Source organism: Amycolatopsis sp. NPDC051106, assembly GCF_040682775.1.
Lineage (GTDB): Bacteria > Actinomycetota > Actinomycetes > Mycobacteriales > Pseudonocardiaceae > Amycolatopsis.
This window is the reverse complement of sequence record NZ_JBFBBQ010000059.1, coordinates 1-55,007: the sequence shown is the minus strand read 5'-3', so window position 1 is coordinate 55,007 and position 55,007 is coordinate 1. Positions and strand designations below refer to the sequence as shown.

Genomic DNA, 55,007 nt, shown 5'->3' with positions numbered 1-55,007 from the left:
GCGGTGCACCCGGCCGGTGCCGTCCATCCGGATGGTCTGACGCTCCAGCAGCCGGGCGACGACGAACTCGCCGGCCCGCGCGCGCCCGCCGGTCAGGAGGGCCAGCTCTTCGGCACGCTCCGGGACGCCGCCCGCGCGGCCGCGCCGCAGCAGCAGGGTTCGCACCGCGGCGTAGCCCGCGGGCAGAAGCAGCAGGCCCAGGTAGAGGCCCGCGAACAACGGGCCGGGAATGCTCCAGGTGTCGGTCATGATGCCGCCCTCCCTCGTCCGTGTGCGGAGACTACGTTCGAGGAAGGGCGGCGGGTTGCCGGCTTAAGGCAGATTTAGGACTGGGGTACCAGTTTCAGGGAAATCGAGTTGATGCAGTAGCGCTGGTCGGTCGGGGTCGGGTAGCCCTCGCCCTCGAAGACGTGCCCGAGGTGGCTGTGGCAGGAGCCGCAGAGCACCTCGATGCGCTTCATGCCCATGGTGCGGTCTTCGCGCAGCAGCACGGCGTCGGAGTCGGCGGGGTCGTAGAACGACGGCCAGCCGCAGTGGCTCTCGAACTTCGTGTCGCTGCGGAACAGCTCGGCACCGCACGCACGGCACTCGTAGACGCCGGTGGTCTTGGTGTCGGTGTACTCACCGGTGAACGGCCGTTCGGTGCCGGCCTGGCGGAGCACGGCGTACTCCTCCGGGCCCAGCTCCGCCCGCCATTCCTGCTCGGACTTCACGACGCGTGGGGTGGCGCCGACAACGGGTTTCATACCTTTCACCCGTTCCACGTTACGCCGCGAGCCACGCCAGGGCGTGCACCACGATGTCCCATGCGGCGACTATCACGCCGAGCACGATGAGCACCACGATCAGGGCCGACACCCAGTACCGGAGCCCGCCGAGGCGGTTGCTGGAATCGGCGAAGTCGGACACGCCGTCCAGCGCGGCTTCGATGGTGTAGTTGGGACCGGAACGCTCGATCCGGTCGAGGTGCTCGGCGAACGCGCGCGCCTCCGGGTCGTACGGGTCCAGGCCGACCAGATCCTCGTGGAACCGAGGATTCTGGCCCGGCAGCGAAGCTCCGTTGTCGGCCATGCTTCCACGGTAGGCCATCGGCGCCCGTCAGCCCACCAGCGGCGCGTTAAGTCTCAGAGACCGGTGTCGGGGTTCGCGTCGAGCTTCGTGTTGCTGTCGATCAGCAGCTGCCCGCCGACTAGCACGATGTGGTACTTCCGGCGGGAGCCGTTGAGCTCCATCGTCAGGTCCAGCGAGCCGTCGCTCCCGCTGCCCGCCGCCGTGGCCGATCTCCAGCCGCTGAGGTCGCCCTTGTGGGCGCCCCAGTAGGACCTGTATTCGTCCTGCGAGCCGTAGACCGCCTGGGCGGCGGGCGTGAGATAACTCCAGCCGTTCTCGACGTTCGGGTAGTAGGTGTTGGCGAGCAACTGGCCGGCCTGCTGGTAGCTCGTGATCTTGCCCTCGGACGGCGTCTGGCCCAGCTTGGCGGACGCGGGAGCGTCGTCCGAGCTGCTGGGCTTCGGCGACGACTGCCCGGTGGTGGGCCGGCTCGGCGACTGGGCGTTCGTGGTGCCGCCTGTGCCGCCGCTGCCCCCGGAGTTCGCCACGAGGAACACGATCACCGCGAGCACGACGACCGCGGCGCCCGCGCCGGCGAAGATCGCGTACTTGCGCTTGTTGTCCGGCTTCGAGGGGGCGGACGAGTACTGCGGGGCCCTGGCCGTGGGCGCGGCCGCGGGCATCGGTCTGGGCGGGGTGTTCGGCGGCGCGGCCGGGGACCGCATCGGCATGAACGCCGCGGTCGGGCGCGGCGGGTTCGACGGCGCCTTGCCCGCGGGCACCGGCGTGCCGACCGGCGGGGACGACGGCGCCGGCTGGTCGGTGCGCTGCCACGGCGGGCGGCCGCCGCTCTCGGCGGGTGCGGCGGGCTTGCGGCCCCCGCCACCCGAGAGCAGCGGCGGTGACGCCGACATGCCGCCCGGCTCGGTGCGGGCCAGCGCGGCCAGCCGCTCCCGGGCCTCGGCCATGCTGGGGCGCTCGCCCGGCTCGCTGCGCAGCAGGCTCATCAGCAGCGCGGTGGCCGCGCCCGCCTGCACCGGCGGGTTGATCTGGCCGTTCGCCGCCGCGTAGAGCAGCGCGAGCTGGTTGGTGGTGTTGCCGTACGGCGTGGTGCCTTCGATCGCCTGGTAGAGGGTCGCGCCGAGGGCGAAGACGTCGGAACTGGGCACCGGGTCGGCGCCGCGGGCCAGCTCGGGTGCCAGGTAGGCGGGGGTGCCGCCGATCAGGCCGGTGGCCGTCAGCGTCATGTCGCCGGCCGCGCGCGAGATGCCGAAGTCGGTGATCTTCGCGGTGCCGGTCTCGTCGATGAGGATGTTGCCCGGCTTGACGTCGCGGTGGACGATCCCGGCGCGGTGCGCGGCCACCAGGGCGGACGCCACCTGCTCGCCGATGCGCGCGATCCGGCCGAGCGGGAGCGTGCCCTCCTGGGCGAGGATCGTGGAGAGGCTGGGCCCGTTGAGGTACTCCATCACCAGGCACGGGTCGCCGTTGTGCTCGGCGATGTCGAACACCACGATCGCGTTCGGGTGCTGGAACCGGGCCGCGTTCTTCGCCTCGCGCATCGCGCGCTGGCGCATGTTGTCGCGCTCGGTCTCGGACACGCCCGGCTGGGGGAGGATCTGCTTGATCGCGACGTCGCGCTCGAGGCGCACGTCGGTGGCGCGCCACACGACTCCCATGGCACCGCTACCAATGTGCTCGACGAGGCGGTAGTGCCCCGCGATCAGCTGACCGGTGTCGATGGCGACTGCTCCTGACGAAATTCCCGGTGATGGTGGCCCTGCTCAGCGCGTTTCCGCTTCGCGCACCCGATCGAGTGTAGCGGTCGGCCTTGTGCTGTTCGCGTCAGCCAGCCGGTCCGGCGGGCTCCGGTTCGGGCACCGGTCCCGCCGGGACCCGTTTCCGGAACACCCTGACCAGTCCGATCGCCCCGGCCAGCGCGAACGCGCCGTAGCAGGCGAGCAGCGCGGGCGGCGTGTCGCCGGTGAGGGCGTCGCCGAGGACGACCACGGCGACGGTGCCCGGCACGCTGCCGAGCAGCGTACCGGCCAGGTACGGGGCCGGTCGCACGGACGACACGCCGCACAGGTAGCTGAACGGCGCGAACGGCACCACCGGGATGAGCCGCAGCGAGGTGATCGCGAGGACGCCGCCGTCGGAGAGCCGGTCGTTGACCTTCCGGACGGCGGACCGGTGCAGGTGCCGGGTGACCAGGTCGCGGCCGAGCAGCCGGGCCAGGCCGAAGGACAGGCCGGCCGCGATGGTGGTGGCGACCAGGCCGATGGCGATCCCGGCCGCGGTGCCGACCAGCAGGCCGGCGGCCAGGTTGAAGACGGTGCGCGGGATCGGCGCGACGGTGAGCAGCGAGTACGCCACGAGCAGCACGAGCGGGGTGGCGGGCCCGGTCGCGGCGGCCCAGGCGCGGAGCTCGGCGGGCCCGGGGATCGGCACCAGCACCACGGCCGCCACGAAGAGGGCGGCCACGGCGAGCGCGACGATCAGCTTGGTGCGGCCGGACACCCGCTCCAGCCTACCGGCGGTCCTGCGCGGGCCTTCGCCACGTCCGGTGTCGCTCGCCGGATGTCTTGAATGAGTCATTCAGGTCACCGGAGGTCCTGAATGACTCATTCAAGACGCTTGGGCCGGGAGCCGCGCGGGAGCCGCCGGGCAGGTTCGCGGGGGCCGGGCGGCGCGATCACCGCTAGCGTGCACCGCATGCCCAAGCACGGTGACCCGGTCGAGTACGAGGTGGGCGGGCGCACCGTCCGCGTCTCGAGCCCGGACAAGGTGTACTTCCCCCAGCGCGGCATCACCAAGCGGCAGGTCGTCGAGCACTACATCGCCGTCGGCGCGCCGCTGCTGCGGGCGATCGGCGAGCGGCCGACCACGCTGAAGCGCTACGTCGACGGCGTCGAGGGCGAGTGGTTCTACGCCAAGCGCGTGCCCAAGGGCGCGCCGGACTGGCTCGAGACCGCCGAGATCACTTTCCCGTCGGGCCGCAAGGCCGCCGAGGTGTGCCCGACCGAGCCGGCCGTCTTCGCCTGGGCGGCCAACCTGGGGACGTTCGACTTCCACCCGTGGCCGGTCCGCCGCGCCGACGTGGACCACCCGGACGAGCTGCGCATCGACGTCGACCCGCCGGACCGGGCCGGGTTCGCCGACGCGGTCGAGGTCGCGCAGGTGGTCCGCGAGGTGCTGGCGGACGCGGGGCTGACGGGCTACCCGAAGACCTCCGGCGGCCGCGGGGTGCACGTGCTGGTGCGGATCCGGCCGGAGTGGGACTTCGTCGAGGTCCGCCACGCGGTGATCGCGCTGGGCCGCGAGGTCGAGCGGCGGATCCCGGAGAAGGCGACGATCGCGTGGTGGAAGGAGGAGCGCGGCGGCCGCGTGTTCCTGGACTACAACCAGGCGGCGCGCGACCGCACGGTGGCGTCGAGCTGGTCGGTCCGCGGCACCACGCGCGCCACGGTGTCGACGCCGTTGACGTGGGACCTGCTGCCGGAGGTCGACGCGGACGACTTCGACGTGCTGACGATCCCGGCGTTCCTGGCCGCCCACGGCGACCTGCACGAGGCGATGGACGCGGAGGCGTTCGGCCTGGAGACGGCGCTGGAGTGGTACGAACGCGACCTGCGCGACCACGGGCTGGGGGACATGCCGTACCCGCCGGACTACCCGAAGATGCCGGGGGAGCCCAAGCGGGTCCAGCCCAGCAAGGCGCGGCCGGAGGCGTGACTGTGCGCGGCCCCACACGGGTGCCGCGGGCCACTTCCGCACCCGAGAACTCGTCAAAGGCTTAATCGAAACTGCACACCGGAAAACGCGGAGTGATCAGTTCGCTGCCCGCTGTCGCCTTTCGGGTCACAAATGGCGTACGGCCGCCTCGGTGGTCTCGACCACCGGCTCCGACGGCGTAACGTGCGTTCCCGGATCGACGACTCCCCGGCAGACATGTCCTGGGGCGAGTTCGAGGGAGGCCCTCAGTGGACGACCTGATCGCTTTCCTCGCCGCGCGCGTGGGCGCGCGGCAGGCGATGATCATGCAGGCCGTCAACAAGGCCAAGGCCGGTGACGCCATGAACCGCGGCGAGACGAAGGTCGCCGTGGAGCAGAAGATCCGGGGGCTGACCGACCTGGATCTCGACGCGGTCAACCAGATGATCAACGAGATCGAGGCGACCCGGCGGATCCTGCTCGCGCACCGCACCACGGTGTCGGAGAAGGTGCCCGGCTTTCCGCTCTACGGCAGCGAATACTGGTGTGAGACCTGCCACGTGCCCGCCGACGAGGCCGGCTCCAACTGGTGCCTCACGCTGCGCCTGCTGGCCCTGCCCTACACCGACCACCCGGACTACAGCGAGCGCTGGCGCCCCTGACGGGAATCCCGTCCCGCGCCGGGCGTTGCACCCGGGGTGAAGCTTTCCGTGCTCGACCGCTCGCCGGTGCGGCGTGACGGCGGGACCGCGCGGGCGCTGAGGGACACCGTCGCGTTCGCCGCCGACGTCGAACGGCTGGGCTACCACCGGTTCTGGGTTTCCGAGCACCACGGCGTGCCCGGGGTCGCCGGGTCCGCGCCGACCGTGCTGGCCGCCGCCGTCGCGGCCGCGACGAGCCGGATCCGCGTCGGCACCGGGGGCGTCATGCTGCCGAACCACCGGCCGCTGGTCGTCGCCGAGCAGTTCGGTGTCCTGGAAGCGCTGCACCCGGGCCGGATCGACATGGGGCTGGGCCGCTCGGTCGGCTTCACCGGCGGTGTCCGCGAGGCGCTCGGGCACGGCAAGGAGGCCGCCGACGACTTCGGCGCGCAGGTGCGGGAGCTCCTCGGGTTCTTCACCGGCGAGCACGCCTATCCGGGCGTCCACGCCTACCCCGCCGAGGGGCTGCGCGTGCCGCCGTTCCTGCTGGCCACGGGGTCCGGCGCCGACCTCGCCGCGGAGCTCGGGCTGCCGCTGGTGATCGCGCCCGTCCGCGGTGAACGCGCCCTGACCGAAGCCGTGACGCGCTACCGCGACGGCTTCCGGCCGTCGGAGTGGACGCGGGAGCCGTACGTCGTGGTGTCGTCGGCGATCGCCGTCGCGGACTCGGCGGCCGACGCGCGCCGCCTGCTCGTCTCGGAAGCGTGGGCGACGGTGTATTCGCGCTCCCACGGCGTCTTCCCGCCGCTGTCGCCACCCGCGGAGGTCCTGGCGCTGCCGATGACCGACCGCGAGCGCCGGCGCCTCGAGGAGACCCTGGACGGCCAGATTTCGGGGACGCCGGGCGAAGTGGCGGACCGCCTGGGCGCGCTCGTCGCGGCCGCGGGCGCCGACGAAGTCCTCGCGACGACGGCCGCCTACGACCAATCCGCGCGGCTCGATTCTTTCGCCGCGCTCGCCGGACTGGCCGATCTTCCCGCGCTTGCGTGAGCCGATTTCCCGATACCCGGATATCGCGTCGAAGAATTACCGGCGGGGCAATTCCCTGAGCTCACCCGAGAATGAACGGCAGCCGCGTGAACAGGTCGCCCAAGGCCTCGCGCTCGGCGTCCGTCGGGGAGCGGCGGCCCGTCGCCACCAGCAGCACGTCCGGGTCGGAGAACGACGGCGGGAAGTGCGCCCCCGCGATCTTCTCCAGCATCGACCGCGTCCGCGCCAAGCCTTCGGCCGGCGGTCCCGGCGCCGAAGGCACGTGGGCCACCAGGTCCAGGTGGTGCAAGGTCCACTCCAGCACGTACGCGGAGAGGTAGTCGCCCGCGGTGAGCACCATGTCCTGCGTCGCCACCCGCATCCCCGGGTCGGCCAGGCCGGCCGCGCGGCCCGCCGCCGCGCCGACGTCGTCGAGGTGGAACTTCAGCAGCGCCGGGTCCTCGTACGCCGCCGCCAGGCGGACGATCAGCGCGTCCAGCGGATCGTCGCCGGAGGGCGGTTCGGAAGCCACCGCCCAGTAGGTCACCGCGTCGTGCGTCACCGCCGAGGAAGCCGGCGTCACCAGCGTGATCAGGACGTCCTGGGCGTCGATCACCAGGTGGCACACCAGGTCCCGGACCAGCCACCCCCGGCAGCCGGACGGCTTCGCGAAGTCGTCGTCGGGCAGGGCGGCGACCGCGGCCCGCAACGCCGCCCACGTGCGCGAGAAGAGATCCACGCCGGCGAAGCTAGCAGGATCAGAGCCGCAGCTGCAGCTGAGTGAGGATGCGCTGGGCCGGGTCCTCGAAGTCCACTCCGGACACTTCGGCGGCGCGCCGGACGCGGTAGCGGACGGTGTTGGGGTGGATGTTCAGGACCCGGGCCGCCGCGCGGACGTCGCCGAACGCGTCGAGCCACGCCAGGACCGCCGGGACCAGGATCCCGCCGTGCTCGGTGTCGTGCTCCACCAGCGACGTCAGCCGCGGGTCGCGGATGCGCGGCTGCCCGCCCAGGAACGCCAGCACCTCCGACAGCAGCACCTCGGCGCGGACGTCGGCGAGCGAGGCGACGTCGGCCGGCCAGTGCCCGCGGGCCATCGCCGCCAGGACGCGGTCGGCGTCGCCCCGGGACGCGGCCGCGTCCGACAGCCGCGGGACCACGCCGCCGAGCGCCGCCCGCACCGGGACGTCCAGGTGCCGTCGCGCGGTGCCGACGATCTCCCGGGCCAGCGCCAGCACCGCCGCGTCCGAGTGCTCGGGCAGGTCCGGCAGCAGCGCGTAGACGCGGCCGCCGATCACGCTCACCAGCGCGCTGCGCCGGTAGGCCGCCGTGTGGACGGCGATCAGGTGGACCAGTTCGGCCCGGCGCAGCTGCCGGTTGTCCGATCGCTCCAGCGAAAACGCCAGGACCTGCGCGGGCCGGGCCGGGTCGGCGCCGATGTCGTCCGCGACGGACTCCGCGTCCAGCCGCCCTTCCAGCAGGCTCGCCAGGAGATCTTCCCGCAGCCGCAGCTCTGGGCTGGGCAGCGTGCGGGCGCGGATCAGCTGCGGCGCGAGGGTGCGGCTGGCGCCGAGCAGGGCCGTCTCGGCGCGTTCGGTGAGCGGCTGGGCGCCTTCCTGGACCCAGATCGTGCCGAGCGGCTGCTTGCCCGCGTGGATGCCCGCCGCGATGCGCCGGCGGATGCCCAGCTCCGGTCGTTCGTCGATCCGGACGATCCCCTCGCCGGCGCGAAGCCGCTGGTAAACACCCCATTCGCGCAGCATCGCGAGGTAGCGTTCCGGGCCTTCGCGGCCGAGGATCGACAGCCGCCGCAGCTCGTCGACCTCGTCTCCCGCCCGTGAGTACGCGAGGACGCGGTTCGCCGTGTCCTCGATGCTGACCAGGCCGCCGGTGAGCGTCGCGATCGTCTGGGCCAGGGCGAACAGGTCGCCGAGCACCTCGCCGCTGGCCGCCTCACCACCCGCGCGGGCCGCCTCGACGACCCCGCGGGCCAGCGACTCCACCTGCTCCCAGCGCGCCTCGGCGCCGACCGTGAGGAGTGCGACGCCCGCGTCGGCGGCGACGTCGGCACCCGTCGCGCCCTTGACCGCCACCGCGGCCGCCCCGCCGCGCCCGGCCGCGCGGATCGCGGGCGCCGCCGCCCGGCCGCGCGCGCCGATCACCAGCACCAGGTCGCCCGGCGAGGCTTCCAAGGGGTCTTCGGGATCGAGGATCACGACGTCGGTGACCGGGACGCCCAGGCCGTGCGGGGCCACGACGACCTCGACCAGCGGTTCCCCGAGGGTGGCCAGCACGTGGCGCAACGATGTTATCCGATCGGCCAAGGTCACCCGATTGATTTTAGCCGTTCGGACAAGCCGCCGAAGCGTGTCCGGAGTTACCGTTCGGGGCATCAGAGACGTACAGCGCTGCAGAGGAGCCGCCGTGGACGCCGTGACCCAGACCCCCGCCCCGAAGAACGAGCCGGTGCTGACGTATGCGCCGGGCAGCGCTGAGCGCGCGGAACTCGAGGGTGCGCTCAAGCGGCTGGGCCAGGCGGAACCCGTCGACCTCACGATCACCGTCGGGGGCGAGCAGCGCCTCGGCGGCGGCGAGAAGATCGAGGTCGTCCAGCCGCACAACCACCGCCACGTGCTGGGCACCATCCACAGCGCCACCCAGCAGGACACGACCGACGCCATCGCGGCGGCCGCGAAGGCCGCGCCGGAGTGGCGCGCGCTGTCCTACGACGACCGCGCCGCGATCCTGCTGCGCGCCGCCGACCTGCTGACCGGCCCCTGGCGCGCCACGCTCAACGCCGCCACCATGCTCGGCCAGTCCAAGACCGCGACCCAGGCCGAGATCGACGCCGCCTGCGAGCTCGCCGACTTCTGGCGCTTCAACGTCGAGTTCGGCCGTCGCGTGCTGACCGAGCAGCCGATCAGCTCGCCCGGCGTGTGGAACCGGCTGGAGCACCGCCCGCTCGAGGGCTTCGTCTACGCGATCACGCCGTTCAACTTCACCGCGATCGCCGGCAACCTGCCGACCGCGCCCGCGCTGATGGGCAACACCGTGCTGTGGAAGCCGTCGCCGACGCAGTCGTTCGCCGCGCACCTGACCATGCGGCTGCTCGAAGAGGCGGGCATGCCGCCGGGCGTCATCAACCTGCTGCCGGGGGACGGCAAGGCCGTCTCCGAGGTCGCCCTGACCCACCGCGACCTGGCCGGCATCCACTTCACCGGGTCCACCGCGACGTTCCAGCACCTGTGGGCCACGGTCGGCGCGAACATCGCGGGCTACCGCGGCTACCCGCGGCTGGTCGGCGAGACCGGCGGCAAGGACTTCATCGTCGCGCACCCGTCGGCCGACGTCGACGTCCTGCGCACGGCGATGGTCCGCGGCGCTTTCGAATACCAGGGCCAGAAGTGCTCCGCCGCTTCGCGCGCGTACATCCCGCGCAGCGTCTGGAACCGGCTGAAGGACGGTCTGGTCGCCGAGACCGAGGCGCTGTCCTACGGCGACGTCACCGACCTGTCGCACTTCGGCGGCGCGGTGATCGACCGGCGCGCGTTCACCAAGCACGCGGAGCTGTTCGAGCGGGTCAAGAACGACCCTTCGGTGGAGGTCCTCACCGGCGGCACGGCCGACGACGAAGACGGCTACTTCGTCCAGCCGACGATCCTCGTCACCGACGACCCGGCGCACGAGATCTTCAGCACCGAGTACTTCGGCCCGATCCTCGGGGTCTACGTCTACGAAGACGGCGACTTCGACGCCGTGCTCAAGCTGGTCGACGAGACCGCCGCGTACGCGCTGACCGGCGCGATCATCGCCAACGACCGCACGGCCGTGGCGAAGGCGTCCGAGGCGCTGAAGTTCACCGCCGGCAACTTCTACGTCAACGACAAGCCGACCGGGGCCGTCGTCGGCCAGCAGCCGTTCGGCGGCGCGCGGGCCTCGGGCACCAACGACAAGGCGGGTTCGATCTTCAACCTGCAGCGCTGGACGAGCCCCCGCTCCATCAAGGAGACGTTCGTCCCGCCGACCAGCGTCCGCTACCCGCACCAGGGCTGAGGGAGGTCCGTCATGTTGCGTGCCCCGTTGCTCGCCGCCGCCCGGTCGAAGGGCATCCGGCGGCTCGTCGAAGCGGTGCCGGCCACGCGATCCGTGGTGCGCCGGTTCGTCGCCGGGTCCGAGACCGCCGACGCCGTCCGCGTCGCCAGGGAACTGGCGGCGGACGGCCGGCGGATCACCCTCGACCACCTGGGCGAGGACACCACCGACGCCGCACAGGCGTCGGCCACGGTCGCGGCCTACGAGGCCGTGCTCTCGGCCCTGGCCGCGGAAGGGCTGGCCGACGGCGCGGACGTCTCGGTGAAGCTGTCGGCGGTGGGCCAGTTCCTGCCGGCGGACGGCGAGGACGTCGCCTTGGAGAACGCGCGGAAGATCTGCGCGGCGGCCGAGGCGGTCGGGGCGACCGTGACGCTCGACATGGAGGACCACACCACCACGGACTCGACGCTCGGCATCCTGCGCGAGCTGCGCGGCGAGTACCCGTGGGTCGGCGCGGTGCTGCAGGCCTACCTGCGGCGCACCGAGCAGGACTGCCGCGACCTGTCCGGGCCGGGATCGCGCGTGCGGCTGTGCAAGGGCGCGTACGCCGAGCCGGAGTCGGTGGCCTTCGCGGAGAAGTCCGAAGTGGACAAGTCCTACGTCCGCTGCCTGCGCGTGCTGATGGCCGGCCAGGGCTACCCGATGGTGGCGTCGCACGACCCGCGGATGATCGAGATCGCCGCCGCGCTGGCCGAGGAGAACGGCCGGAAGGACGACGACCACGAGTTCCAGATGCTCTACGGCATCCGGCCGGAGGAGCAGGCGCGGATCGCGGCGGCGGGCTCGCGCATGCGCGTCTACGTGCCCTACGGCGACGAGTGGTACGGCTACTTCATGCGCCGCCTGGCCGAGCGTCCGGCGAACCTGTCGTTCTTCCTGCGCGGGCTCGCGACGCGCTCCTGAACATGACGAAGGCCGCCCCGCGGGGCGGCCTTCGTCATGTGGTGGTGGTCAGGCCTGTTCGGCCTCGGCTTCGGCGGCCTTGCGCTTGACCTCGTCCATGTCGACCTCGCGAGCCTGTTTGATGAGCTCTTCGAGGGCCGGCTCGGGCAGCGCGCCCGGCTGGGCGTAGATCAGCGTCTTGTCGCGGATGATGGCCAGCGTCGGGATGGAGCGGACGTCGAAGGCGGCGGCGAGCTGCTGCTGCGCTTCGGTGTCGACGCTCGCGAACACGAGGTCGTCGTGCTTCTCGGAGGCCTTTTCGTAGACCGGCGCGAACTGACGACACGGGCCGCACCAGCTCGCCCAGAAGTCGATCAGGACGAACTCGTTGTCGTTTACCGTCTGGTCGAAGTTCTCGGCAGTCAGCTCAACGGTGCTCATGCCCTGGTCAACGAACCGGGTGCGGCGGGAATTCCCGGGTCCGGGGTAGCGTCTCCACCGAGCAACCGTACGAGGAGGAACTGATGGCCGACGGCGAAATCCTGGGCCGGATCGACGAGCTGATCGCGGAGGAGCACGAGCTCCGGTCGCGCTCGGTCGGGGTGGGGCTGAGCGGCGGCGACAAGGATCGCCTCACCGCGGTCGAGCAGCAGCTCGACCAGTGCTGGGACCTGCTCCGGCAGCGGCGCGCGAAAACCGAGTTCCACGAGAACCCGGACGAAGCCGCGGCCCGCCCGGTCTCCGAGGTCGAGTCCTACCGCCAGTAACCCGTCACTCGCGTGATCGGGTACGGAACTCGCGTGATTGAAGCCGTAACTCGCGAGATCCGGCTCCGATCACGCGAGTTCCGTCTCTGATCACGTGACTTACGGGGTCAGGCGGGGCAGAGGGTGCCGTCGGCCGGGATCTTGCCGTCCACCAGGAAGGCGCGGGCCGCGTCCGTGACGCACGGGGACCCGCCCACCGCGCCGTGGCCCGCGCCCTGCCACGTGATCGTCACCGCCGACGGCATCTGGTCCGCCGCGCGGGTGCTGCCGAGCTGGGGCGTCACCGGGTCGGCCGCGGTGGCCGCGACCAGGATCGGCGGCGCGCCCGGCCCGCCCGCCGCGGGCAGCGGCTCGGTCCGCACCGGCCACGGCCCGCACCAGGCCAGCTGCTGGGCGACGACCGCGCCGAACTGCGGGTACTTCGCCCGCATCCCGGCCACGACCTGGTCGAGCTGGTCGGCCGAGAGCCGCGTCTGGCTGTCGTTGCAGCGGGTCGCGACCGTGGCGTCGAGCCGGGACGGCTGCGCGCGCGAGTCGTGCAGCGCCGGCGTGGCGAACGCCGCCAGCGGCCTGATGTCCCCCGACCGCGCCGCCGCGATGGCGTCGGCCAGCTCCGGCCACCGCGAGCGCTGCGCCAGTCCCGAGTAGACGGCGAACATCGCCACCCCCGGCCCGAACGCGACACCGTCGTCGGTCAACGGCGCGATGTTCTGCCGCAGCTGCCCGGTGAGCGTGGCGAGGGCGGCCTTCGGGTCGCCGAGGGCGCACTTGCGCGCCGCGCAGTCCGTGGCGAAGGCGTCCAGCGTGGACTGGGCGCCGGCGGCGACCGCGTCCAGCACCGCCGCGGTGTCCGCGCCGGGGTCGGGGACGCCGTCGAGCACCATCCGGCCGACCTGCCCGGGGAAGCGCACCGCGTACTCCGCGAGGACCTTCGAGCCGTCGCCGCGCCCGAGCGCGTTCAGCCGTTCCATGCCCAGCTGCTTGCGCAGTTCGTCGAGGTCGCCGGCGGTGCGCCAGCTGTCCAGCGCGGTCTGGGAGTCGTCCAGCTCGATCGCGCACTGCTGGCCGGCCTTGCGCGCGGCGTCCAGCACGTCCTGCAGGTCGCCCTGGTCCGGGTCGGCGTCGATCAGGTCGTGCCGGATCTCGGGGGGCACGCACTGGACGGCGCCGGAGAGCCCGGTGCCGCGCCGGTCGAGGCCGATCAGCGAGAACTTCTCCAGGAACGCCGGCGGCAGCGTCGCCGCCAGCCGCGCGGCGTACACCGTGCCCGGGTCGCCGTCGACGTCGTTGACCACGACCAGCGGCACGGGCCCGTTCCCGACCTTCAGCGCCAGCAGGCGCACGACCGAACGCCGGGCCTTGCCGGGCGCGTCGAGCGGCGCGGTGACCCGCGCGCACGTGAAGTGCAGCGTGTCCGGGACGGCCGGGGTGCCGATCCGCTGCCGGGTGTCGTCGTCGCAGTCGGCCCACCGCAGCGACGGTGACTGCGGTTCGCCCAGCGGCGGCAGCGGCACCGCGGGCGTGCCCGAGGGCGACGCGGCCGTCGTCTTGCCGTCGTTCTCGACCAGGGCCGGGCGGACCGACGGCCCGGCGGCGCAGCCCGCGGCGGAGGCCAGGGCGAGCAGCGCGACCAGGAGACGGGAACGGCGGCGCACGGGCGAGGTCCTCACGTCGATCACAGGCATTGCACCGCCGAGCTTCGCACGGCCGGTGTGGGACGCGGGTTAGCGGGTCCGCACCACCTGGCCGCGGAAGACGGCGTCGAGGTCGTAGCGGGCCGGTTCCTCCAGCTGCGTGTAGTCGCACGACGCGGGTTCGCGGTCCGGGCGCCACCGCTTGAACCGCGCGTTGTGCCGGAACCGCGACGGCATCCCGCCTTCGGTGTTCTCGTAAGCGACCTCGACGACGCGCTCGGGCCGCAGCGGCACCCATTCGTGCTCGGTGGCGCGCCAGCGGGTGATGCCGCCGGGGATGCGCTGGCCTTCGCCCTGCGCGCGACCGCCCCAGGGGTGGTCCTCGCCGTCGGTGACCAGCGGCGCGAGCTCTTCGGCGAGTTCGCGGCGGCGGTCCTTGGGGAACGACCCGATGGTGCCGACGTGGTGCAGCACGCCTTGGGCGTCGTGGAGGCCGAGCAGGAACGACCCGACGAGCTCGCCGGGGCCGCCGTCGACGTGCCAGCGCAGCCCGGCCAGGACGCAGTCGGCGGTGCGCAGGTGCTTGTACTTGAGCATCACCCGCTTGCCGGGCGTGTACGGCTCGTCCAGCGGCTTGCCGATGACGCCGTCGAGGCCCGCGCCCTCGAACAGCTCGAACCAGTGCCGCGCGGTGGCGGGGTCGGTCGTGGCCGGGGTGAGCGCGAACCGGTCGCCGGCCAGCTCGACGAGCCGTTCGCGGCGGACGGACGTCGGCTCGTCGAGGAGCGGTTCGTCGTCGAGCGCGAGGACGTCGAAGGCGACGAACTCGGCGGGCTGCTCGGCCGCCAGCAGCGTGATGCGGCTTTCGGCGGGGTGGATCCGCTCGGTGAGCGCGTCGAAGTTCAGCCGGCCGCCGCGCGCGACGACGAGCTCGCCGTCCAGCACGACCCGCGGCGGCAGGGTCTCCAGCAGCCGCGCGACCGCTTCCGGGAAGTACCGGTTCAACGGCTTTTCCGCGCGGGACTGCAGGTACAGCTCGTCGCCGTCCTTGAAGACGATGCAGCGGAAGCCGTCCCACTTCGGCTCGAACAGCAGGCCACCGGAGTCCGGGATGGCCTTCGCGGGCTTGGCGAGCATCGGCTTCAGCGGCGGCCGCAGCGGTAGGGGCATGCGGGCATTCTGCGGAAAGACGCCGCTCAGCGCACGCGTTTCGGCGCGCTCGTGTCGAGTTCCAGGCGGACGGCGGTGGGCAGGACGTCGAGCCCGAGCGATTCCCGCGCCCTCGTCAGGACGCGCGCGTCCAGGTCTTCCCAGACGCTCTTGAGGTCCGTGCCCTCGTGCAGCCACAGCGTGACGCGCAACGCCGGAGCCGTCCGCGAGCCGACCGCGCGGACCCGGGCCCGGCTCACGCCGTCGAGCTGTTCAGCGTCGGCCTGGACCGCACCGGAGATCGCGGCGGCGGTGACGACGAGCTCCGCGCCTTCGGTGCGGTCGAGGTCCACGTCGGGCCGCGGCTCCGGGCGCAGCGACCGCAGCGTCCCCCGCAGGCCGAGCACGAGCAGCAGGACGCCGAGCACGATCGCGACGATCCGGGCGGGCGTGGCGTGGCCGCCGAGCCACTCGAGGGCCATCGGGTCGAGCAGCGGCCGGCGGCCGCGGAACTCGCCGAGCACGCCGAAGCCGACCACCAGGGCGAGCGCTCCGCCGAGCAGGGCGAACAGCCCGACGAGGAACGTCAGCGTGCGTTCGCCGGTGTATGACCGGGAAAGCGCCTTCGCGGCGACGGACTTCGTCATCGGCGGTCCTTGGGGGAGTCGACGACGACCGAGACCTTCGGCTGCCGCACGAGCGGGACGTCGTCGAGCAGTGCGGACACCGTCGCCAGCAGGCGCGGCCGCAGCTCGCCTTCGGTTTCGAGGGCGCTCTTCGCGCGGACGCGGACGCGGCGGGCGCTCGCGGTGACCGTCGCGCCGGCGACGTTGTCCTGCGCGCGCACGGCGAGCCCGACCAGCCGGGCCAGCGAACGCGGCGACGTCGAGACGCTCACCTCGTCGGCCGGGTCGGTGAGCCGGATCGCGCGGCTCCCGGCGGCCAGCGCGCACAGCAGCAGGAGCAGGCCGGCGGCGGCGACCACGCCGGCGCCGACGCGCACCGCGTAGGCGTCCCAGCCCAGCGACGCCAGTCCGGCCTGCCAGCGCGGCCACGGTACGAGCAGGGGGCCCGAGGCCGGGCGCAACCAGTGCCAGCCGACTTCGAGCGCGAGCAGCGCGCCGGCGGCCGCGAAGGCCAGGGCGAGCAGGGTGGACAGGAGGCGGACGAGCGGGCGCACGGCTACCGCACCCTCGGCGGCACGTCCGGCAGGAGCGCGGACACCGTCACGGCCAGGGTCCGCACGTGGTAGCCGGTGAGCAGTTCGACCTCGTCGGTGACCTTCTCCCGCACGACGTCGACGACCGTCCGCACCGGCGCCGGGTACTGCAGCGCGAGGTCGAGCGCGAGGTCGACGTCGTTGTCGAGGCCGCCGACCTTGGCCTTGGCACCCTTCTTGCCGTCGCGTGTGGTGCCCGGGACCTGGTCGGCGGCGTGCTGGGCGACCTTGCGCACCACGGCGTGCCCGACGGTGAGGGTGCCGCGCTCGGCCGGTTCGGCGAGCTCGCGCGGCACGTCCAGGACGCGGCTCACTTGTCGCGGCCCTTGCCGAAGAGCTCGCCGAGGTCGAGCTCGCCGTCGAGGACCCGGCCGGCGACCAGGCCGATGATGCCGAGGGCCAGGGTCACCAGGAACGCGGTGAACCCCTGGGTCGCGGCCAGGCCGAGGATCAGCCCGGCCAGGAGCCCGGTCTGCGTTGCGTTCACGTGTCCTCCTAGGACGGCTTGGACGGTACGGAAGGTGCGCCTCAGCGCACCCGGGGCGGACGGCGGCGGCGGCGGAACCGCGCCACGACGGCCGCGATCCCGCGGCGGTGCTCGACGAAGCTCACCGGGGCGTCGTAGCGGGAGTCCACTTCGGACACCCGGGCGGACTCCGCCCGGAACCGGGCCAGCCCGGCCGCGAACTCCGCCGGATCGCCGCCCACGTCCGGGTGGTGCGCGCGCACGAAAGCGCGGAAGGCCGCCCGGCCCGCCGCGTCGCCCGTGCCGCGCCCGGTCATTCCACCCGCGTCGATTCGGGCTCTTCCTCGCCCGGCAGGTGGATGTCGTTGACGGCGATGTTCACCTCGATCACCTCGAGCCCGGTGATCTGCTCGACGGCGGTGATCACGTTGCGCCGCACCGCGCGGGCGACGTCCGCGATGCGCGCGCCGTACTCGACGACGACGTCGAGGTCGATCGCCGTCTGCTTCTCGCCGACCTCCACCGCGACGCCGGCGGTCGTCACCGTGCCGGAGCCGGGGATGCGTTCGCGCAGGGCGCCGAGCGCGCGCGACACCCCGCCGCCGCCCAGGGCGTGCACCCCGGCGACCTCGCGGGTGGCCAGGCCGGCCACCTTCTGCACGACGACCGACGAGATCGTGGTGCGGCCGGCGGCGCCGTCTTCGTTGAGCGGGGTCACCGTGCCGGGGCTTTCGGTCCGTTCCGGGTGCATGCGTGCGGGCTCCTCTCGCGGCGGTCTCTCGCCCGTACGATGCCCGCGAAGGCGAGAACCTCACGCAAGGTCCCCCGATCGGGGGAACGGCTAGCCAGGGTGGACGTCCACGACGTGCACGTTCACCGTCATGGTGACGCCGAGCCGGTGGGACAGCTCCGTGGTGATCTCCTGCCGCAGCGCTTCGGCCACCGCGTCGGCGGCGACGCCGAACCGCACCGACACGAGCACCTGCACGGCGTCTTCCTCGACCGCGACGGCCGAAACCCGCACCTCGCCGGGTGCCCGCTCGTCGGCGATCGCCGAGGCGAGCCGCGCGACGACGTTTTCGGTGACGCGCAGGCTGCCCGTCTCGCCGGGCACCTCCACGGCCGTCCGGCGGCCGCGCGCGACGGCCCGCAGCACGCGTTCGACCAGCCCGGGCGGCGTCGGCACCCGGCGCCGGGCCGCGGCGCGCACGGCGTCCCAGCGGGGGTCCCGCTCGGGGTCCTGAAGCTCGGCCATCACCGCTCCCTCAATTCGGCGAGCAGCGCCACCCTGGCCCGGTGCAGCCGCGAGCGCAAGGCGCCGACGTTCACGTCGAGCACCTCGGCGACCTCTTCGTAGCTCAGGCCCTCCAGTTCGCGCAGCACCAGCGGCACGCGCTGGGACACCTCCAGCCGCCCGATCGCGCGGAGCACCGCGTCGACCTCTTCGGCCCGCACGACGCGGCCTTCGGGGCCCGGGACCGCGGCGGCGAGCAGCGCGGTGTCCACAGTGGACCGGTCGGCGGGCTCGTCGAGGGAGACCGTGGGACGGCGACGGCGCAGCAGCGCGAGCGCGCTGTTGGTGACCACGCGGTAGAGCCAGGTCGACACCGCGGACTCGTGCCGGAAGGACGCGAGGGAGCGCCACGCGGCGAGCCACGAATCCTGCACGACGTCCTCGGCCTCGGCGGCGCTGCCGGTGATCCGCAGCGCGACGCGGTACATCCGCGGGGTGTGCCGCCGCACGAGCGCGCCGAACGCGGCGTCGTCGCCGGCCGCGGCCCGGGTGGCCAGGTCGGCGTCGTCGCTCACCCCGCGTCCCGGCGGTAACGCAGGAACGTGAAGCCGTCCTCGACCAGGATCGACGCCAGCGCGAGCCGCCGCGGCACGGCCACCGGTCCCGCGGCGATCCGGGCGGCCGGGCCGGCCACCAGCAGCGGCGCGACGGTCAGGCACAGCTGGTCGACGAGGTCGTCCGCGACGAGCCGGCCGAACAGCCGCGGCCCGCCCTCGCAGGCGACGCGGCGCAGCCCGCGTGCGGCGAGCAGCTCGAGCGCGCGCCGGACGTCGACGTCGCCGCTGCCCGCGCGCACGATCTCCGCCCCGGCGGCTTCGAGGGCGCCGGTCGGCGCGGACTCCGTGGTGACCACGATCGGGGGTACGACGGTCTCGGTGAACAGCCGCGACGCCGGGTCGAGCTCCGCGGTGCGCGTCACGACGGCGATCGGCGGGACGCCGTCGAACCCGAGCCGGCGGCGGCGTTCCAGGCGCTTCGGGCCCGCGACGACCCCGCGGTAGTCCTCGGCGCGGGCGGTGCCGGAGCCGACCAGGATCACGTCGGCGAGGTCGCGCCCGAGCAGGAAGACCCGCCGGTCGGCGGCGTGCGAAAGGCCCGCCGACGTCGTGTCGACCTCGACGGCGCCGTCGGCCGAGGCGACGAAGTTGACCTGCACCCAGGGGCGGTCCAGGTCTGCTGGGTAGGCGTAGATCTCCTCGAGGTCGACCCCGGTCAGTTCGCCCGTCGAAGAGGGCCACACGCTCCGCACGCGACAATCCCAGCACGGGCGTGAAGTGCGTCTCGACCGGGGGACATCGCCGCTCGCCGGGTCGCGCGGCGCCGTTAGGCTCTGCGACCATGCCCGCGCACCTCACCGACCGCCGTCCCGAGCTGTCCGCCGACGAGCTGATCGGTGCGCTGGTGCCGCCGCCGCGTTTCGACGCCGTCCGGTTCGACACCTACATCCCCAACCCGGACGAGCCCAGCCAGGCCGCCGCGGTCGAGGCCTGCTCGGCGTTCGCCGCCAAGGTCGACGCGCGCAAGGAGAAGAAGCGCTTCAAGCTCTTCGGCGGTTCTTCGGAGCCGGCCGGGCCGATGGGGCTCTACCTGGACGGCGGCTTCGGCGTCGGCAAGACCCACCTGCTCGCTTCGGCCTGGCACGCGGCGCCCTCGCCCAAGGCGTACGGCACGTTCGTCGAGCTGACCCACCTGGTCGGCGCGCTGGGCTTCGCCGAGGCCGTGCGGCGGCTTTCGGAGCACCGGATCCTGGCCATCGACGAGTTCGAGCTGGACGACCCGGGCGACACCACGCTGGTCACGCGGCTGCTGCAGGAGCTCATGGACGCGGGCGTGCACATCGCGGCGACGTCGAACACGCTGCCGGAGAAGCTCGGCGAGGGCCGGTTCGCCGCCGAGGACTTCCTGCGCGAGATCCAGTCGCTGTCGGCCCGGTTCGGCGTGGTGCGCGTCGACGGCCCGGACTACCGCCACCGCGGCCTGCCGGACGCGCCGCCGCCGGTCACGCCCGAGGTCCTCGAGGAGTCCGTCGCCGCGCACGAAGGGTCCACTGTGGACGACTTCGAGGCGCTGTGCGAGCACCTGGCTTCGCTGCATCCTTCGCGCTACGGCCGGTTGCTCGAGGGTGTCACCCGCGTGCACCTGCGCGGTGTCCACCCGGCGCCGGACCAGAACGTGGCCCTGCGGCTGGTCGCGTTCGCCGACCGGCTTTACGACCGGGCGATCCCGGTGGTCGTCTCGGGGGAGCCGCTGCCGTCGCTGTTCACCGAGGAGATGGTGAACGGCGGTTACCGCAAGAAGTACCTGCGCGCGGTCAGCCGGTTGACGGCGCTGGCTCGGGACGCGGCGCCGACCACGTGAGGTCAGGGGATCCCGAACTTGCGCAAGTGCTCGGCCACCCAGTGCTGACCGAATTCGGCCAGCCTGCCGGGTGACCACCGGCCGGTGATGGTGACTCCCTGCCGTAGTCCCATGTGCTTGCCGATCGATCCGTGGCCGATGTCGACCCGGGTGGTTCGCTCGGGCCAGCGGAACACGTATTCGGCGAACATGTAGCAGAGCACGGGTTTTCCGTGCTCGTCGATGAGGATGGGGCCCTCACTCCGGTACGGCGCCCGGTAAACGGTGACTTGCCGTCCGTCGGCGTAGGTGAACGTCTCCGGCTGCAGGCCGGGCGGGAGACAGTGCAGGCCGGCCACTATTCGACGATCGTGACCGTGCCGGTCTGGTTGCACTTCTTGCATCCGTTGCCACCGCACTCGCCGCAGACGACCGTGATGTCGTGCGTGGCCACGCCGATCGGGGTGCGGTCGCCGGATGTCGTGGGTACGGGCGTCATCGCAGATGCCTCCAGAAGGGTTGTTTCAGTATGAGACTGCAACGATTCGGAGATGGGTTGATTGCAGGTGTGCGTTGCTTTGATCAGACGAGGCTTCGGTAGTCCTTTGCGATGCGCTCCAGAACAGCCTGCGCTTCGTCGCCGAAGGAGGCGATCGCTTCGAGCCGGTCGAACCATGATTCGTACTCGGCGACGTCTCGGCTGTTCGTCATGATCGCGGTGGCATTGATGGTGCCGACGATCACGGCCCGGGTGTCATAGAGATGAAAGGCGTGGGCGCCGGGCATGTCGGTTCGAGTAGTCCAAGGGATGACGCCGAGGTGCACGTTGTCCCGGTGCCGAAGCTCGCTCAGCAGGGTGAGCTGATCGAGCATGACCTCGGCGCCGCCGATGTTCCACCGCAAGGCGCCTTCGGACATGATCAGCCGGAATTTGCGGCCGGAGTCGAGCACGACCTGACGGTCCAGGCGTGCCCGCACGGTGCGCTCCAGGCTCTCGCCCTGCAGGGCGTCGCCCATCAACGCCCGGATGTACGGCTCGGTCTGGAGGAGCCCGATCATCGTGTCCGGCGAGAAGCTCCTGACCAGCTTCGCCGCGGCCTCGATCCGGCCGATGCGTTCCTGCATCTGCCAGCCGCCACGCTGGAGCACAACACGGGCGGCATGGCTGGTTTCGCGGAGATCTTCGATCAGCTCGACCAGGTGACGCCGAACGTCATCCGGTGCCCGGTAGACGCGGCAGAGCTTGTCCACCTGCGGTGGGGTGGGCATGAACGCCCCGGTCTCCACCCGGCTGATCTTGGCCGGTGAGAGGCCGGAGAGCTTGGCCGCCTCTCTCCCGGACAGGTTCGCCTGCATCCGCAGATCCCGAAGCTGCTCCGAGAGCGGGTTCGTCGGCGGCTTCATCGTGCCCTTTCGCCTGGCGGGCGATCAAGTGACGAGGGGATCCCGCCAGTACTCGCGGTGGTCGGTCCAGTAGTCGACGAACGGTACCGCCGCCTGCCAGGCTGCGTCTCGTGCGTCCCGGTACCGCTGAATCTCGCCGGGCTTCGCGATCGTGCTGCCGAGAAACCTCCCCTCGGGGTCGTAGTGCATTTTCGCGACGTGAGTGTCGTCGATGAGCCAGAAGTCCTCATCGATGATCGCCGCGGGTTTGGCCTGCTCGGCTGTGTCCAGTATGCGAATGTCTTCGCCTGCTCGAGCGTTGTAGGCGTAACCCCACTCGCACTCGTACCGCAGATAGTCCCCCAGGGGACTGTGCCAGACGTGCACGCGGTGCTGGTAAAGGCCGCGATCGCGTTCGGTGCGCAGCGTGTCGAGCCACGGTTGTTTGCGGGACATCGTGGGACCGGGCAGCCCGGCTGTGTAGCGCCGAAAGTCTTCCCCGTCGGAATCGACCAGGTATTGCGGAAGTGTCTCCAGGCGAAACAGGGTTCGGTTGTAATGCTCGTCGATGTACCTTCCGAGCGCCTCTTCATCGAGCATCGGGCAAGGCCTCCCATGTGGGCAAGAAGTTCTGTGCGAGTTCCACGACGTCCTCGTCAGCCGGCAGCCTGATGGCGGCCAGGGTTTCGGCATCGGTGACCTTCGCGCCGCGGATCACCGCAGTGCCGCGGTCGGTCAGGTGGAGATCGGGATGGTTGCGGGTGGCGATCTCGGGGATCAGCGTCAACGGGATTTCCACGACTGCCTGGCCGGGTTGTCGAGCGAGGTCGGTGCTCGAGTGTCCCTGCACGATGTGTGTTCCGCGATCGGTGGCGAAGAGGTGGGGGCACGAAACCCGGTCCGGGCAGGGGTCGCCCCGCAAAAGAAAGACCTTCATGCGGTTGATCACCTCTCGGCAGGCCCGACCGGGCGTGGACAACTTGTTTCAGTCTGACAGTGAAATATTGGGTCGGCAACTGACCGGAAGGGTGACGCCTCTTTGTCGACCGAGTCCGGTGCGGGTTCGCGCGGTCAGCCGGTTGACGGCGCTGGCTCGGGACGCGGCGCCGGCCACGTGAGCAGCACGACGGCGACCGCGAACAGCGTGCCGCCGACGACGTCGGTCAGGTAGTGGTACCCCATCCCGACCAGGCCGATCGTCGCGGCGGACAGCGCCAGCGCGGCGAGCACCACGACGGCCACCTTGCGCGTGACGAGGACGAGCACGGTCAGCACCGCGACCAGGCTCACCGTGTGGCCGCTCGGGTAGACCAGCGTGTCGTTCTTCCACCGGTCGTAGAGCGGCTTCAGCAGCCAGCTTGTCAGCAGGATTGCGAGCACCGGCGCGCCGAGCGCGAACACGGCGTCCGTCCGCCGACCGGCGCGCAGGCACAGCACCACGGCGAGCACGCCGAGGGGGAGCACCACGTACGGCTCGGTCGGCAGGACCAGCGCCCGCAGCACGCCCGGGCTCAGGTGCGCTATCCAGCCGCCGACCGTCGCGTCCACGGCGCCGGGCGTGGTCCCGCCGGCGAACGGCAGCCCCAGCAGCACCGCGAGCAGCCCGCAGACCGCGGCCGGCACCCACATCGTCCTCACCCGCGAGAGGGTAGCCGTGACTCCGTGACGCACCCGTCTGCCACGATGCCGGGAGAGGAGGAACGGATGCACATCACGGTGGCGGGGGCCGGGATCATCGGCCTGAGCTGCGCGTACCGGCTGGCCGGCGCGGGACACGACGTCACGGTCGTCGCGGCGGCTCCGCCGGGGGAGACGACCTCGGCGACCGCGGGCGGGGTGCTGTACCCGCCGGTGCGCCGCCCGGACAAGCGGATCGTGCGCTGGACCGCCGAGACCCTCGCCGTGCTGCGCGCGCAGGAGGCGCCCGGGGTGCGCTTCCGCCGCGGGCGGGTCCTGCTGGCCCCGGGCGAACCCGAGCCGCAGTGGCTGCCGGCGATGATCGACCCGGTGCGCGACGGCGGCCACCTGGTGTTCACGACGGCCCTGGTCGACGCGCCGGTGTACCTGGAGTGGCTGCTGGCTCAGGTGGTCTCGCTGGGCGCGCGCGTCGAGTACCGGTCGCTGACGTCGCTGGCGGACCTCGGCCCGGTGGTCAACGCGGCGGGCCTCGGCGCGGGCCCCCTGGCCGGCGACGGCTCGATGGTCCCGGTCGGCGGGCAGGTCGTGCACCTGAGCGACCCGGGCCTGACGGAGTTCGTGGTCGACGAGACGGGCCCGGGCGTCACGTACGTCATCCCGCACGGCGGCCACGTGGTCTGCGGCGGCACGGAGGAGCCGGGCCGCGGTGACGTCGAGCCCAACCCGGGCGTGACGGCGGACATCGTGCGCCGCTGCCGCGAGCTGGTCCCGGCCTTGGCGGGGGCGGAGGTGCTGAGGTCCGCGGTGGGCCTGCGCCCGTTCCGGCCGGTGGTGCGGCTGGAACGGGTGGGCGAGGTCGTGCACTGCTACGGCCACGGCGGTGCGGGGATCACCCTGGCCTGGGGCTGCGCGGCCGACGTCGCGGCTTTGGCGGCGACCTAGGTGTTCTGTCCGGGGAGGTTGCGATCGTGGTGACACGTGATCGGATGATCTTGATGTAGGGAAGGGCCTCCGGGTTCGGTGTGGATTGCGACGTCTACACCGATCAACGGAGGCCCTTCGTGACTCACGCTAACGCACCTTTGACTGCGACCGGGAGATTGCGGCTGGCCCGCTGTGTCGTGGAAGACCGGTGGCCGTTGCGGCGGGCTGCGGAACGGTTCCAGGTGTCGGTCTCCACCGCTGCGCGGTGGGCCGGCCGCTACCGCGACCTGGGTGAAGCGGGGATGACCGACCGCTCGTCGCGGCCGGTGACCAGCCCGAACCGGACCCCGACCCGGACTGAGCGGCGGATCATCAAGGTCCGGGTGCTGCGCCGGTGGGGACCGGCCCGGATCGCCTACCTGCTCGGGTTGAACCCCTCCACCGTCCACCGCGTGCTGGTCCGCTACCGGCTGGCTCGCCTGAGGCATCTGGATCGGGCCACCGGTCGGGTGGTGCGCCGCTACGAACATCCCGCGCCCGGTGATCTGGTGCACGTGGACATCAAGAAGCTGGGCAACATCCCCGACGGCGGCGGGCACAAGGTCCTCGGCCGGGCTGTCGGGGAGCGCAACAGCAACGCCCACCGCGACCCCGCCCGGCCTCGCACGCTCAGCAACCGCGCCAACCTCGGCTACAGCTACCTGCACAACGCCGTGGACGATCACTCCCGCCTGGCCTACACCGAGATCCTGTCCGATGAGACCAAGGAAACCGCGGCCGCGTTCTGGATCCGGGCGCAGGCGTTTTTCACCAGCTGCGGGATCACCGTCACCCGGGTCTTGACCGACAACGGGTCCTGCTACCGCTCACGTCTGTGGCGCGACGCGCAGATCGTGCACAAGCGCACCCGGCCTTACCGGCCGCAGACCAACGGCAAGGTGGAACGGTTCAACCGCACCCTGCTCGAGGAATGGGCCTATGACCGGCCCTACCGGTCCGAGACCGAACGCCGCCAAGCCCTACCGGGCTGGCTGCACACCTACAATCACCACCGCGGCCACACCGCACTCGCAGGCCAACCACCTGCCAGCCGCGTCCCCAACCTCACGGGTCAGTACACCTAGGTCGCCGAGAAGGCGGCGTGGTCGGCTTCCGTCCGGTCGGCGTACCGCACCGCGTACGCGCCCATCGCTTCGTCCAGTTCGGAGTCGTCGGCGAAGTAGCCCGCGAGGAGCTTCGGGTGCAATGAGCGCGTGTGGGCGCGAGCCAGCAGGGCACCCGCCAGGCGGCCGTAGTCGTCGAGGTGGTCGCGCTCCAGCTCCGATGGGTCGATGTCGCCCTTGAGGTTCCGGAACTGGCGGACGATGTACGGGACGCCGTCGATCGTGGTCCAGCCGAGCAGGACGTCGGTCTCGGCCTGCACCAGCCGGGCGCCGTCGACGATCCGGCGGCCTTCGTGCTCGGCCTCCGGCAGGTCCAGGTACGGCGCCAGCGCGGGCTTCTGCGCCTGTTTCACCTGCAGCACCAAGTCTTCGTCGTCGTTGCCGTGCAGCAGGGCGACGTAGCTGCGCAGCCCGACGCTGCCGGTGCCGACCACGCGGAAGGCGACGTCGGCGATCCGGTAGCGCGCGATGAGCGTCCGCCGCGACTCGCGCAGGGTGTCCACATAGGACACCAGGCCGGCGGCGACGGCCTCGGCGGTCCGCTCGTCGACGTGCGTCAGCACCGGCGGGTCCTCGACGAACCGGTGGCGCGCCAGGCCGGTCTCGTGGTCGTCGACGCGCTCGGTCCACTTCGCGGAGACCTTCGCGCTGTCGTTCTTGCGGGCCTTCTCGGCTGCGTCGGCGAAGTCGTCGATCAGCTCGTCCGCGCGGGCCTTGGACAGCACCGACGAGTCCGGCAGCGCGTTCCACGACCGCAGGAACGGCAGGTCGGCGAGCGCGCGGATGGTGCGGCGGTAGGACTTCACGGCGTCTTCGGCGGCTTCGCGGCAGCCGGACTCGCCGATGCCGCCCTCGCGGCCGGCGAGCACGAGACTGGCCGCGAGCCGCTTGAGGTCCCATTCCCACGGGCCGGGGACGGTCTCGTCGAAGTCGTTGATGTCCATCACGATCTTGCCTTCGGGCGTGCCGTAGAGCCCGAAGTTGGCAGCGTGGGCGTCGCCGCACAGCTGCGCGGTGAGCCCGGACGACGGCGTGCCGGCGAGGTCGGCGCCCATCAGCCCGGCGGCGCCGCGGAAGAAGGTGAACGGCGACGCGAGCATGCGTTCCCGGCGCAGTTCGGCCAGCTCGGGGAGCCGCCCGGCGTTGCCGGCGTCGAAGTACTGCTTCGGGCTCGGCCGGTCCGGCCCGGCGGCCTCGTGGTCGTGCACGGCGGCGGGAGTCTTGTCCCGGAGCCGCTTCCCCCGTTCGTACAGCTCGGCCGGCGTGACGCTGTCGGCGCCGACGAGCGGCCGCTCCACCCAGTCCCCTGATCCCATACCGGGCACAACGTCCGAAGGGGACGTTCTGCTCCCGGCGGGCCGGGTTGTGCTCCGGATGCCGCCGGGGTGGGAGGCTCACCCGGCGGCATCCGGTGGTTCAGGGGCGGATGACCGCGGCGATCGCGTCGATGCCGCGGTCCAGCTCCTCGCGGGTGATCACCAGCGGCGGCGCCACCCGCAGCGTGCGCTCGTGCGTCTCCTTGCACAGCACGCCGCGCGTCGCCAGCGCCTCGGACGCCTCGCGGCCGGACGGCCCGCCCGGGGCGATGTCGATGCCCGCCCACAGCCCGCGCCCGCGGACCTCGGACAACCCGGTGCCGATCAGCTCGCCCAGCCGCGTCTGCAGGTGCGCGCCCAGTTCCGTCGACCGCTGCTGGAACTCGCCCGTGTTCAGCAGCTTGACCACCGCGCGCCCGACCGCGCAGGCCAGCGGGTTGCCGCCGAAGGTCGAGCCGTGCTCGCCCGGCTTCAGCACGCCCAGCACGTCGCGGCGCCCGGCCACCGCCGACACCGGCAGGATGCCGCCGCCGAGGGCCTTGCCCAGCGTGTAGAGGTCCGCGCGGACGCCTTCGTGGTCGAGCGCCAGCACCGTGCCCGTGCGGGCCAGGCCGGACTGGATCTCGTCGGCGATCAGCAGCACGCCGTGCTCGTCGCACGCCGCGCGGACGTCGGCGAAGTAGCCCTCCGGCGGCACGATGACGCCGGCTTCGCCCTGCACCGGCTCCAGCAGCACCGCGGCCGTGCGCGGGGTGATCGCGTCGCGCAGCGCGGCGGCGTCGCCGTACTTCACCGTGACGAAGCCCGGCGTGAACGGGCCGAAGTCCGCACGCGCGGTCTCGTCGGTCGAGAACGAGACGATCGTGGTGGTCCGGCCGTGGAAGTTCGAGCCGGCGACGATGATCTCGGCCGTGCCGTCCGGCACGCCCTTGATCCGGTGCGCCCACTTGCGGGCGATCTTGACGGCGGACTCGACGGCCTCGGCGCCCGAGTTCATCGGCAGCACGAGCTCGGTGCCGGTCAGCTCGGCCAGCTCGCGGCAGAACAGGCCCAGCTGGTCGTGGTGGAACGCCCGCGACGTCAGCGTGACGCGGCCGAGCTGCTCGACCGCGGCGGCGACCAGGTCCGGGTGGCGGTGGCCGAAGTTCAGCGCCGAGTACCCGGAAAGGAAGTCCAGGTAGGACCGGCCTTCGACGTCGGTGACCGTAGCGCCGGCGGCTTCGGCGATCACGACGGGCAGCGGGTGGTAGTTGTGCGTGCTCCACCGCTCGTCGAGCTCGATGAAGCTCGCGGCGGTGGGGGCGGCGGTCTCCCGGCCGGCGAACGTCGTCATACGTTCAGGTTAGAGGCAGAACACGCAGAGTTCAGCCGGGAATCATTGCTTTCACCCGTTGTTCGTTGCGCAATCCACGGCTTCGACCCCCGAATCGCTGCGAGCCGGTCCCCCGGGTGCGTCGACAGGAAAGCCACCGCCCGAGTGGCTATCGTCGCGGGATGGCCAAGAAGGACGACGGAAGCCGGGTCCGGGACGCGCTGCGGGTCACCGGGGAGCTGCCCGATCCGGGCTCGGCGCCGGTCGGGCCCGGCAAGAAACCCAAGGCCCTCGCGAAGCTCGAAAGCGCGGGCGAGCGCCTGTCCACGCTGCAGGAGGCGCTCTACGCCGAGGGCGTCGGCGGCGGCCGGCGCAGCGTCCTGCTCGTGCTGCAGGGCATGGACACCTCCGGCAAGGGCGGCACGGTCTCGCACGTGCTCGGCCTGGTCAACCCGATGGGCGTCCGCTACGCCGGGTTCAAGGCGCCGACGGCGGCCGAGCGCCGCCACCACTACCTCTGGCGGATCCGCAAGCAGCTGCCGGCCGCCGGCCAGATCGGCGTTTTCGACCGCTCCCACTACGAGGACATCCTGGTTCCCCGCGTGTCCGGGCTGCTCACCGCGGCGGAGCGCCGCCGCCGCTACAGCGAGATCCACGCCTTCGAGCAGGAGCTGGCGGACGCGGGCACGACCGTCGTCAAGGTGTTCCTGCACATCTCGCCGGAAGAGCAGCTCAAGCGGCTGAAGGCCCGGCTGGAGACGCCCGAGAAGCACTGGAAGTACAACCCGGGCGACCTCGAAGCGCGTTCGCACTGGCCGGCCTACCAGGAGGCCTACGCCGACATCTTCAAGAAGACGTCGACCGCGCACGCCCCCTGGCACGCCGTGCCCGCCGACCACAAGTGGTACCGGAACTGGGCCGTCGCCGAGCTGCTCATCGAAACCCTCGCGGACCTGAAGCCGCGGTTCCCGGACCCGGGCTTCGACGTCGCCGCGGAGCTGGCGAAGCTGAAGGGTGTTGGCGTCCCGTCGTGATCGTCTGGAAGAGTGCGGACGTGACCGAAGTCGACGACCTCCCGTTCCTCCGCAAGCAGGCCCGGACCCAGCGCTTCACCCTCGGCGCGCCCAAGGAGTTCCGGGTCGCCCCGGACGCCTCGCGCGTGCTGTTCCTGCGCGCGGAGTCGGGCACCGACCCCCGGCACAGCCTCTGGTCGGCCGACCTGGCCACCGGCGCCGAGACGAAGCTCGTCGACGCCGTCGAGCTGCTGCCGGGCGAAGAGGAGCTGCCCGCCGAAGAGCGGGCGCGGCGCGAACGCGCCCGTGAAACCGGCGGCGGCGTCGTCCACTACAGCGTCGACGCCGGCTTCACCGTCGCCGCGTTCTCGCTCTCGGGCAAGCTCTACACCCTGGATCTCGCGTCCGGCGAGGTGACGCTGCGCGTGGACGGCTCGGTGATCGACCCGCGCCCGAACCCGGCCGGGACGCACGTCGCGTACGTGCAGAACCGGCGGCTGCACGTGCTGGAGCTGGCCACCGGCGACGACCGCGTCCTCGTCGAGGAGGACGGCGAGGACATCGCCTGGGGCCTCGCCGAGTTCATCGCGGCCGAGGAGATGGACCGCACCCGCGGTTACTGGTGGTCCCCGGACGGCCGCAGCCTGCTGGCCGAGCGCTCCGACCGCGGCCCGGTGCCGCGCTGGACCATCGCCGACCCGGCCAACCCGCAGCACCCCGCGAACGTCGTCGCCTACCCGGCCGCGGGCACCACGAACGCGCTCGTGTCCCTGGCGGTGCTCGGGCTGGACGGATCCCGCGTGGACGTCGCCCCCGGTGACTGGGAGTACCTGGCCTCGGTGCACTGGTCGGCCGGCGGCGCGCCGCTGCTGGCCGTCGAGCCGCGCGACCAGAAGCGGATGGACGTGCTCGCCCTCGACGTCACCGACGGCACCACGTCGGTCGTGCACACCGCGACCGACCAGCACTGGATCGACATCGTCGGCGGCGTCCCGGCCTGGACGCCGGACGGGCGGCTCGTCGTCGAGGGCATGGTCGACGGCGACCACCGGCTCTTCGTCGGCGGCGAGGCCGTCACCCCGGCCGGGCTGCAGCTGCGGGCCGTGCTCGACGTCGGCGACGAGATCCTGTTCAGCGCCTCCGAGGACGACCCGACGCAGATCCACGTGTTCCGCACCGAAGGTTCGTCGGTCCGGCGTTTGTCCACTGTGGATGGCGTGCACGTCGGGGCGGGGTCCGCCGCGGTCACCGTGCTTTCGTCTTGGAGCCTCGAGCACAGCGGCCCGCGCGTCTCGGTGCTGCGGGACGGCGCGGAAGCCGCGTCGATCGCCTCGTCCACTGTGGACCCGGACATCGTGCCGAACCTGACCTGGCTGACGCTGGGGGAGCGCGGCCTGCGCGCGGCGCTGCTCCTGCCGCGCGGCTACGAGCCGAGCGAAGGCAAGCTGCCGGTGCTGCTCGACCCGTACGGCGGACCGCACGCCCAGCGCGTCCTGCAGAGCCGCAACGCGTTCCTGACGTCGCAGTGGCTCGCCGACCAGGGCTTCGCGGTGCTCGTCGCGGACGGCCGCGGCACGCCCGGGCGCGGTGCGGTGTGGGAGCGCGAGATCCACGGGCGCCTCGCCGACGTGACCCTGCAGGACCAGGTCGACGCGCTGCAGGCGGCCGCGGCGCGGTTCCCCGAGCTGGACGTCGAGCGTGTCGCGATCCGCGGCTGGTCCTACGGCGGGTACCTGTCGGCGCTGGCGGTGCTGCGGCGGCCGGACGTCTTCCACGCGGCGGTCGCGGGCGCGCCGGTCACCGACTGGTCGCTGTACGACACGCACTACACCGAGCGGTACCTGGGCAAGCCCCAGGACGAGCCGGAGAGCTACGCGCACAACTCGCTGATCGAGAGCGCCGCGGAGCTGAGCCGGGCCCTGCTGATCGTGCACGGGCTGGCCGACGACAACGTGTTCGTCGCGCACTCGCTGCGGCTGTCGTCGGCGCTGCTGGCGAAGGGGCGATCGCACGTCTTCCTGCCGCTGGCGGGCGCCACCCACATGACGCCGCAGGCCGAAGAGGTCGCGGAGAACCTGATGCGCACGCAGGTGGACTGGCTGCTGCGCGAGCTTTCCGCCGTGGAGAAGGAGACTGCATGAGCCGCTGGGGCCTCACGATCCCGTTGACCGGGGTGCCGCTGACGGCACACCGCGAGCTGGTCGAACAGCTGCCGGACCTGGGCTACACCGACGCGTGGACGGCCGAGACGGCCGGCACGGACGCGTTCACGCCGTTGGTCCTGGCCTCGCAGTGGGCGCCGCAGCTGCGGCTGGGCACGGCGATCGTCCCGGTCTACACGCGCGGGCCCGGCCTGCTGGCGATGCAGGCGGCGACGGTCGCGGAGCTGGCCCCGGGCCGGTTCGTCCTCGGCATCGGCGCGTCGTCGCCGGTGATCGTCTCGAACTGGAACGCAGCCGCTTTCGAGGAACCGTTCGCGCGCTCGCGGGACACGCTGCGGTTCCTGCGTTCCGCGCTGACGGGGGAGAAGGTCAGCGAGAAGTACGACACGTTCGCCGTCTCGAAGTTCCGGCTGGAACGCCCGGCCGACCCGCCGCCGTCGATCATGCTGGCGGCCCTGCGCCCGGGCATGCTCCGCCTGGCAGCGCGCGAAGCGGACGGCGCGATCACCAACTGGCTCGCGGCGTCGGACGTCCCCAAGGTGCGCTCGGTGATCGGCCCGGACGTCGAGCTGGCGGCCCGGATCTTCGTCTGCCCGACGGAGGACGCGGAGGCGGCGCGCGGCCTGGGCCGGATGCTGATCTCGAGCTACCTGACGGTCCCGGTGTACGCGGCGTTCCACGACTGGCTCGGCCGCGGCGAAGCGCTGGCGCCGATGCACGAAGCGTGGGCGGCCGGGGATCGGCAGAAGGCGAACCAGGTGATCCCGGACGCGGTCGTCGACGACCTGGTGATCCACGGCAGCGTCGAGTCGTGCCGCGAGCAGGTGCAGTCCTATGTGGACAACGGCCTGACCACGCCGATCATCGCGCTGCTGCCGACCGGCGGGGATCCGTTCGAGCAGGTGCGGGGCCTGGCGCCGCGCTGACTCAGCCGACGAGCAGGGCCACCGCGGCGGCGAGCCGCTCGAGGTACGCCTCGCGCGTCTCGACCTGGTGCTTCACCCCGATCGACGCGCTGATCAAGGTCTGGGCGACGCGGACCGCCTTCGCGTGGTCCGCCGTCTCGGCCACCGCGTCGGTGATCAGCCGCTCGAAGCGCGCCGGCGCGGTCTCGGTCAGCTCGCCGAGCAGGTCCGGGTTCTGCTCGATGACACCGGTCACGTCCCGGCTCAGTGGTCCGAGGTAGCGCCCGGTCCACCGGTCGAACGCGCCGATGAGCCGCTCGGGCAAGGGACGGCCGGTGTCGGCGAGGATGCGCTCGGCCGCGGCCAGGTCCTCCTCGAGCGCCCGGCCGACCGCGGCCCGGAACAAGGCTTCCTTGGACTCGAACAGGAAGTACAGGCCCGGCCGCGAGATCCGCGCCGCGCGGGCGACCTCCTCCATGGAGGCCTTCCGGTAGCCGTGGCGGGCGAAGGTGAGCAACGCCGACTCGAGCACCGCGTCACGGCGGCCGGCCTCGGCGGCGTTCGATGGTGCGTTCGATGCTGCAGGAGCCATGAGGCGAGCCTAGCAGACGCACTTTACAACTTCTGCTTAGTTCGTATAGTCGAGTCATGACCTCAGCCGAACTGATCCGCACGCCCTTCACCGCCACCAGCACCGCGGCCGAGGTCGTGGCCGGCCTCGACCTGTCCGGCGTCCGCGTGGTCGTGACCGGCGCGTCTTCGGGCCTCGGGGCCGAAACGGCCCGGGTGCTGGCCGCCGCGGGCGCCGAGGTGACGGTCGCCGTCCGCGACCTCGCCCGTGGCGAGGTGGTCGCCGCCGCCATCGCGGACTCGGGTGCGGCGCACCGTCCTCAGGTCCGGCCGCTCGACCTCGCGGACCGGGCATCCGTCCGCCGGTTCACGGGCGACTGGGCCGGCCCGCTCCACCTGCTCGTCGCCAACGCCGGGCTCGTGACCGGCGGCCTGGCCCGGACCCGGGAGGGGTGGGAACTGCAGTTCGCGACGAACCACCTCGGCCACTTCGACCTCGCTCGCGGGCTGCGTGACGCCCTCGCGGACGGGGCCGCGGACCGCGGCGAGGCGCGGATCGTCGCGGTCAGCTCGACCGCGCACATGCGCGCCGGCGTCGACTTCGACGACCCGCACTTCGAGCGCCGGGACTACGACCCCCAGATCGCCTACGCCCGGTCGAAGACCGCGAACTCCCTGTTCGCGGTGGGAGCCACCCAGCGGTGGGCGGCCGACGGCATCTTCGCGAACGCGGTGAACCCCGGCGGCGTCGCGACCGGGCTGCAGCGCGACTTCACGGAGGCGCAGAAGCAGTCCCTCGCCGCGGCCGAGGCGGCCGGGATCTTCGCCTACAAGACCGTCGCGCAGGGTGCGGCGACCAGCGTCGTCGCCGCCGTCGCGCCGCAGTTCGCCCACACCGGCGGGCACTACCTCGACGACGGTCAGGAGGCCTACCCCGTCCCCGACGACGCCGACCTCGCCGACCACCCGCACGGGGTCAAGGAATGGGCACTGGACGCGGCTCTCGCGGACCGCCTCTGGGCGCTGTCGGCCGAGCTGACCGGACTCGCCTAGGCGAAGACCGCGGTGGCCAGGAGCAGCCCCAGTGCACCCGAAGCCAGGCCCGCGACCACCGTCACCAGCACGTTCAGCACCGCGTACGGCCGCGCCTTCTCCATGATCAGCCGGACGGTCTCGTAGCCGAACGTCGAGAACGTCGTCAGGCCGCCGCAGAAGCCCACCGCCACCAGCGACCGGACCGACGACGGCTCCGCGCCGTGCAGGAGCCAGCCGCTCAGGAAGCCCAGGATGAACGAGCCCACGAGGTTGACCGTGAGCGTCCCGAAGGGGAACGGCGAGTCCCGCCACGCCTGCACGCGCCGGTCGGTCAGGTAGCGCAGGATCGAGCCCGCCGCCCCGCCGAGGGCCACCAGCACCAGGGTCACCCGGGCCGCCCCGCTATCGCGCGGGTCGCCGTGAGGCCGGCGGCCACCGCGGCCAGGCAGAGCGCCACCGACCCCAGGACGTACGCGAGCGAACCCAGTACCCGCCCGGTCGTCGCCGCGTCGAGGGTGTCGGTCACGAAGGTGGAGAAGGTCGTGAAGCCGCCGAGGATCCCGATGCCGAGGAACGGCCGGAGGAGGCGGTGGGGGTGCGCGGCGGTCGTCAGCAGCGCCATCAGGACGCCGATGAGCAGGCAGCCGAGCACGTTGGTGAGCAGTGTCGCGACGGCGAACTCCCCGCGGGCGTGCGGGATCGCCACCGACAGGCCGTACCGGGCGAGGCTGCCCAGCGCGCCGCCGGCGCCGATCGCGAGCAGGACGTCCCACCGGGTCGCGGGCACGCTGATCACCTCCCGGCGGTGAACCTACCCCCGGCGGCCCTTCCGCCCCTGACGAGTACCGGCTCGACGAAAGCCGGGCCCTCCACCCGGCCCCCGCGCCGCGCGTTACGCCGGGCGGATGTTCTGGTTGACGTGGAACACGTTCTCCGGGTCGTACCGCCGCTTGATGGCCGCCAGGCGCTCGTAGTTGGCGCCGTACGACGCCTTCACCCGGTCCTGGCCCTCCTCCATCATGAAGTTGACGTACGCCCCGCCCGCCGAAGTCGGGTGCAGTTCCTCCCAATAGTCCCGCGTCCACCGGGAAATCTCCGCCGCGTTGGCCGGCGACGGGTCGACGCCCACGATCACGCCCGACCACCCGCCGGACCGGTGCGGGAACGCCGTCGCGCCGGACGCCACCCGGCTCGCCGCGCCGTCGATCGGGTAGAGGTGCATCGACGAGTGCATCGACGGCAGTCCCGAGCCGTGCTTCAGGTGGATGTCGATCGCCGCGTCGGAGATCTCGTGGAACACGTCCGCCCGCCAGTACCACTGCAGCCCCGCCGGGTACAGCCCGTCGAACGCGCTCTGCAGCGCCGTGTACGGCATGTCGTGCAAGCCGACCAGCAACGGCGAACCGAACGAGCGCACCGGTGCCAGCACCTCGTCGGCCTTGTCGTGCGCTCCCGTGTAGCACCAGATGATGCCGCACGCCTTGCGCCCCCACAGCTCCTCCGGGAACGGCGGCGCGGGCGGGATCGTCAGGAGGCCGAACCAGCCGCTCAGTTCTTCGGGCAGGGACGGCAGCAGCTCGCGGTACCAGCGCAGCACGTCCGGCGTGTCGCCCAGGTCGTACAGCACCGGCCCGCCGATGACCGTGCCGCGCTCGCCGATGTCGTGGCAGCGGAAGGTGAACGACGTGACGACGCCGAAGTTGCCGCCGCCGCCGCGCAGGGCCCAGAACAGGTCGGGGTGCGAAGACTCCGAAGCGTGCACGAAGGAGCCGTCCGCGAGGACGACGTCCGCGCCCAGCAGGTTGTCGATCGTCAGGCCGAACCGCCGGGCCAGGTAGCCGATGCCGCCGCCGAGCGTCAGCCCCGCGACGCCGGTCGACCCGACGATGCCCGAGGGCGTCGCCATCCCGAACGCGACCGTCGCGTGGTCGACGTCGCCCCAGGTGCAGCCGGCGTCGGCGCGGACGGTGTGGCCGACCGGGTCGACGGTCGTGCTGCGCAGCCCGGACAGGTCGATGACCAGCGCGCCGTCGGCGACGCCGAGGCCGCCCGCGTTGTGGCCGCCGCCGCGCACGGCGATGTCCAGGCCCTGCGCCCGGCCGTAGCGGACGCAGGCGACGACGTCGGCGGTGTCGCGGCAGTAGGCGATCGCCGCGGGCCGCTTGTCGATCATGGCGTTGTACACGGCGCGGGACTCGTCGTAGCCCGGGTCGGCCGGCGTGATCAGGTCGCCGCGCAGCGCGGTGGCCAGTTCCTCGTGCGGCAGAGCAGTGGTGGTCATGGTGCCCCTCTCGGATTTCCCCTACCCGAGGAGAACGTAGGCACGCGGCGTTCGCGCAGCGTTCGGTCCGTTCGCCGCGGGTCAGGGCGCCGGCCGGACGCCGAGGTCCGCCTCGGCACGCCGCAGCAGGGCGACGCTGCCCTGGGCGCGGGCCAGCTCCGCGGCCGCCCGCAGGCGGGGGACCGGGTCGGCGTCGTGGGCCGCCCGCAGCCGCAGCACCTCCGGCAGCCACCAGCGGTCGTCCCGCGCCTCCCCGGCGGCGAGCGCGGCGTCCAGCGTCGCGCGGGCCGCCTCGGGCCCCGACAGCTCGGCGACCAGCGACAGCCAGTACGGCATCCGGGCGAACGACCCTTCGGCCTTGAGGTGGGCGACGCCCTCCTGGGCCGCGGCCAGCCCGGCCGCGCCGCCGCGGGACCAGCCGCCCAGCACCAGCGCCCATTCCCGGTAGTAGGCGAAGCCGTACCGGTCGCACAGTGCGTGCAGTTCCGCGACCGCTGCCCACAGCGCCCGCCGGTCGCGGCGCAGCTGGTGGGTGATGCCGGCGTACGCCAGGGCGATGGCCAGGCTGTAGGGCTGCTCGATCTCCCGGGCCAGCGCGACCGCGGCGGCGCTGCTCGCCAGGGCGGCCTCGTCGTGGCCGAGGAGCCAGTGGGCGTGCGCCGCCCAGGCCGGCCCGTGCACGTCCGGCCGGGTGCCGATCGGCCACGACGACGCGCCGCGCGTGCGGTCCGCGCCCAGCTCGAAGTGCCGCAGCGCCTCGCCCGGGTCGTGCCCTAGGTGCAGCGACGAGCCCGCGAGGATGAAGTGCGCCGAGCCGTCCTGTTCGGCGCTCGTCCCGGGCGCCACAAGCGCCAACGCGCGTTCGGCCGCTTCGTGCGCCTCCGCGGTCCGGCCCTGGACGAACCGGGACGACCACAGTTCCAGCAGTGCCGTCAGCGCGGACTCCTTGCTGCCCGAGGTTTCCGCGAGCGCGAGCGACCGTTCCAGGACGTGCTGAAGCTCGGGTGAGGAGTACCCCCGGTGGGCGTTGAGCGGCCCGGCGAGCGCTTCGAGGACCGCGAGCTCCGCGCGGTCGCGGTTGGCGCTCGCCGGCCGCGCCCGGACGAGGGCCAGTGCTTCCTCAAGCAGCCGGATCGCTTCGGCGTGGGCGAACGTCCCGGCGGCGACGGCCGCGGCCCGCCGGTAGTGGGCGACCGCGCGGTCGGGCCGCCCGCCGCGGGCGTACTGCTCGGCCAGCTGCGCCGCCACGGCGTCGGTGTCGTCGGCGTGCAGCAGCTCCATGCCCTGGGCCAGCCGCCGGTGCAGCAGCCACCGCCGGGGCGGGCTGACCAGCTGGTACGCGGCCTCGCGCAGCAGGTCGTGGGCGAAGTCGTAGCCGCCGCCGAACTCGCGCACGATCCGGCGGCGCCACAGCTCGTCGACCGCGTCGACGACGGTGTCCGCGTCGAGGTCGCTCGCCTCGGTGAGCAGCTCCAGGGTGAAGTCCCGGCCGGCCGCGGCGGCGAGCCCGGCGACCTCGCGGGCCGCCGGGCCCGGCTGCTCGAGCCGCGCCCGCAGCACGCCGGTCAGGCGGCCGGACGGCGGAGAATCGTGGGTGCGCAAGGCTTCCACGACGTACAGCGGGAACCCGCCGGTGGCCGCGTGCAGCAGCGCGCGGTCCGGCTCGGACAGCGGCCGCCCGGCCACCGCTTCGCCGAGGCGCGCGGTGCCGACGGCGTCGAACGGGCGCAGCGGCAGCTCGGTCAGCTTGCCGTCGTCGCGCAGCCGGGTGGTCCAGGTCGCGACGCCCGGGTCGTGGTCGCCGTCGCGCAGCGTCCCGGCGACCAGCAGCGGCGCGTCCGCTAGCAGGCCGAGGCAGAAGGCGAGGAACGCGCGTGTCTCTTCGTCGCACCACTGCACGTTGTCCAGCACCAGCAGGACGGGCCGCCCGCCGGCGGTGAGCGCGCGGGCCAGCCCTTCGAAGAACCGCAGGCGCTGCCACGCGTCGATCGTCGGGTGCCCGCGCGCGGGCGGGCGTGCATCCGGCAGCAACCGGTCGACCTCGGTCCGCCACACCGGGTCGAGCGACGTCGCCGCGCGCTGGACGGCTGGTGTGCGCAGCCAGTCGGCCACCGGGGCCAGCGCGACCCGGCCAGCGCTGCCGAAACAGCGTCCGACGGCGACGACCGCGCCTTCCGCGCGGGCCAGCGCGGCGAGTTCGGCGACGAGGCGGGTCTTGCCGACGCCGGCGTCCCCGCGCACCAGGACGATCCCCGCGCGGCCCGCCGCGGCCGCCCGCCACCGCTCGGCGAGCCGCGCCAGCTCGGCGGCCCTGCCGACGAGCCCGGGCGCCGCCGCCCGCCGGGGTTCGGGGTCCGGCCGCGCGAGCAGCCGGCGCAGCGCCGCGCGGGTCGGCTCGGCCGGGACTACGCCGAGCTCGCGTTCGAGGACCGACGCGCACCGGTGGTAGGTGCTCACCGCGCCCGCCCGGTCGCCGGCGTCGGCCTGCAGCCCCATCAGCGTCCGGTAGCCGGTCTCTTCCAGGGGGCGCAGCCGGATCCGGCGGCGGGCCGCATCGAGGGCGACCGCCGGATCGCCCGCCGGCGTCCGGCAGAGCAGGTCGCACAGCTCGACGCACTCGCGGTCGAGCTCGGCGCGAGCCGCCAGGACCCAGTCGTCGGCCAGCCCGGGCAGCAGCTCGCCGCGGTAGGCCGCGAGGGCGGTCCGCGCGTGGGCGGCCACTTCGCCCGGGTCCGTCGCGGCCAGCGCGGCCCGGCGGGCGACGTCGAACTCCCGCACGTCCACGCGGCTCGACGGCGTGTCCCGCCAGGACAGGTCGTGCCCGGTGACGGCCAGCGAGGGCGGGTCGCCCAGCACCCGGCGCAGCTGGTGCAGCTCGCGGCGGAGGTTCGTCAGGGCCTGCGCGTCGGTGGAGTCCGGCCAGAACAGCCCGGCGAGCAGCCGCCGGGGCTGCGCCCGGCCGGCGTGCACGACGAGGTGGGCCACGAGCGCGACCGAGCGCGGCGACCGCGTCAGCACGGCACCGGTCTCGTCGTCGGCGATCACCTGCTCGCCCAGCAGTGACACCCGCAGCACCCGGCCACGCTAGCCCCGAGACGGCTTCGCGCGCGGATCTTCACCGGCGGGGGGTTGCGCCGGGGCGCCCGGGTGCGCAGGCTCGACGTCGTGAGCGAGCACGAGTACGACCTCATCGTCATCGGTTCGGGCCCCGGCGGCCAGAAGGCCGCGATCGCCGCGGCGAAACTGGGCAAGCGGGTGGCGGTCGTGGACCGGCACGACATGGTCGGCGGGGTGTGCGTCAACACCGGCACGATCCCGTCCAAGACCCTGCGCGAAGCGGTGCTCTACCTGACCGGCATGAACCAGCGCGAGCTGTACGGCGCGAGCTACCGCGTCAAGCAGGACATCACGATCGCCGACCTGCTGGCGCGCACCCAGCACGTCGTCGGGCGCGAGGTCCAGGTGGTGCGCGCGCAGCTGATGCGCAACCACGTCGACCTGATCGCCGGCACCGGCTCGTTCGCCGACCCGCACACCATCGTCGTCGAAGGGCGCCACGTCGGCGACCGGCGGACGCTGAGCGCGGACTACATCGTGATCGCCACCGGGACCCGGCCCGCCCGGCCGGGGCACGTCGACTTCGACGCCGCGCGCGTGCTGGACTCCGACGAAATCCTGCGCCTGGAGCAGATCCCGTCGTCGCTCGTCGTGGTCGGCGCGGGGGTGATCGGCATCGAGTACGCGTCGATGTTCGCCGCGCTCGGCTCGCGGGTCACCGTGGTCGAGCAGCGCGACCAGATGCTCGACTTCTGCGACCCCGAGATCGTGGAGTCGCTGAAGTTCCAGCTGCGCGACCTCGGTGTCACGTTCCGCTTCGGCGAGAAGGTCGCGGACGTCGCGGTGTCCGACGACGCGACGATCACGACGCTGGTGAGCGGCAAGCGCATCCCGGCCGACGGCGTCATGTACTCGGCGGGGCGCCAGGGCATGACGGGGGAGCTGGCCCTGGACGCGGCGGGCCTGGCGGCCGACGAGCGCGGCAGGCTCGTGGTCGACGAGAACTACCGCACCGAGGTCCCGCACGTGTACGCGGTCGGCGACGTGATCGGCTTCCCGGCCCTGGCGGCGACGTCGATGGACCAGGGCAGGCTCGCGGCGTACCACGCGTTCGGCGAACCGGCGAACGGCCTCGGCGCGCTGCAGCCGATCGGGATCTACACGATCCCGGAAATCTCGTACGTCGGCGCGACGGAGGCCCAGCTGACGTCGTCGTCGGTGCCGTACGAGGTCGGCATCGCGCGCTACCGCGAGCTGGCGCGCGGCCAGATCACCGGCGACAGCTACGGGATGCTGAAGCTGCTGGTGTCCACCAGGGACCGCAAGCTGCTGGGCGTGCACGTGTTCGGCACGGGCGCGACCGACCTGGTCCACATCGGACAGGCGGTGATGGGCTGCGGCGGCACGGTCGACTACCTCGTCGACGCGGTGTTCAACTACCCCACGCTGTCGGAGGCGTACAAGGTCGCGGCGCTGGACGCGACCAACAAGATCCGTGCCTTGGACCGCTTCACGTCCTGAACCGCCTCAGCGGTCACACCAGCACCACCCGGATTCGCCTGCGGCGAACCGGTTTGACACTCGTCTAGAACATATGTTCGACTGACGCGGTGCGATGGGATCGGCAGCGAGCGGGGGAGGGTGAGCCGGCACTGCCCGGGCTGGAAGGCCTGGTGCGGTCCGTGCGGTCACCGGAGTTCGACGGCGTCACCTTTCACGAGGTGCACGCCCGCTCGGTGCTGAACAAGGTGCCCGCCGGGTCCGGCGTGCCCTTCGGCTGGACCGTCAACCCGTACCGGGGCTGTTCTCACGCGTGCACGTATTGCTTGGAAGGCGGCACCCGGATCCTCATGGCCGACGGCCGCACCCGGGCGCTGTCCGAACTGAAGATCGGCGACCGGATCTACGGCACCCGCGGCCACGGCGCGTCCCGGCGGCTGGTGCCGACCCGGGTGGAAGCGCACTGGACGACCCTGCGCGACGCCTACCGCGTGACGCTCGAAGACGGCACGCGGCTCGTCGCGGGCGGCGACCACCGGTTCCTCACGAGCAAGGGCTGGAAGCACGTCACCGGCAGCAAGTTCGGTGCCGCGCAGCGCCCGCACCTGGAGACCGGCGCCGAGCTGATCGGCGTCGGCCGGTTCGCGCCCACGCCGGACGAGACGCTCGGGTACCGGGCCGGCTACCTGTGCGGGATGCTGCGCTCCGGCGGGTTCGCCGCGGAACCGGACGCCGCCACGCGCGCCCTCGAGTACCTGCCCGACTTCGGCGCGTCCGTCGGGTTCCTGCAGGTCCCGTCCGACCCGGACGCGCACTGGCAGCGCGGCTTCCTCGCCGGCCTGTTCGACATCGCGGGCGACTACGGCCGCGGCGTCCTCGTCGTGGCCCACGACGAACCCGAGATCACCGAAGCCTTCGCCGGCGCGCTCACCCGTTTCGGCTTCGCGCACCAGACCGACGAAGTGCCGAAGTTCCCCGCCCGCCAGGAGGTCCGGCTGCTGGGCGGGACCGCCGAAGTACTGCGGTTCCTGCACGTGAGCAACCCCGCGGTCGCGTGGAAGCGGTCGCTGGACGGCGCGGTGATCGGCGCGAGCCGCCGTCGCGTCGAGGCGATCGAGCCGCTGGGGCTGCAGCTGCCGCTGTTCGACATCACCACCGGCACCGGCGACTTCATCGCCGACGGCATGGTGTCCCACAACTGCTTCGCCCGGAACACCCACACGTACCTGGACTTCGACGCCGGCCACGACTTCGACACGCAGGTGGTGGTGAAGGTCAACGCCCCGGAGGTGCTGACGGCGCAGCTGAAACGGCCGTCGTGGCAGCGCGAGCACGTGGCGATGGGCACGAACACGGACCCGTACCAGCGCGCGGAGGGCCGCTACCGGCTGATGCCGGGGATCATCACGGCGCTGGCCCGCTCCGGAACGCCGTTGTCGGTGCTGACGAAGGGCACCGTGCTGGCGCGCGACCTGCCGCTGCTGCGGGACGTCTCCGCCGACGTCCCGGTCAGCCTGGCGGTGTCGATCGCGCTGCTCGACCGCGAGCTGCAGCACCGCCTCGAACCGGGCACGCCGAGCCCGCAGGCGCGGCTGGAGCTGGTCCGCAAGGCCCGCGACGCGGGGCTGCCGTGCTCGGTGCTGGTGGCGCCGGTGCTGCCGTGGCTGACCGACTCCGCCGAGGCCCTCGACGCGCTGTTCGCGAAGCTGGCCGAGGTGGGAGCGACGAGCGCGACGGTGATCCCGCTGCACTTGAGGCCGGGCGCGCGCGAGTGGTTCGGGCGGTGGCTGGCAGGCACGTACCCGGCGCTGGTGCCGCGCTACCGCGAGCTGTACGCGCGGGGGAGTTACGTGCGGAAGGAGTATCGGCAGCGGCTGGGGGAGCGGGTGGCGCCATTGCTGCGGCGGCACGGGCTGGCGCCCAAGACGGGGTACGAGGTGCGGAGCCCGGAGCCGGTACCTGAGCCGCTGGTGGAAGCGCCGGTGGTGGAGCAGTTGCGGTTGTTGTGACGGCGGGGAGCGCCGTGCAGGCTCGAGCGCCGGAGCGGCGACCGCTCCGAGCGCCCGCAGGGCGGCGCGTGCTCGTGGCACGGCCCGGACCTCGGTGCGGCTCCGCCTCTCCGGCGGCCCAGGTGCGCAGGCGGGCCCGGCCTGGCGCGTGCCTCGGCAATCCGCGTTCGCCGAGCGATCGCTCCGAACGCCCGCAGGGGTTCAGAGTCCCGGCGTGGTCCGCCGCAGGGCGGCGCGTGCTCGTGGCGCGGCCCGGACCTCGGTGCGGCTCCGCCTCTCCGGCGGCCCGGGTGCGCCAGGCGGCCGAGCCTGGCGCGTGCCCGGGCAATCCGCGTTCGCTGAGCGACCGCACAGCGCCCGCAGGCGTTCGGAGCTCCGGTGCGGTTCGTCGCGGGGCGGCCCGCCCCGAACTTCGGTGCGGCTCCTCCGGCGGCCCAGGTGCGCCACGCGGCCCCCAGCCCGGTGCGGGCCCCGGCAGCCCGCGTTCGCCGAGCGACCGCGCCTTACAGCATCGGTCCTTTGTGGACAACCACCCCTGCGGTCCGTGATCATCCGCCGGGCCGCCGTGTGGGTGAAGCCGTCACCCGGAACGCCGCCGACTACGGCCGGACTCCTCCGTTCGCCGTAGTGCGGACACGATTGCGCCACCGTGTCGCGGCATTGCGGAAAAATGTCCGATCGTGTCGTTGTCGCCCGGCCTCGCCGACGCCTAACGTCGAAGGGATCGATGCGGAAGGGAGAGCGGCGATGACGACCTCGCAGACCGACCGGGTCGCGGCCGCCCGGCTCGCGTGGGCCGCCCTGAAGCTGACCCGGGCCGGCCGGCACCCCGTGGGTGTCGAGCGGCTGGCCGCGATCGTCGGCGTCACGCCGGCCGAAGTGCGCCGGCTCGTCGAGCTGATCGGCTTCACCCTGCACCGCGACCTCGTCAGCACCGGCCCCGCACCCCGCGGTGCCCACCACCGGCTGCAGCCGGCCGAAGGCACTCTCGGCGCCGGCCCGGACGGCACCGTCGACATGTTCCTGCTGGCCATCGCCACCGGCGAGCGCGTGCACGCCGCCGCGACCTGCCCGGTCACCGGTACCCGCATCCAGATCGAGCTCACCGAGCACGCGATCGTGCAGGCCGACCCGCCGACGGCCGTCGTCGCCGCCGTCGACCTCGGCTTCGGGCTCGAGCGCGCCGACGCGATGGCCTGCGCCGGCCAGCCGTTCTTCGCCTCGGCCACGGCGGCCGCCGGCTGGGTGGTCTCGCACCCCGGCGGGCGCATCTACCAGGTCGCCGCCTACCTGGCCCAGGCCCACCGGCTGGTCGCCGCGCTGGAGGCCCGGCCGAAGTACGTGCTCTGACCACTGCGCAAGCCAAGCCTGCCGACGTCGTACGCTGGGTGGTTCGTTAGCCTTCCTGGGCAGCGAGAACCCATTGTCGAAGGAGAGCAGTCGCAGTGCTCCGCACTCACAACGCCGGCACCCTGCGTGCCGAGCAGGCCGGACAGACCGTCACCCTCACCGGATGGGTGGCCCGGCGGCGCGATCACGGCGGCGTCATCTTCATCGACCTGCGTGATGCCAGCGGCGTCGCCCAGGTCGTCTTCCGCGAGGGCGAGATGGCCGAGCGCGCGCACGCGCTGCGCTCGGAGTTCTGCGTCAAGATCGTCGGCGAGGTCGCGAAGCGCCCCGAGGGCAACGCGAACGCCGAGATCCCCACCGGCGAGATCGAGGTCCTCGCGACCCAGCTCGAGGTGCTGTCCGAGGCCGCCCCGCTGCCGTTCCCGATCGACGACCGGGTCGACGTCGGCGAGGAGATCCGCCTCAAGCACCGCTACCTCGACCTGCGCCGCAGCGGCCCGGCCGCGGCCATGCGGCTGCGCAGCGAGGTCAGCCGCGCCGCCCGCGAGGTGCTGCACGCCCAGGACTTCGTCGAGATCGAGACCCCGACGATGACCCGCTCCACCCCGGAAGGCGCCCGCGACTTCCTGGTCCCGGCCCGGCTCAAGCCCGGCTCCTGGTACGCCCTGCCGCAGTCGCCGCAGCTGTTCAAGCAGCTGCTCATGGTCGGCGGCATGGAGCGGTACTACCAGATCGCGCGCTGCTACCGCGACGAAGACTTCCGCGCCGACCGCCAGCCGGAGTTCACCCAGCTCGACATCGAGATGAGCTTCGTCGAGCAGGACGACGTCATCGCCATCGGCGAGCAGATCGTCTCCGCGCTGTGGAAGCTGATCGGGCACGAGATCCCGCGGCCGATCCCGCGCATCACCTACCACGAGGCGATGGCCAAGTACGGCTCGGACAAGCCGGACCTGCGCTTCGACCTCGAGATCACCGACATGACGGAGTTCTTCGCCGACACGCCGTTCCGCGTGTTCCAGGCGCCGTACGTCGGCGCGGTCGTGATGGCCGGCGGCGCCTCGCAGCCGCGGCGCCAGCTCGACGCGTGGCAGGAGTGGGCGAAGCAGCGCGGCGCCCGCGGCCTCGCGTACATCCTCGTGAACGAGGACGGCACGCTCGGTGGCCCGGTCGCGAAGAACTTGTCCGAGACCGAGCGCGAGAACGTCGCGGCCGCCGCGGGCGCGAAGCCGGGCGACTGCATCTTCTTCTCCGCGGGCAAGGCCTCGAGCACGCAGCCGCTGCTCGGCGCCGCGCGCGACGAGATCGGCAAGCGCCTCGGCCTGATCGACGAGGACGCCTGGTCGTTCGTGTGGGTCGTCGACGCGCCGCTGTTCGCGCCGGTCGAGGACATCGGCGACGACGTCGCCGTCGGCTCCGGCAAGTGGACCGCGGTGCACCACGCGTTCACCTCGCCGACCCCGGAGTGGATCGACAAGTTCGAGCAGGACCCGGGCAACGCCCTGGCCTACGCCTACGACATCGTCTGCAACGGCAACGAAATCGGCGGCGGCTCGATCCGTATCCACCGCGGCGACGTCCAGAAGCGCGTCTTCAGCCTGATGGGCCTCGGCGAGGAGGAGGCGCAGGAGAAGTTCGGCTTCCTGCTCGACGCCTTCGCCTTCGGCCCGCCGCCGCACGGCGGCATCGCGTTCGGCTGGGACCGCATCGTCATGCTGCTGGCCAAGGCCGACTCGCTGCGGGACGTGATCGCGTTCCCGAAGACGGGCGGCGGCTACGACCCGCTGACCGCGGCGCCGGCGCCGATCACGGCGCAGCAGCGCAAGGAAGCCGGCATCGACGCCAAGCCGGCCGCGCCCCCGCAGAACTAGTGCTGCACCTCAGGGCCGTGTGCCCGCCGGACAAGACCGCCCAGGCGCTCGACATCCTGCGGGCCCACGCCGGGGTAGCGCACCTGATCGTGCACCGCGGCGTGGCCGTGTCGCCCGAGGGCGACCTGGTCGAGGCCGACATCGCGCGCGAAGCGGCGGACGAAATCGTCGAAGCGCTGTGCGTGCTCGAGCTCGACCACACCGGCGGCATCACGCTCGAAGCGATCGACACCGCGCTGTCCGACGCCGCCGACGACGCGGAGGAGAAGGCGCCGGGCGAGGGCGCGGACGCCGTGGTGTGGCAGGAACTGCTGTCCCGCACCGGCGAGGAGTCGCGGCTCAACGTGACGTTCCTGGCGTTCCTCACGATCGCCTGCCTGCTCGCCGCGGTCGGCGTGCTCACGGATTCCGCCGTGACGATCGTCGGCGCGATGGTCGTCGGCCCGGAGTTCGGGCCCCTCGCCGCGCTCGCGGTCGGGGTGGTGCTGCGGCGGTGGGACCTCGTCCGGCTCGCGGGGGCGGCGCTGGCGATCGGCTTCCCGCTGGCCATGGTCGTCACGCTGGGCGGCGCGCTGCTGGTGCGCGTGACGGACGTCTTCGGCGCGCAGGCGTTCGAGCTGAAGCGGCACAGCGAGGTCGACTTCGTGTTCTCGGTCGGCGTACCGTCGCTGGTTGTGGCGATGCTGGCCGGAGCGGCCGGGATGCTCGCCATGACGTCGGCGAAGTCGGCCGCCTTGGTGGGGGTGTTCATCTCCGTGACCACGGTGCCGGCTGCGGGGTATGCGGTCGTGGCGGCCGTGGCGGGGGAGTGGAACCGATGCGTCCAATCGGTGGGTCAGCTGCTGGTCAACCTTCTCGGAATCGTTGCAGCTGCGGCCATTGTGTTGATCGTGCGCCGGAATGGGCAACGTTCACCGGTGGGGATGCGTCCGCTTTCACGGGGATGAACCCCGCCTGGGCCGGATGCGACTTCTTGTCCGGATGTCAGTAGTCATGGTTGCTCAGTCACGAGTAGGGTCGGTGACAATGACAGTCGACACCTCCTCCACCGGCGACGCTGGGGTCGGGGCAGGAGCCGAGCACCTCGCCATCGCCGCGGCGGTCGCGGCGGGCGAGTCCGTTCTCTCGCGCCGGTTCGGGAGTGCGATCACGCTGGTCGCGCCCGAAGACCTCGCGGGGAGCGGGCCGGCGACGGTGGTCCGGGCGAGGGTGGTGTCGTCGTCCTTCGCACTGCCGCGCACGCTGGTCATCAAGCACTACCCGGACCAGCCGTCCTCGGGCGCCGACCCGTTCGCCCAGGAGGCGGTCAGCTACCAGCTGTTCACCGCGCTGGCGCCGGACGAGCGGATGTGCCCCGAGCTGCTGGCCCACGACGGCCGCGCCCGCGTGCTGGTGCTGGAGGACCTCGGCCGCACGCCGACACTGGAGGACAAGCTCTACGCCCGGGATTCCCGGGCGGCCGAGCGCGCGCTGCTGTCGTGGGCGCGTTCACTGGGGCGGCTGCACGCGAGCACGGCGGGGCGTGAAGCCGACTTCAACGCGCTGCTGCGGCGCCTCGGCGGCCCGGCGAAGACCGATCCGGGCGGCGACGAGCCGTACGACCGCGTGCCGGCGGTGATCCAGGAACGGCTGGGCATCCCGGCGCCGGAGGAGGTCCTCGCACAGGTGGCGACGGCGCGGGAGCAGGCTGCTTCGGCCGGGTTCCGCGCGTTCAGCCCGGTGGAGCTGAGCCCGGACAACAACCTCGTGACGGGCGAGAGCGTCCGCTTCCTCGACTTCGAGTTCGGCCGCGTCCGTTCGGCCCTGGTCGACGCGGCGCACCTGCGGCTGCCGTTCGCGAGCTGGCCGGACGCGCTGGCCCTGCCGGCGGGCATGAGCGAGGCGATGATCGCGGCGTGGCGCGCGGAGGTGGTGGGGGTCTGGCCGGCGCTGGCCGACGACGAGGTCCTGGCCAAGCACCTGACGATCAGCGAGCTGCTGCGGGTGTGGGTCCTCACGGGCGAGGAACTGGGGTCGTTGGACCTGTCCCGGCACGCCGCCCCGGTGAGCCGCGAGGCGGCGCTGGTGACGTGGTGGCGGGACTTGGCCAGGCACGCGGGGTACGTCCGGATGACGGCGGTTTCGGAGTTCGCGGCGAGGGTGGCGGCGGCGTTGGCCGCGCGGCTGGGACCGCACGCCGACCTGGCGTTCTACCCGGCTTTCCGCTGAGTCCGGCCGGCTGTCCACAGGTCGGCCGTGATGTGGACAGGTCGGCTCGGCTTCGGCCTTTCCCGGCTTTTCGTCGGGCCTCGCCGATACGCTGGAGGCGGGGCCGGCCCCCAGGGACGGGCGGGGGCTGCTTTTCGGGGCGGGGTGTGCGGCTCTGCCGCTGAAAGCGGGTAACAGGCTGGGGCGCGGTGGTGGCAGTCCGGACGTCTTGAATGACTCATGCATGTCGTCGGACGAGGTGAATGAGTCATTCACGGCATCGCCGCCGTGCCTCGAGCCCCCGCCGGCCTTCCTGAGCACCGCCGGCGCCTCGGCCGACCGCGCGTAGCCAGCGGATTCGCAGGGGCGGCGTCGCCGCGAACAGGACTTTTCCGGCGCCTGTGAGGTGAGCGTCAAGAATTAGGCGCCCGGTCGCGGGCGTGTTACCTCGTCCTCACCGCAAGTGAGCTTCCGTGGCCGATGGTCGTGGGCGTGACCGTGATGAGTGTCGAAGTCACCCCCGAACCCTCCCGCCCGAGCCGCCCCGCGCCCGCGCCCCCGCTCGCGGCCGTGCCCCCGCTCGCAGCCGTGCCGCCGTGTGAGCCGCTCAAGCGTGCCCGGCGGCTCGTCGTGCTCGGGGACTCCACCGCCGTCGGGCTCGGGGATCCGCTGCCCGGGCGGGGTGGCTGGCGGGGCGTCGGCCCGCTCGTCGCCGCCGCGCTCGGGGTCGACGCCGGTGGCTACCTCAACCCCGCCTTCGCCGGCGCCCGGATGCGGTGCGTGCTCACCGAACAGGTGCCCGTCGCCGTCGCGCACCGGCCGGATGTCGCGCTGGTCGTGGCCGGTATGAACGACACCCTGCGCCCGGACTTCGACGCCGCCCGCGTCGCCGGCGACCTCACCGAGGTCATCCAGCGGCTCCGCCAGGTGAACACCACCGTCGTCCCGGTCCGGTTCCACGACCACAGCAAGGTCTTCCGCCTCCCGCCGTCGCTCAAGCGCGCCCTCAGTGCCCGCGTCGCCGAGCTGAACGCCGCCATCGACGAGGTCGTCGCCCGCGAGGGCGTGCCCTGCCTCGACCTCGACCGGCTCCCCGGCGCCTACGACCTGGCGGTGTGGAGCGTCGACCGGCTGCACCCCTCCGAACTCGGCCACCGCCTGCTCGCGGACGGCTTCACCGGCCTCCTCGCCGAAGCCGGCTTCGCCGTTCCCGAGCCGGTGAGCCTCACCTGCGGCGGGGGCGTCGAGCCCAGCGCCGCCGGGCACGTCGGGTGGCTGGTGCTCAAGGGGATCCCGTGGCTCTGGCGCCGCGGCCGCGAATTCCTGCCCTACGCCGCGGTCATCATGTGGAACTCGTTCCGCGCCCGCTGAACACCCGCAGCGCCTCCGCGTCCGAAGCCGGGTTCCGGACGAAGTAGTCCGCCCAAGCCTCGATGCCGGGATAACCCGACCGCGCGGTCAGGAAGCGGCACGCCTCCTCGACGTCGTACGACGTCCGCCGCAGCTGGACGCCGTCGCCGAGCAGGGCCCAGTGCGCACCCGTTGCGCCGTAAGGCATCCCGACGCTGCCGGGGTTGACGACCAGCCGCCGGTCGGCGAGCCGGACGAACGGCATGTGCGTGTGCCCGCAGACGACCGTCTCCTCGGCCACCCCGGAAAAAACCTCCGCCCAGCGTTCGAGCGGGCTGTCGACGAGCACGATCTCCGTGTCGTCGCGCGGGGTCGCGTGGCAGAACAGCACGCCGTCGAGCGACACCGTCAGCGGCAGGGCGTCGAGCACCGGCAGATCCGCGGGCCGCAGCTGCCGCGCCGCCCACGGGAAGATCGGGTCCGGGACGAACTTCCCGGTCCCGCGCGCGGACGCCGCCAGTTCCCGGTCCGCGTTGCCCCGCACCCAGATCGCCCGCGAGCCCAGCGCCAGCAGCCGGTCCAGGGTTTCCACCGGCATCGGGCCCGCGAGCATGTCGCCGAGCAGCACGATCCGGTCCGCCGCTTCGACGTCCGGCTCGGCGAGCACCGCCTCCAACGCGGGGAGCACGCCGTGGATGTCCGAGAGCACCGCCATGTTCATCGGTCCACCCTCGGGCACGGAAGCGCCCCGGGCGAGGGGTTTCGCCCAGGGCGCAACCGGCCTACGCCGTGGTGAGCGGCAGCTCCCGCACACCCGTCATGTTCGGGTTGATCTGGAACTTCGGCGGCTCACCGGGAATCGTGCGCAGCGCCGGGTAGCGGTCGAGCAGGATGTTCAGCGCCACCCGGCCTTCGAGCCGCGCGAGCGGCGCCCCGATGCAGAAGTGGATGCCGCGGCCGAACGCCAGGTGCGGGTTGGGGTCGCGCAGCGGGTTGAACGTGTCCGGCTCGGCGAACACCCGGTCGTCGCGGTTGGCGGCCGCCACCCAGACCATCAGCATCCGGTCCGCGGGCACGGTCGCGCCGCCCAGCTCCACCTCGCGCGTGGTCGCACGGGCCACCGCCGCGAACGGCGACAGGTACCGCAGCGACTCCTCGATCGCCGGCGGCACCAGGGACCGGTCGGCGCGCACGCGCTCGTCCCACTCCGGGTGCGTGTCCAGGCACAGCACCGCGTTGCCGAGCAGCATCGTGGTGGTGATGTGCCCGGCCAGCAGCAGGACGTTGGCGAAGTTGACGACCTCGTTGCGGGTCAGCTTCTCCCCGTCTAGCTCGGCTTCGACGAGCTTCGTCAGCAGGTCCTCCCGAGGCTGCTTCCGCCGTTCGTCGACATGCTGGCCCAGGTATTCGACGAGCGCCTTCTGCCCCTCCAGGGACTTCTTGACCGCCTCCTCCCGGCCCTTCGTCTGCTCCTTCAGCGAGAACTGCTCCGAGGAGTCGAAGAGCTTGTCCACCCAGCCCTTGAACAGGTGCCGGTCGCTCGCGGGGACCCCCAGCAGCTCCGCGATGACGATCACCGGCAACGGGTAGGCGAGGTCTTCGACCAGCTCGAGCCGGCCGTCGCCGCCCGCCGCGTCGAGCATCTCGTTCGTCACCGCGGCGATGCGCGGCTCGAGGTCCGCGACGACCTTCGGGGTGAACGCGCGGCTGACGAGCTTGCGCATCTTGTTGTGCAGCGGCGGGTCCAGCTGCAGCAGGTTGCCCGCCGACATCTCCTCGAGGTCGACGTCGGGCATCATGTCCTTCGGCACCAGCCGGGTGGTGTCCGACGAGTACGTCGCCGGGTCGCGCAGGACCTCTTCGGCCTCCGGGTGCCCGTAGACGTTCCAGAACCCGAGCTCCTCCGCGTGGTGCACGCGCTCCTCGGGCTGCTTCCCCCGCAGCCAGAACTGGGCTTCGTGGAGTCCCCAGGTGTCCGCTTGAGTGGTGGTCATGTCCGCCCCTTCTTCCCCTGTGTGGCCCCGGGATCAGCCGGGTGCCCTGGTGGGATCGTGTGCGTAGATCCCTTGCCGGTAGCCCGAAACGAGCTGCTCGAGCGCCGAACCGAGGTCCGCCGCCACGTCCGCGACCGCCCCGGGATCGGGCTCCCCGGCCGGCTCGAACGCGGTGCGGATCATGTACGCGAGGACGTCCGCCTTCTCTTCCAGCGGAATGCCCGCGAACTCGTCGGAAAGCGTGTCGCCCAGGTAGAAGCCGAGGGTCGACGCATTGAGCGCGTACGTCAGGTTCGGCACGTCCGAGCGGATCAGCCCGTGCCGGAGCATCGTTTCCTCGAACTGCGTGCGCAGCTCGTCCTGCTGTTTGCGCAGGGCGAGGTCGCCGAGCGAACCGAACATGTCGGCGTTGCCGCGCAGCATCGCCATCACCAGCGGCCGCCGGTGGGTGACGAGGAACGACGCCGAGATCATCCGGTGCGGGAGGATCATCGCCGGGTCGGCCTTGATCCGGCCCAGGATCTCGTCGGTCAGGTCGGCCGACTCGCGCATCATCAGCGCCTGGAACAGCAGTTCCTTGTTGCGCCAGTGCAGGTAGACGGTGCCCTTGCCGATGCCGACCGCGCGCGCGATGTCGTCGACCGCCACCTTCCGGTAGCCCATGCGCAGCAGCAGCTCGCCCGCCGCGTCCAGGATGCGGTCGGCGCGCTCGCGGTTGGGATGGCTCATGCGTCTCCACCTGCTGATCCGTTGAACGTTTGACTTGTTGACCGGAACCGCACTTTCGGTCAACCAGTCACCACGACGGTAGCGCCGTTCCGGGGACCGCGGCAAGGGGTTCTGTCGGTGCCGTCGGTTAACGTCATCGGTGTGGCACAGGACGAGCTCTTCACCGTGAACGTCGACGTCGAGCCTCCGCCGGAGCGCACGACGTCGAACGCGGCCGAAACGCAGGCGGATCCGGCGAGCTCCCCGCTGGCCGTGCGGATGCGGCCGCGGTCGCTCGACGAGGTCGTCGGCCAGCAGCACCTGCTGCGCGAAGGGGCCCCGCTGCGGCGGCTGGTCGAAGGCGCCGCGCCGGCGTCCGTGCTGCTCTACGGCCCGCCCGGCACCGGCAAGACGACGCTGGCCAACCTGGTCTCGATCGCCACCGGGCGCCGGTTCGTCGCGATGTCGGCGCTCTCGGCGGGCGTGAAGGAGGTGCGCGGGGTCATCGAGGAGGCGCGGCGGCGCCGGCAGTACAACACCGAGAACACCGTCCTGTTCATCGACGAGGTGCACCGCTTCTCGAAGACCCAGCAGGACGCGCTGCTCGGCGCGGTCGAGGACCGCACGGTCCTGCTGGTCGCGGCGACCACCGAGAACCCGTCGTTCTCCGTCGTCTCGCCGCTGCTTTCGCGCTCGCTGGTGCTGCAGCTGCGCCCGCTGACCGACGACGACATCACCCGGCTGCTGGAGCGCGCGCTGGCCGACGAGCGCGGCCTCGGCGGCGAACTGACGCTGACCGACGACGCGCGCGCCCACCTCGTCCGGCTCGCGGGCGGGGACGCGCGGCGGGCGCTCACGGCGCTGGAGGCGGCGGCGGACGCGGCGTCGGCCACCGAAGCGAAGACGATCGACCTGCCGACCGTCGAGTCCACTGTGGACAAGGCCGCGGTGCGCTACGACCGCGACGGCGACCAGCACTACGACGTCATCAGCGCGTTCATCAAGTCGATCCGCGGGTCCGATGTGGACGCCGCGCTGCACTACCTGGCCCGGATGATCGAGGCGGGGGAGGACCCGCGGTTCCTCGCGCGGCGGCTGGTCGTGCACGCCAGCGAAGACATCGGCCTCGCCGACCCGACGGCGTTGCAGGCGGCGGTCGCGGCCTCGCACGCCGTCCAGTTCATCGGCATGCCCGAGGGCAGGCTGGCGCTCGCGCAGGCGACGATCCACCTGGCCACGGCGCCGAAGTCGAACGCGGTCGTGACCGGCATCGACGCCGCGCTGGCCGACGTCCGGGCCGGGCTCGCCGGCACCGTCCCGCCGCACCTGCGCGACGGGCACTACGCGGGCGCGAAGAAGCTCGGCAACGCGCAGGGCTACCGCTATCCGCACAACGTCCCGGAAGGTGTGCTGGCCCAGCAGTACCCCCCGGACGAGCTGGTCGGCAAGGACTACTACGAGCCGACCCAGCGCGGCGCCGAGCGCACGCTCGCCGAGCGCGTCCCGAAGCTGCGCCGGACGATCCGCGGGGAAAAGTGACCCCGGCGGCGGAATCTTCGGCACTTGATCACCGTCGTGGCCCCCGAAAGCCGCGATCGACGGGTTTCGTAAGCTTCGCGCCCTGAGGCGGCCACGAACCGGGCCGCCGTGACCGCAGGAGGCGCTCCCGTGCCCGCGACGCTGCAGTGCATCGTCCTGGATTGCCCGGAACCGGTCGTGCTCGCGAACTTCTACCAGGAGCTGCTCGGGGGCGAGGTGGACCGGCCGGACCCGCGGTGGCGGGTCGACCAGGACTTCTCGACCCTGCACGTGGCCGGGCTGGTCCTCGGGTTCCAGCGCTCCGCGGACCACCAGCCGCCGCGGTGGCCGGACCCGGCCCACCCCCAGCAGTTCCACCTCGACTTCGAGGTCGACGACATGCGCGTGACCCACCACCAGGTCCTCATCCACGGCGGCCGGCTGCTCGACCCGGATCCCGACGGCCGCGGCTGGCGCGTCTACGCCGACCCGGCGGGTCACCCGTTCTGCCTCCTCGGCGACTACTGACCGGACTGCGGGGCGCCCGGCCGTTCGGCACGATGGGGACATGAGCGTCGCGTTTCTCGGAACCGGAATCATGGGCGCGCCGATGGCGGCCAACATCGCGAAGGCGGGCATCGAGGTCCGGGTCTGGAACCGGACCCGGGCGAAGGCCGAGCCCCTCGCCGACGTCGCGACGGTCGCGGACTCGGCGGCCGCGGCGGCCGACGGCGCGGACATCCTCGTGACGATGCTCGCGGACGGTCCCGCGGTCGCTTCGGCGTTCGAAGCCGCTTCGCCCGCTTCGGGCACTTTGTGGCTGCAGATGAGCACGGTCGGCCTCGACTGGACCGACCGGCTCGCGGCGGCGGCCGAAAAGGCGGGTGTGGTGTTCGTCGACGCGCCCGTGCTCGGCACGCGTACGCCCGCGGAGCAGGCTCAGCTGCAGGTGCTGGCGTCCGGGCCGGAGGAGGCCCGCCCCGCGGCCACGCCGGTGTTCGACGCGGTCGCCGTCAAGACCCAGTGGCTCGGCCCGGCGGGCAACGGCAGCCGGCTGAAGCTGGTGATGAACGCGTGGGTGCTCGCATTGACGAACGGGACGGCGGAGAGCCTCGGCCTCGCCCAGGGGCTGGGCCTGGACCCGGCGCTGTTCCTGGAGACGATCAAGGGCGGCGGCCTCGACGTGGGCTACGCGCACGTGAAGGGCGGCGCGATGCTGTCGGGCGAGTACCCGCCGTCGTTCCCGGCCGGCTTGGCGGCGAAGGACGCGAGGCTGGTGGTCGAGGCGGCGGGCTCCGAGGTCGACGTGGCGGGAGCTCGCGCGGTGCTGTCCCACCTGGAAGCCGCGGTCGCCGCCGGCCACGGCGACGAAGACATGGCGGCCCTCTACCGCGCGGTCCTGAAGTCCTCCTGACCCGGTCTCCAAGCGCCCCAAGGTGGCCTTCGGTGCGTCAGACGCACCCAAGGCGGCCTTCGGTGCGTCTGAC

General features: G+C 72.6%; 58 protein-coding genes (1 of these 58 running past the window's edge). 23 read left to right on the top strand and 35 right to left on the bottom strand.

The window, feature by feature from the left end; all coding sequences use genetic code 11:
• The 5 genes from AB0M83_RS33810 to AB0M83_RS33790 all read right to left on the bottom strand — a co-directional run.
• Window positions 1-249, bottom strand: partial view of a TIGR04222 domain-containing membrane protein gene (locus AB0M83_RS33810; protein ID WP_364523246.1) — the start only. The gene continues 660 nt to the left of window position 1, outside the view; 249 of the gene's 909 nt are visible here — the first part of the coding sequence; it begins with the start codon at window positions 247-249; its stop codon lies off the left edge, out of view.
• 74 nt (window positions 250-323) lie between these two features.
• Window positions 324-746 (bottom strand): peptide-methionine (R)-S-oxide reductase MsrB, encoded by a 423-nt coding sequence (gene msrB / locus AB0M83_RS33805; protein ID WP_364523244.1) that lies wholly within the window; start codon window positions 744-746, stop codon window positions 324-326.
• A gap of 19 nt (window positions 747-765) precedes the next feature.
• Window positions 766-1,071, bottom strand: a complete 306-nt coding sequence (locus AB0M83_RS33800; RefSeq protein WP_285483171.1) for a hypothetical protein — start codon at window positions 1,069-1,071, stop codon at window positions 766-768.
• 53 nt (window positions 1,072-1,124) lie between these two features.
• Complete coding sequence (locus tag AB0M83_RS33795; protein ID WP_364523256.1) at window positions 1,125-2,777, bottom strand: protein kinase; 1,653 nt, start codon at window positions 2,775-2,777, stop codon at window positions 1,125-1,127.
• Window positions 2,778-2,895: 118 nt separating this feature from the next.
• Window positions 2,896-3,570 (bottom strand): TVP38/TMEM64 family protein, encoded by a 675-nt coding sequence (locus AB0M83_RS33790; protein ID WP_364523242.1) that lies wholly within the window; start codon window positions 3,568-3,570, stop codon window positions 2,896-2,898.
• A gap of 195 nt (window positions 3,571-3,765) precedes the next feature.
• On the opposite strand from AB0M83_RS33790, the gene AB0M83_RS33785 reads away from it, so the two are divergent.
• From AB0M83_RS33785 to AB0M83_RS33775, 3 genes are all read left to right on the top strand, one after another.
• Window positions 3,766-4,785, top strand: coding sequence for a DNA polymerase domain-containing protein (locus AB0M83_RS33785; protein ID WP_364523240.1), 1,020 nt, complete (start codon window positions 3,766-3,768; stop codon window positions 4,783-4,785).
• 248 nt (window positions 4,786-5,033) lie between these two features.
• Window positions 5,034-5,426, top strand: coding sequence for a DUF6221 family protein (locus AB0M83_RS33780; protein WP_155542325.1), 393 nt, complete (start codon window positions 5,034-5,036; stop codon window positions 5,424-5,426).
• A 36-nt stretch (window positions 5,427-5,462) separates the two neighbouring features.
• Window positions 5,463-6,455: an MsnO8 family LLM class oxidoreductase gene (locus AB0M83_RS33775; RefSeq protein WP_364523238.1), complete on the top strand. Its 993-nt coding sequence runs from the start codon at window positions 5,463-5,465 to the stop codon at window positions 6,453-6,455.
• A gap of 61 nt (window positions 6,456-6,516) precedes the next feature.
• On the opposite strand, the gene AB0M83_RS33770 is transcribed toward AB0M83_RS33775, so the two are convergent.
• Window positions 6,517-7,173: a maleylpyruvate isomerase N-terminal domain-containing protein gene (locus tag AB0M83_RS33770; protein WP_364523236.1), complete on the bottom strand. Its 657-nt coding sequence runs from the start codon at window positions 7,171-7,173 to the stop codon at window positions 6,517-6,519.
• Window positions 7,174-7,192: 19 nt separating this feature from the next.
• The gene (locus AB0M83_RS33765) at window positions 7,193-8,746 is read right to left on the bottom strand and encodes a helix-turn-helix domain-containing protein (protein WP_364523254.1); all 1,554 of its coding nucleotides are present in this window, start codon (window positions 8,744-8,746) and stop codon (window positions 7,193-7,195) included.
• 112 nt (window positions 8,747-8,858) lie between these two features.
• On the opposite strand from AB0M83_RS33765, the gene pruA reads away from it, so the two are divergent.
• Together pruA and AB0M83_RS33755 are read left to right on the top strand one after the other, a co-directional pair.
• Window positions 8,859-10,487, top strand: coding sequence for an L-glutamate gamma-semialdehyde dehydrogenase (gene pruA, locus AB0M83_RS33760; RefSeq protein WP_364523234.1), 1,629 nt, complete (start codon window positions 8,859-8,861; stop codon window positions 10,485-10,487).
• Between the two features lie 12 nt (window positions 10,488-10,499).
• Complete coding sequence (locus AB0M83_RS33755; protein ID WP_364523232.1) at window positions 10,500-11,429, top strand: proline dehydrogenase family protein; 930 nt, start codon at window positions 10,500-10,502, stop codon at window positions 11,427-11,429.
• Between the two features lie 48 nt (window positions 11,430-11,477).
• Here AB0M83_RS33755 and AB0M83_RS33750 read toward each other — a convergent pair whose 3' ends face one another.
• Window positions 11,478-11,849, bottom strand: coding sequence for a thioredoxin family protein (locus AB0M83_RS33750; RefSeq protein WP_093951826.1), 372 nt, complete (start codon window positions 11,847-11,849; stop codon window positions 11,478-11,480).
• 83 nt (window positions 11,850-11,932) lie between these two features.
• Here AB0M83_RS33750 and AB0M83_RS33745 point away from each other — a divergent pair, with 83 nt between their 5' ends.
• Window positions 11,933-12,175, top strand: coding sequence for a DUF2630 family protein (locus AB0M83_RS33745; protein WP_013224533.1), 243 nt, complete (start codon window positions 11,933-11,935; stop codon window positions 12,173-12,175).
• A gap of 107 nt (window positions 12,176-12,282) precedes the next feature.
• On the opposite strand, the gene AB0M83_RS33740 is transcribed toward AB0M83_RS33745, so the two are convergent.
• From AB0M83_RS33740 to AB0M83_RS33690, 11 genes are all read right to left on the bottom strand, one after another.
• Window positions 12,283-13,860, bottom strand: coding sequence for an alpha/beta hydrolase (locus AB0M83_RS33740; RefSeq protein WP_364523229.1), 1,578 nt, complete (start codon window positions 13,858-13,860; stop codon window positions 12,283-12,285).
• Window positions 13,861-13,899: 39 nt separating this feature from the next.
• The gene (locus tag AB0M83_RS33735; RefSeq protein ID WP_364523227.1) at window positions 13,900-14,979 is read right to left on the bottom strand and encodes an ATP-dependent DNA ligase; all 1,080 of its coding nucleotides are present in this window, start codon (window positions 14,977-14,979) and stop codon (window positions 13,900-13,902) included.
• Window positions 14,980-15,005: 26 nt separating this feature from the next.
• Window positions 15,006-15,605 (bottom strand): alkaline shock response membrane anchor protein AmaP, encoded by a 600-nt coding sequence (locus AB0M83_RS33730; RefSeq protein WP_364523225.1) that lies wholly within the window; start codon window positions 15,603-15,605, stop codon window positions 15,006-15,008.
• A complete protein-coding gene (locus AB0M83_RS33725) occupies window positions 15,602-16,138 on the bottom strand; it encodes a DUF6286 domain-containing protein (RefSeq protein WP_364523223.1) in 537 nt (178 codons plus the stop codon). Before AB0M83_RS33725 ends, AB0M83_RS33730 begins: the two co-directional genes overlap by 4 nt.
• 2 nt (window positions 16,139-16,140) lie before the next feature.
• Window positions 16,141-16,491 (bottom strand): Asp23/Gls24 family envelope stress response protein, encoded by a 351-nt coding sequence (locus AB0M83_RS33720; protein ID WP_284745306.1) that lies wholly within the window; start codon window positions 16,489-16,491, stop codon window positions 16,141-16,143.
• Window positions 16,488-16,664 (bottom strand): hypothetical protein, encoded by a 177-nt coding sequence (locus AB0M83_RS33715; protein WP_043781197.1) that lies wholly within the window; start codon window positions 16,662-16,664, stop codon window positions 16,488-16,490. Before AB0M83_RS33715 ends, AB0M83_RS33720 begins: the two co-directional genes overlap by 4 nt.
• A gap of 41 nt (window positions 16,665-16,705) precedes the next feature.
• Window positions 16,706-16,960: a hypothetical protein gene (locus tag AB0M83_RS33710; RefSeq protein WP_364523221.1), complete on the bottom strand. Its 255-nt coding sequence runs from the start codon at window positions 16,958-16,960 to the stop codon at window positions 16,706-16,708.
• Window positions 16,957-17,394, bottom strand: coding sequence for an Asp23/Gls24 family envelope stress response protein (locus AB0M83_RS33705; RefSeq protein WP_364523219.1), 438 nt, complete (start codon window positions 17,392-17,394; stop codon window positions 16,957-16,959). The genes AB0M83_RS33710 and AB0M83_RS33705 overlap by 4 nt, the downstream gene beginning before the upstream one ends.
• 90 nt (window positions 17,395-17,484) lie before the next feature.
• Window positions 17,485-17,898 (bottom strand): Asp23/Gls24 family envelope stress response protein, encoded by a 414-nt coding sequence (locus AB0M83_RS33700; protein ID WP_364523217.1) that lies wholly within the window; start codon window positions 17,896-17,898, stop codon window positions 17,485-17,487.
• Entirely contained in the window at window positions 17,898-18,452 is a 555-nt protein-coding gene (locus tag AB0M83_RS33695; RefSeq protein ID WP_364523215.1) for a sigma-70 family RNA polymerase sigma factor, read from the bottom strand. Before AB0M83_RS33695 ends, AB0M83_RS33700 begins: the two co-directional genes overlap by 1 nt.
• Window positions 18,449-19,186, bottom strand: a complete 738-nt coding sequence (locus AB0M83_RS33690) for a pyrimidine reductase family protein (RefSeq protein WP_364523213.1) — start codon at window positions 19,184-19,186, stop codon at window positions 18,449-18,451. The genes AB0M83_RS33695 and AB0M83_RS33690 overlap by 4 nt, the downstream gene beginning before the upstream one ends.
• An 89-nt stretch (window positions 19,187-19,275) precedes the next feature.
• Here AB0M83_RS33690 and zapE point away from each other — a divergent pair, with 89 nt between their 5' ends.
• Entirely contained in the window at window positions 19,276-20,295 is a 1,020-nt protein-coding gene (gene zapE / locus AB0M83_RS33685) for a cell division protein ZapE (RefSeq protein WP_364523211.1), read from the top strand.
• Window positions 20,296-20,297: 2 nt separating this feature from the next.
• Here zapE and AB0M83_RS33680 read toward each other — a convergent pair whose 3' ends face one another.
• The 6 genes from AB0M83_RS33680 to AB0M83_RS33655 all read right to left on the bottom strand — a co-directional run bounded on the left by AB0M83_RS33680 (window position 20,298) and on the right by AB0M83_RS33655 (window position 23,280).
• A complete protein-coding gene (locus tag AB0M83_RS33680) occupies window positions 20,298-20,633 on the bottom strand; it encodes a hypothetical protein (RefSeq protein ID WP_364523209.1) in 336 nt (111 codons plus the stop codon).
• Complete coding sequence (locus AB0M83_RS33675; protein ID WP_364523207.1) at window positions 20,633-20,773, bottom strand: hypothetical protein; 141 nt, start codon at window positions 20,771-20,773, stop codon at window positions 20,633-20,635. Before AB0M83_RS33675 ends, AB0M83_RS33680 begins: the two co-directional genes overlap by 1 nt.
• Before the next feature lie 83 nt (window positions 20,774-20,856).
• Window positions 20,857-21,678 (bottom strand): helix-turn-helix transcriptional regulator, encoded by an 822-nt coding sequence (locus AB0M83_RS33670; protein WP_364523205.1) that lies wholly within the window; start codon window positions 21,676-21,678, stop codon window positions 20,857-20,859.
• Between the two features lie 24 nt (window positions 21,679-21,702).
• Window positions 21,703-22,257 (bottom strand): DUF6879 family protein, encoded by a 555-nt coding sequence (locus tag AB0M83_RS33665; protein ID WP_364523204.1) that lies wholly within the window; start codon window positions 22,255-22,257, stop codon window positions 21,703-21,705.
• The gene (locus AB0M83_RS33660; protein WP_364523202.1) at window positions 22,247-22,594 is read right to left on the bottom strand and encodes a hypothetical protein; all 348 of its coding nucleotides are present in this window, start codon (window positions 22,592-22,594) and stop codon (window positions 22,247-22,249) included. Before AB0M83_RS33660 ends, AB0M83_RS33665 begins: the two co-directional genes overlap by 11 nt.
• 134 nt (window positions 22,595-22,728) lie before the next feature.
• The gene (locus AB0M83_RS33655; protein ID WP_364523252.1) at window positions 22,729-23,280 is read right to left on the bottom strand and encodes a phosphatase PAP2 family protein; all 552 of its coding nucleotides are present in this window, start codon (window positions 23,278-23,280) and stop codon (window positions 22,729-22,731) included.
• A gap of 81 nt (window positions 23,281-23,361) precedes the next feature.
• On the opposite strand from AB0M83_RS33655, the gene AB0M83_RS33650 reads away from it, so the two are divergent.
• Both AB0M83_RS33650 and AB0M83_RS33645 read left to right on the top strand, forming a co-directional pair.
• Window positions 23,362-24,237: an FAD-dependent oxidoreductase gene (locus AB0M83_RS33650; RefSeq protein ID WP_364523200.1), complete on the top strand. Its 876-nt coding sequence runs from the start codon at window positions 23,362-23,364 to the stop codon at window positions 24,235-24,237.
• Window positions 24,238-24,356: 119 nt separating this feature from the next.
• Complete coding sequence (locus tag AB0M83_RS33645) at window positions 24,357-25,343, top strand: IS481 family transposase (protein ID WP_364523250.1); 987 nt, start codon at window positions 24,357-24,359, stop codon at window positions 25,341-25,343.
• Here the strand turns inward: AB0M83_RS33645 and AB0M83_RS33640 are convergent.
• Both AB0M83_RS33640 and rocD read right to left on the bottom strand, forming a co-directional pair.
• Complete coding sequence (locus AB0M83_RS33640) at window positions 25,340-26,698, bottom strand: DUF2252 domain-containing protein (RefSeq protein ID WP_364523199.1); 1,359 nt, start codon at window positions 26,696-26,698, stop codon at window positions 25,340-25,342. The genes AB0M83_RS33645 and AB0M83_RS33640 overlap by 4 nt on opposite strands.
• Window positions 26,699-26,798: 100 nt before the next feature.
• The gene (gene rocD / locus AB0M83_RS33635) at window positions 26,799-28,031 is read right to left on the bottom strand and encodes an ornithine--oxo-acid transaminase (RefSeq protein ID WP_364523197.1); all 1,233 of its coding nucleotides are present in this window, start codon (window positions 28,029-28,031) and stop codon (window positions 26,799-26,801) included.
• 161 nt (window positions 28,032-28,192) lie between these two features.
• On the opposite strand from rocD, the gene AB0M83_RS33630 reads away from it, so the two are divergent.
• Genes AB0M83_RS33630 through AB0M83_RS33620 form a run of 3 tightly spaced genes read left to right on the top strand, consistent with a single transcriptional unit; the run spans window position 28,193 to window position 32,111 of the window.
• Window positions 28,193-29,044 (top strand): PPK2 family polyphosphate kinase, encoded by an 852-nt coding sequence (locus AB0M83_RS33630; RefSeq protein ID WP_364523195.1) that lies wholly within the window; start codon window positions 28,193-28,195, stop codon window positions 29,042-29,044.
• A 20-nt stretch (window positions 29,045-29,064) separates the two neighbouring features.
• Complete coding sequence (locus AB0M83_RS33625; RefSeq protein ID WP_364523193.1) at window positions 29,065-31,164, top strand: prolyl oligopeptidase family serine peptidase; 2,100 nt, start codon at window positions 29,065-29,067, stop codon at window positions 31,162-31,164.
• Window positions 31,161-32,111 carry an LLM class F420-dependent oxidoreductase gene (locus AB0M83_RS33620; RefSeq protein ID WP_364523191.1) on the top strand — a complete coding sequence of 317 codons (951 nt, stop codon included), beginning with the start codon at window positions 31,161-31,163 and terminating at the stop codon, window positions 32,109-32,111. The genes AB0M83_RS33625 and AB0M83_RS33620 overlap by 4 nt, the downstream gene beginning before the upstream one ends.
• A gap of 1 nt (window position 32,112) precedes the next feature.
• Here the strand turns inward: AB0M83_RS33620 and AB0M83_RS33615 are convergent, their stop codons facing one another.
• Window positions 32,113-32,682, bottom strand: coding sequence for a TetR/AcrR family transcriptional regulator (locus AB0M83_RS33615; RefSeq protein ID WP_364523189.1), 570 nt, complete (start codon window positions 32,680-32,682; stop codon window positions 32,113-32,115).
• A 56-nt stretch (window positions 32,683-32,738) separates the two neighbouring features.
• Between AB0M83_RS33615 and AB0M83_RS33610 the strand changes: the two genes are divergently transcribed.
• Entirely contained in the window at window positions 32,739-33,713 is a 975-nt protein-coding gene (locus AB0M83_RS33610; protein ID WP_364523187.1) for an SDR family NAD(P)-dependent oxidoreductase, read from the top strand.
• Here AB0M83_RS33610 and crcB read toward each other — a convergent pair.
• From crcB to AB0M83_RS33590, 4 genes are all read right to left on the bottom strand, one after another.
• Entirely contained in the window at window positions 33,710-34,084 is a 375-nt protein-coding gene (crcB, locus tag AB0M83_RS33605) for a fluoride efflux transporter CrcB (protein WP_364523185.1), read from the bottom strand. The genes AB0M83_RS33610 and crcB overlap by 4 nt on opposite strands.
• Complete coding sequence (locus tag AB0M83_RS33600; protein ID WP_364523183.1) at window positions 34,081-34,491, bottom strand: CrcB family protein; 411 nt, start codon at window positions 34,489-34,491, stop codon at window positions 34,081-34,083. Before AB0M83_RS33600 ends, crcB begins: the two co-directional genes overlap by 4 nt.
• A gap of 96 nt (window positions 34,492-34,587) precedes the next feature.
• The gene (locus AB0M83_RS33595; RefSeq protein WP_364523181.1) at window positions 34,588-35,976 is read right to left on the bottom strand and encodes an FAD-binding oxidoreductase; all 1,389 of its coding nucleotides are present in this window, start codon (window positions 35,974-35,976) and stop codon (window positions 34,588-34,590) included.
• A gap of 81 nt (window positions 35,977-36,057) precedes the next feature.
• A complete protein-coding gene (locus AB0M83_RS33590; RefSeq protein WP_364523180.1) occupies window positions 36,058-39,051 on the bottom strand; it encodes an AAA family ATPase in 2,994 nt (997 codons plus the stop codon).
• Window positions 39,052-39,141: 90 nt separating this feature from the next.
• Between AB0M83_RS33590 and sthA the strand changes: the two genes are divergently transcribed.
• From sthA to AB0M83_RS33555, 7 genes are all read left to right on the top strand, one after another.
• Complete coding sequence (sthA, locus tag AB0M83_RS33585) at window positions 39,142-40,554, top strand: Si-specific NAD(P)(+) transhydrogenase (RefSeq protein ID WP_364523178.1); 1,413 nt, start codon at window positions 39,142-39,144, stop codon at window positions 40,552-40,554.
• An 89-nt stretch (window positions 40,555-40,643) separates the two neighbouring features.
• Window positions 40,644-42,542: an intein-containing Rv2578c family radical SAM protein gene (locus tag AB0M83_RS33580; protein WP_364523176.1), complete on the top strand. Its 1,899-nt coding sequence runs from the start codon at window positions 40,644-40,646 to the stop codon at window positions 42,540-42,542.
• Between the two features lie 747 nt (window positions 42,543-43,289).
• Window positions 43,290-43,892 carry an organomercurial lyase gene (merB, locus tag AB0M83_RS33575; protein WP_364523174.1) on the top strand — a complete coding sequence of 201 codons (603 nt, stop codon included), beginning with the start codon at window positions 43,290-43,292 and terminating at the stop codon, window positions 43,890-43,892.
• A 95-nt stretch (window positions 43,893-43,987) separates the two neighbouring features.
• The gene (gene aspS, locus AB0M83_RS33570) at window positions 43,988-45,763 is read left to right on the top strand and encodes an aspartate--tRNA ligase (protein ID WP_364523172.1); all 1,776 of its coding nucleotides are present in this window, start codon (window positions 43,988-43,990) and stop codon (window positions 45,761-45,763) included.
• A complete protein-coding gene (locus AB0M83_RS33565) occupies window positions 45,763-46,710 on the top strand; it encodes a DUF389 domain-containing protein (protein ID WP_364523170.1) in 948 nt (315 codons plus the stop codon). The genes aspS and AB0M83_RS33565 overlap by 1 nt, the downstream gene beginning before the upstream one ends.
• Before the next feature lie 79 nt (window positions 46,711-46,789).
• Window positions 46,790-47,971 (top strand): phosphotransferase, encoded by a 1,182-nt coding sequence (locus tag AB0M83_RS33560; RefSeq protein WP_364523168.1) that lies wholly within the window; start codon window positions 46,790-46,792, stop codon window positions 47,969-47,971.
• Between the two features lie 459 nt (window positions 47,972-48,430).
• Window positions 48,431-49,321, top strand: a complete 891-nt coding sequence (locus AB0M83_RS33555; protein ID WP_364523166.1) for an SGNH/GDSL hydrolase family protein — start codon at window positions 48,431-48,433, stop codon at window positions 49,319-49,321.
• Here AB0M83_RS33555 and AB0M83_RS33550 read toward each other — a convergent pair.
• The 3 genes from AB0M83_RS33550 to AB0M83_RS33540 form a co-directional block, all read right to left on the bottom strand.
• Entirely contained in the window at window positions 49,293-50,021 is a 729-nt protein-coding gene (locus tag AB0M83_RS33550) for a metallophosphoesterase family protein (protein WP_364523164.1), read from the bottom strand. The two genes, AB0M83_RS33555 and AB0M83_RS33550, sit on opposite strands and share 29 nt — an antisense overlap.
• A gap of 61 nt (window positions 50,022-50,082) precedes the next feature.
• Window positions 50,083-51,294: a cytochrome P450 gene (locus AB0M83_RS33545; protein ID WP_364523162.1), complete on the bottom strand. Its 1,212-nt coding sequence runs from the start codon at window positions 51,292-51,294 to the stop codon at window positions 50,083-50,085.
• 33 nt (window positions 51,295-51,327) lie between these two features.
• Entirely contained in the window at window positions 51,328-52,023 is a 696-nt protein-coding gene (locus AB0M83_RS33540; RefSeq protein ID WP_364523160.1) for a TetR/AcrR family transcriptional regulator, read from the bottom strand.
• A 141-nt stretch (window positions 52,024-52,164) separates the two neighbouring features.
• Here AB0M83_RS33540 and AB0M83_RS33535 point away from each other — a divergent pair, with 141 nt between their 5' ends.
• The 3 genes from AB0M83_RS33535 (at window position 52,165) to AB0M83_RS33525 (ending at window position 54,934) form a co-directional block, all read left to right on the top strand.
• On the top strand, window positions 52,165-53,541 hold the full coding sequence (locus AB0M83_RS33535; RefSeq protein WP_364523158.1) for a replication-associated recombination protein A: 1,377 nt from the start codon (window positions 52,165-52,167) through the stop codon (window positions 53,539-53,541).
• Between the two features lie 129 nt (window positions 53,542-53,670).
• Complete coding sequence (locus tag AB0M83_RS33530) at window positions 53,671-54,048, top strand: VOC family protein (RefSeq protein WP_364523156.1); 378 nt, start codon at window positions 53,671-53,673, stop codon at window positions 54,046-54,048.
• A 40-nt stretch (window positions 54,049-54,088) separates the two neighbouring features.
• A complete protein-coding gene (locus tag AB0M83_RS33525; RefSeq protein WP_364523154.1) occupies window positions 54,089-54,934 on the top strand; it encodes an NAD(P)-dependent oxidoreductase in 846 nt (281 codons plus the stop codon).
• The last annotated feature ends 73 nt before the right edge of the window (window positions 54,935-55,007 follow it).

Excerpts from the sequence above, each read along its gene's own strand:
- msrB (WP_364523244.1), bottom strand. The coding sequence starts at position 746 with ATGAAACCCGTTGTCGGCGCCACCCCACGCGTCGTGAAGTCCGAGCAG.
- AB0M83_RS33800 (WP_285483171.1), bottom strand. The coding sequence starts at position 1,071 with ATGGCCGACAACGGAGCTTCGCTGCCGGGCCAGAATCCTCGGTTCCAC.
- AB0M83_RS33785 (WP_364523240.1), top strand. The coding sequence starts at position 3,766 with ATGCCCAAGCACGGTGACCCGGTCGAGTACGAGGTGGGCGGGCGCACC.
- AB0M83_RS33755 (WP_364523232.1), top strand. The coding sequence starts at position 10,500 with ATGTTGCGTGCCCCGTTGCTCGCCGCCGCCCGGTCGAAGGGCATCCGG.
- AB0M83_RS33750 (WP_093951826.1), bottom strand. The coding sequence starts at position 11,849 with ATGAGCACCGTTGAGCTGACTGCCGAGAACTTCGACCAGACGGTAAAC.
- AB0M83_RS33745 (WP_013224533.1), top strand. The coding sequence starts at position 11,933 with ATGGCCGACGGCGAAATCCTGGGCCGGATCGACGAGCTGATCGCGGAG.
- AB0M83_RS33740 (WP_364523229.1), bottom strand. The coding sequence starts at position 13,860 with ATGCCTGTGATCGACGTGAGGACCTCGCCCGTGCGCCGCCGTTCCCGT.
- AB0M83_RS33735 (WP_364523227.1), bottom strand. The coding sequence starts at position 14,979 with ATGCCCCTACCGCTGCGGCCGCCGCTGAAGCCGATGCTCGCCAAGCCC.
- AB0M83_RS33730 (WP_364523225.1), bottom strand. The coding sequence starts at position 15,605 with ATGACGAAGTCCGTCGCCGCGAAGGCGCTTTCCCGGTCATACACCGGC.
- AB0M83_RS33710 (WP_364523221.1), bottom strand. The coding sequence starts at position 16,960 with ATGACCGGGCGCGGCACGGGCGACGCGGCGGGCCGGGCGGCCTTCCGC.
- AB0M83_RS33705 (WP_364523219.1), bottom strand. The coding sequence starts at position 17,394 with ATGCACCCGGAACGGACCGAAAGCCCCGGCACGGTGACCCCGCTCAAC.
- AB0M83_RS33700 (WP_364523217.1), bottom strand. The coding sequence starts at position 17,898 with ATGGCCGAGCTTCAGGACCCCGAGCGGGACCCCCGCTGGGACGCCGTG.
- zapE (WP_364523211.1), top strand. The coding sequence starts at position 19,276 with ATGCCCGCGCACCTCACCGACCGCCGTCCCGAGCTGTCCGCCGACGAG.
- AB0M83_RS33675 (WP_364523207.1), bottom strand. The coding sequence starts at position 20,773 with ATGACGCCCGTACCCACGACATCCGGCGACCGCACCCCGATCGGCGTG.
- AB0M83_RS33670 (WP_364523205.1), bottom strand. The coding sequence starts at position 21,678 with ATGAAGCCGCCGACGAACCCGCTCTCGGAGCAGCTTCGGGATCTGCGG.
- AB0M83_RS33665 (WP_364523204.1), bottom strand. The coding sequence starts at position 22,257 with ATGCTCGATGAAGAGGCGCTCGGAAGGTACATCGACGAGCATTACAAC.
- AB0M83_RS33660 (WP_364523202.1), bottom strand. The coding sequence starts at position 22,594 with ATGAAGGTCTTTCTTTTGCGGGGCGACCCCTGCCCGGACCGGGTTTCG.
- AB0M83_RS33650 (WP_364523200.1), top strand. The coding sequence starts at position 23,362 with ATGCACATCACGGTGGCGGGGGCCGGGATCATCGGCCTGAGCTGCGCG.
- AB0M83_RS33640 (WP_364523199.1), bottom strand. The coding sequence starts at position 26,698 with ATGGGATCAGGGGACTGGGTGGAGCGGCCGCTCGTCGGCGCCGACAGC.
- rocD (WP_364523197.1), bottom strand. The coding sequence starts at position 28,031 with ATGACGACGTTCGCCGGCCGGGAGACCGCCGCCCCCACCGCCGCGAGC.
- AB0M83_RS33630 (WP_364523195.1), top strand. The coding sequence starts at position 28,193 with ATGGCCAAGAAGGACGACGGAAGCCGGGTCCGGGACGCGCTGCGGGTC.
- AB0M83_RS33620 (WP_364523191.1), top strand. The coding sequence starts at position 31,161 with ATGAGCCGCTGGGGCCTCACGATCCCGTTGACCGGGGTGCCGCTGACG.
- AB0M83_RS33615 (WP_364523189.1), bottom strand. The coding sequence starts at position 32,682 with ATGGCTCCTGCAGCATCGAACGCACCATCGAACGCCGCCGAGGCCGGC.
- AB0M83_RS33610 (WP_364523187.1), top strand. The coding sequence starts at position 32,739 with ATGACCTCAGCCGAACTGATCCGCACGCCCTTCACCGCCACCAGCACC.
- AB0M83_RS33595 (WP_364523181.1), bottom strand. The coding sequence starts at position 35,976 with ATGACCACCACTGCTCTGCCGCACGAGGAACTGGCCACCGCGCTGCGC.
- merB (WP_364523174.1), top strand. The coding sequence starts at position 43,290 with ATGACGACCTCGCAGACCGACCGGGTCGCGGCCGCCCGGCTCGCGTGG.
- AB0M83_RS33560 (WP_364523168.1), top strand. The coding sequence starts at position 46,790 with ATGACAGTCGACACCTCCTCCACCGGCGACGCTGGGGTCGGGGCAGGA.
- AB0M83_RS33555 (WP_364523166.1), top strand. The coding sequence starts at position 48,431 with ATGGTCGTGGGCGTGACCGTGATGAGTGTCGAAGTCACCCCCGAACCC.
- AB0M83_RS33550 (WP_364523164.1), bottom strand. The coding sequence starts at position 50,021 with ATGAACATGGCGGTGCTCTCGGACATCCACGGCGTGCTCCCCGCGTTG.
- AB0M83_RS33545 (WP_364523162.1), bottom strand. The coding sequence starts at position 51,294 with ATGACCACCACTCAAGCGGACACCTGGGGACTCCACGAAGCCCAGTTC.
- AB0M83_RS33540 (WP_364523160.1), bottom strand. The coding sequence starts at position 52,023 with ATGAGCCATCCCAACCGCGAGCGCGCCGACCGCATCCTGGACGCGGCG.
- AB0M83_RS33525 (WP_364523154.1), top strand. The coding sequence starts at position 54,089 with ATGAGCGTCGCGTTTCTCGGAACCGGAATCATGGGCGCGCCGATGGCG.